The sequence below is a fragment of the Agrobacterium salinitolerans genome (assembly GCF_002008225.1).
Lineage (GTDB): Bacteria > Pseudomonadota > Alphaproteobacteria > Rhizobiales > Rhizobiaceae > Agrobacterium > Agrobacterium salinitolerans.
Map to the genome: position 1 here is coordinate 1 of NZ_MRDH01000038.1, position 55945 is coordinate 55945.

The 55945-nt window shown below is 59.3% G+C and carries 52 protein-coding genes, 3 tRNA genes, 1 pseudogene and 1 riboswitch (1 of these 57 cut by a window edge); of the genes and pseudogenes, 33 read left to right on the forward strand and 23 right to left on the reverse strand.

Features of this window, described 5'->3' with window-relative positions:
- On the forward strand, positions 1–447 hold a 447-nt coding region (locus BS627_RS24750), incomplete at its 5' end, for a hypothetical protein (RefSeq protein ID WP_205635508.1).
- Between the two features lie 20 nt (positions 448–467).
- Positions 468–692 (forward strand): hypothetical protein, encoded by a 225-nt coding sequence (locus tag BS627_RS22325; RefSeq protein ID WP_121689899.1) that lies wholly within the window; start codon positions 468–470, stop codon positions 690–692.
- 56 nt (positions 693–748) lie between these two features.
- On the opposite strand, the gene BS627_RS22330 is transcribed toward BS627_RS22325, so the two are convergent.
- The 4 genes and pseudogenes from BS627_RS22330 to BS627_RS22340 form a co-directional block, all read right to left on the reverse strand.
- Positions 749–2209, reverse strand: a complete 1461-nt coding sequence (locus BS627_RS22330; protein WP_165691356.1) for a site-specific integrase — start codon at positions 2207–2209, stop codon at positions 749–751.
- A gap of 54 nt (positions 2210–2263) precedes the next feature.
- Positions 2264–2413 (reverse strand): annotated as a pseudogene (locus BS627_RS25115) (DUF6538 domain-containing protein); the annotation flags it as partial.
- Positions 2414–2479: 66 nt separating this feature from the next.
- Positions 2480–2555, reverse strand: a tRNA-Thr gene (locus BS627_RS22335).
- 136 nt (positions 2556–2691) lie between these two features.
- Entirely contained in the window at positions 2692–3654 is a 963-nt protein-coding gene (locus tag BS627_RS22340; protein ID WP_077985360.1) for an NAD(P)H-dependent flavin oxidoreductase, read from the reverse strand.
- A gap of 254 nt (positions 3655–3908) precedes the next feature.
- On the opposite strand from BS627_RS22340, the gene BS627_RS22345 reads away from it, so the two are divergent.
- On the forward strand, positions 3909–5054 hold the full coding sequence (locus BS627_RS22345; RefSeq protein WP_162520450.1) for a hypothetical protein: 1146 nt from the start codon (positions 3909–3911) through the stop codon (positions 5052–5054).
- Between the two features lie 48 nt (positions 5055–5102).
- Here BS627_RS22345 and ppk2 read toward each other — a convergent pair whose 3' ends face one another.
- On the reverse strand, positions 5103–5984 hold the full coding sequence (gene ppk2, locus BS627_RS22350; RefSeq protein WP_077985362.1) for a polyphosphate kinase 2: 882 nt from the start codon (positions 5982–5984) through the stop codon (positions 5103–5105).
- A gap of 233 nt (positions 5985–6217) precedes the next feature.
- Between ppk2 and phoR the strand changes: the two genes are divergently transcribed.
- The 7 genes from phoR to phoB all read left to right on the forward strand — a co-directional run bounded on the left by phoR (position 6218) and on the right by phoB (position 14152).
- Entirely contained in the window at positions 6218–7489 is a 1272-nt protein-coding gene (gene phoR, locus BS627_RS22355) for a phosphate regulon sensor histidine kinase PhoR (protein WP_077985363.1), read from the forward strand.
- A 195-nt stretch (positions 7490–7684) separates the two neighbouring features.
- On the forward strand, positions 7685–8719 hold the full coding sequence (locus tag BS627_RS22360; RefSeq protein ID WP_077985364.1) for a substrate-binding domain-containing protein: 1035 nt from the start codon (positions 7685–7687) through the stop codon (positions 8717–8719).
- A 263-nt stretch (positions 8720–8982) separates the two neighbouring features.
- Complete coding sequence (gene pstC / locus BS627_RS22365) at positions 8983–10467, forward strand: phosphate ABC transporter permease subunit PstC (RefSeq protein WP_077985365.1); 1485 nt, start codon at positions 8983–8985, stop codon at positions 10465–10467.
- Positions 10464–11786: a phosphate ABC transporter permease PstA gene (gene pstA, locus BS627_RS22370; protein ID WP_077985366.1), complete on the forward strand. Its 1323-nt coding sequence runs from the start codon at positions 10464–10466 to the stop codon at positions 11784–11786. Before pstC ends, pstA begins: the two co-directional genes overlap by 4 nt.
- Positions 11787–11800: 14 nt before the next feature.
- Positions 11801–12616 carry a phosphate ABC transporter ATP-binding protein PstB gene (pstB, locus tag BS627_RS22375; protein WP_077985367.1) on the forward strand — a complete coding sequence of 272 codons (816 nt, stop codon included), beginning with the start codon at positions 11801–11803 and terminating at the stop codon, positions 12614–12616.
- Positions 12617–12712: 96 nt separating this feature from the next.
- Complete coding sequence (gene phoU / locus BS627_RS22380; RefSeq protein ID WP_077985368.1) at positions 12713–13438, forward strand: phosphate signaling complex protein PhoU; 726 nt, start codon at positions 12713–12715, stop codon at positions 13436–13438.
- A gap of 30 nt (positions 13439–13468) precedes the next feature.
- Positions 13469–14152, forward strand: coding sequence for a phosphate regulon transcriptional regulator PhoB (gene phoB, locus BS627_RS22385; RefSeq protein ID WP_003493692.1), 684 nt, complete (start codon positions 13469–13471; stop codon positions 14150–14152).
- 379 nt (positions 14153–14531) lie between these two features.
- Here the strand turns inward: phoB and BS627_RS22390 are convergent, their stop codons facing one another.
- Positions 14532–15065 (reverse strand): GcrA family cell cycle regulator, encoded by a 534-nt coding sequence (locus BS627_RS22390; protein ID WP_077985369.1) that lies wholly within the window; start codon positions 15063–15065, stop codon positions 14532–14534.
- A 431-nt stretch (positions 15066–15496) separates the two neighbouring features.
- Here BS627_RS22390 and BS627_RS22400 point away from each other — a divergent pair, with 431 nt between their 5' ends.
- The 3 genes from BS627_RS22400 (at position 15497) to BS627_RS22410 (ending at position 18903) form a co-directional block, all read left to right on the forward strand.
- Positions 15497–16696: an aspartate aminotransferase family protein gene (locus BS627_RS22400; protein WP_077985371.1), complete on the forward strand. Its 1200-nt coding sequence runs from the start codon at positions 15497–15499 to the stop codon at positions 16694–16696.
- A 57-nt stretch (positions 16697–16753) separates the two neighbouring features.
- Positions 16754–17671 carry an ornithine carbamoyltransferase gene (argF, locus tag BS627_RS22405; protein ID WP_003519982.1) on the forward strand — a complete coding sequence of 306 codons (918 nt, stop codon included), beginning with the start codon at positions 16754–16756 and terminating at the stop codon, positions 17669–17671.
- Between the two features lie 242 nt (positions 17672–17913).
- Positions 17914–18903 (forward strand): Hsp33 family molecular chaperone, encoded by a 990-nt coding sequence (locus BS627_RS22410; RefSeq protein WP_077985372.1) that lies wholly within the window; start codon positions 17914–17916, stop codon positions 18901–18903.
- 54 nt (positions 18904–18957) lie between these two features.
- Here the strand turns inward: BS627_RS22410 and apaG are convergent, their stop codons facing one another.
- Both apaG and BS627_RS22420 read right to left on the reverse strand, forming a co-directional pair.
- A complete protein-coding gene (apaG, locus tag BS627_RS22415; RefSeq protein ID WP_003503545.1) occupies positions 18958–19350 on the reverse strand; it encodes a Co2+/Mg2+ efflux protein ApaG in 393 nt (130 codons plus the stop codon).
- Between the two features lie 232 nt (positions 19351–19582).
- A complete protein-coding gene (locus BS627_RS22420; protein ID WP_077985373.1) occupies positions 19583–20767 on the reverse strand; it encodes an O-succinylhomoserine sulfhydrylase in 1185 nt (394 codons plus the stop codon).
- A gap of 43 nt (positions 20768–20810) precedes the next feature.
- Positions 20811–20889: riboswitch (SAM riboswitch) on the reverse strand.
- A 73-nt stretch (positions 20890–20962) separates the two neighbouring features.
- Here BS627_RS22420 and BS627_RS22425 point away from each other — a divergent pair.
- The 4 genes from BS627_RS22425 (at position 20963) to BS627_RS22440 (ending at position 23391) form a co-directional block, all read left to right on the forward strand.
- Positions 20963–22060, forward strand: a complete 1098-nt coding sequence (locus tag BS627_RS22425) for a 2'-deoxycytidine 5'-triphosphate deaminase (protein ID WP_077985424.1) — start codon at positions 20963–20965, stop codon at positions 22058–22060.
- 56 nt (positions 22061–22116) lie between these two features.
- Positions 22117–22190, forward strand: a tRNA-Gly gene (locus BS627_RS22430).
- Positions 22191–22319: 129 nt separating this feature from the next.
- On the forward strand, positions 22320–23045 hold the full coding sequence (gene aqpZ, locus BS627_RS22435; protein WP_077985374.1) for an aquaporin Z: 726 nt from the start codon (positions 22320–22322) through the stop codon (positions 23043–23045).
- A gap of 52 nt (positions 23046–23097) precedes the next feature.
- A complete protein-coding gene (locus tag BS627_RS22440) occupies positions 23098–23391 on the forward strand; it encodes a hypothetical protein (protein WP_162520452.1) in 294 nt (97 codons plus the stop codon).
- 206 nt (positions 23392–23597) lie between these two features.
- On the opposite strand, the gene BS627_RS22445 is transcribed toward BS627_RS22440, so the two are convergent.
- Positions 23598–25529, reverse strand: coding sequence for a glycosyltransferase family 2 protein (locus BS627_RS22445; RefSeq protein ID WP_165691357.1), 1932 nt, complete (start codon positions 25527–25529; stop codon positions 23598–23600).
- Positions 25530–25699: 170 nt separating this feature from the next.
- Between BS627_RS22445 and BS627_RS22450 the strand changes: the two genes are divergently transcribed.
- Positions 25700–26461, forward strand: a complete 762-nt coding sequence (locus BS627_RS22450; RefSeq protein ID WP_077985426.1) for a transporter substrate-binding domain-containing protein — start codon at positions 25700–25702, stop codon at positions 26459–26461.
- A gap of 37 nt (positions 26462–26498) precedes the next feature.
- On the opposite strand, the gene uppX is transcribed toward BS627_RS22450, so the two are convergent.
- Positions 26499–27791, reverse strand: coding sequence for a Wzx-type polysaccharide biosynthesis protein UppX (gene uppX, locus BS627_RS22455; RefSeq protein ID WP_165691358.1), 1293 nt, complete (start codon positions 27789–27791; stop codon positions 26499–26501).
- 288 nt (positions 27792–28079) lie between these two features.
- Here uppX and uppY point away from each other — a divergent pair, with 288 nt between their 5' ends.
- Together uppY and BS627_RS22465 are read left to right on the forward strand one after the other, a co-directional pair.
- Positions 28080–29375: a Wzy-type polysaccharide biosynthesis protein UppY gene (uppY, locus tag BS627_RS22460; RefSeq protein ID WP_077985428.1), complete on the forward strand. Its 1296-nt coding sequence runs from the start codon at positions 28080–28082 to the stop codon at positions 29373–29375.
- A gap of 26 nt (positions 29376–29401) precedes the next feature.
- The gene (locus tag BS627_RS22465; RefSeq protein WP_077985376.1) at positions 29402–30154 is read left to right on the forward strand and encodes a polysaccharide deacetylase family protein; all 753 of its coding nucleotides are present in this window, start codon (positions 29402–29404) and stop codon (positions 30152–30154) included.
- Positions 30155–30179: 25 nt separating this feature from the next.
- On the opposite strand, the gene BS627_RS22470 is transcribed toward BS627_RS22465, so the two are convergent.
- A complete protein-coding gene (locus BS627_RS22470) occupies positions 30180–30830 on the reverse strand; it encodes a S24 family peptidase (RefSeq protein WP_059759480.1) in 651 nt (216 codons plus the stop codon).
- Positions 30831–30941: 111 nt separating this feature from the next.
- A complete protein-coding gene (locus tag BS627_RS22475; RefSeq protein ID WP_077985377.1) occupies positions 30942–31592 on the reverse strand; it encodes a response regulator in 651 nt (216 codons plus the stop codon).
- A gap of 242 nt (positions 31593–31834) precedes the next feature.
- Between BS627_RS22475 and BS627_RS22480 the strand changes: the two genes are divergently transcribed.
- Together BS627_RS22480 and BS627_RS22485 are read left to right on the forward strand one after the other, a co-directional pair.
- Complete coding sequence (locus BS627_RS22480) at positions 31835–32188, forward strand: DUF952 domain-containing protein (RefSeq protein WP_077985378.1); 354 nt, start codon at positions 31835–31837, stop codon at positions 32186–32188.
- Positions 32188–33279, forward strand: coding sequence for a quinone-dependent dihydroorotate dehydrogenase (locus BS627_RS22485; RefSeq protein ID WP_077985379.1), 1092 nt, complete (start codon positions 32188–32190; stop codon positions 33277–33279). Before BS627_RS22480 ends, BS627_RS22485 begins: the two co-directional genes overlap by 1 nt.
- A gap of 124 nt (positions 33280–33403) precedes the next feature.
- On the opposite strand, the gene BS627_RS22490 is transcribed toward BS627_RS22485, so the two are convergent.
- On the reverse strand, positions 33404–33901 hold the full coding sequence (locus BS627_RS22490; protein WP_077985380.1) for a CAP domain-containing protein: 498 nt from the start codon (positions 33899–33901) through the stop codon (positions 33404–33406).
- A 1-nt stretch (position 33902) separates the two neighbouring features.
- Complete coding sequence (locus BS627_RS22495) at positions 33903–34169, reverse strand: DUF6460 domain-containing protein (protein ID WP_003493739.1); 267 nt, start codon at positions 34167–34169, stop codon at positions 33903–33905.
- Positions 34170–34335: 166 nt separating this feature from the next.
- On the opposite strand from BS627_RS22495, the gene BS627_RS22500 reads away from it, so the two are divergent.
- The 3 genes from BS627_RS22500 (at position 34336) to BS627_RS22510 (ending at position 36736) form a co-directional block, all read left to right on the forward strand.
- Positions 34336–35277, forward strand: coding sequence for a class I SAM-dependent methyltransferase (locus BS627_RS22500; RefSeq protein WP_165691360.1), 942 nt, complete (start codon positions 34336–34338; stop codon positions 35275–35277).
- 134 nt (positions 35278–35411) lie between these two features.
- Positions 35412–36023 carry a YitT family protein gene (locus BS627_RS22505; protein WP_035236585.1) on the forward strand — a complete coding sequence of 204 codons (612 nt, stop codon included), beginning with the start codon at positions 35412–35414 and terminating at the stop codon, positions 36021–36023.
- Between the two features lie 71 nt (positions 36024–36094).
- Positions 36095–36736, forward strand: a complete 642-nt coding sequence (locus BS627_RS22510; RefSeq protein WP_077985381.1) for a YitT family protein — start codon at positions 36095–36097, stop codon at positions 36734–36736.
- A 26-nt stretch (positions 36737–36762) separates the two neighbouring features.
- Here the strand turns inward: BS627_RS22510 and BS627_RS22515 are convergent, their stop codons facing one another.
- On the reverse strand, positions 36763–37224 hold the full coding sequence (locus BS627_RS22515) for a carboxymuconolactone decarboxylase family protein (protein WP_077985382.1): 462 nt from the start codon (positions 37222–37224) through the stop codon (positions 36763–36765).
- Positions 37225–37332: 108 nt separating this feature from the next.
- Positions 37333–37836, reverse strand: coding sequence for an RrF2 family transcriptional regulator (locus tag BS627_RS22520; RefSeq protein WP_077985383.1), 504 nt, complete (start codon positions 37834–37836; stop codon positions 37333–37335).
- 44 nt (positions 37837–37880) lie between these two features.
- On the opposite strand from BS627_RS22520, the gene BS627_RS22525 reads away from it, so the two are divergent.
- Positions 37881–40472, forward strand: a complete 2592-nt coding sequence (locus BS627_RS22525) for a ligase-associated DNA damage response DEXH box helicase (RefSeq protein WP_244634895.1) — start codon at positions 37881–37883, stop codon at positions 40470–40472.
- Positions 40473–40500: 28 nt separating this feature from the next.
- Positions 40501–41229, forward strand: a complete 729-nt coding sequence (pdeM, locus tag BS627_RS22530; RefSeq protein WP_077985384.1) for a ligase-associated DNA damage response endonuclease PdeM — start codon at positions 40501–40503, stop codon at positions 41227–41229.
- Positions 41230–41275: 46 nt separating this feature from the next.
- Here the strand turns inward: pdeM and BS627_RS22535 are convergent, their stop codons facing one another.
- The 4 genes from BS627_RS22535 to podJ all read right to left on the reverse strand — a co-directional run bounded on the left by BS627_RS22535 (position 41276) and on the right by podJ (position 47634).
- Positions 41276–41713 carry a universal stress protein gene (locus BS627_RS22535; protein ID WP_077985385.1) on the reverse strand — a complete coding sequence of 146 codons (438 nt, stop codon included), beginning with the start codon at positions 41711–41713 and terminating at the stop codon, positions 41276–41278.
- Between the two features lie 157 nt (positions 41714–41870).
- A complete protein-coding gene (locus BS627_RS22540; protein WP_077985386.1) occupies positions 41871–42698 on the reverse strand; it encodes a TIGR02186 family protein in 828 nt (275 codons plus the stop codon).
- Positions 42695–43621 (reverse strand): sulfite exporter TauE/SafE family protein, encoded by a 927-nt coding sequence (locus BS627_RS22545; RefSeq protein WP_077985387.1) that lies wholly within the window; start codon positions 43619–43621, stop codon positions 42695–42697. The genes BS627_RS22540 and BS627_RS22545 overlap by 4 nt, the downstream gene beginning before the upstream one ends.
- 263 nt (positions 43622–43884) lie before the next feature.
- Entirely contained in the window at positions 43885–47634 is a 3750-nt protein-coding gene (podJ, locus tag BS627_RS22550) for a cell division protein PodJ (RefSeq protein ID WP_077985388.1), read from the reverse strand.
- On the opposite strand from podJ, the gene BS627_RS22555 reads away from it, so the two are divergent.
- The 6 genes from BS627_RS22555 to BS627_RS22585 all read left to right on the forward strand — a co-directional run bounded on the left by BS627_RS22555 (position 47601) and on the right by BS627_RS22585 (position 54317).
- Positions 47601–47930, forward strand: a complete 330-nt coding sequence (locus BS627_RS22555; RefSeq protein WP_165691362.1) for a hypothetical protein — start codon at positions 47601–47603, stop codon at positions 47928–47930. The genes podJ and BS627_RS22555 overlap by 34 nt on opposite strands.
- Before the next feature lie 80 nt (positions 47931–48010).
- The gene (locus BS627_RS22560) at positions 48011–49807 is read left to right on the forward strand and encodes an acyl-CoA dehydrogenase C-terminal domain-containing protein (protein ID WP_077985389.1); all 1797 of its coding nucleotides are present in this window, start codon (positions 48011–48013) and stop codon (positions 49805–49807) included.
- Between the two features lie 37 nt (positions 49808–49844).
- A complete protein-coding gene (locus tag BS627_RS22565) occupies positions 49845–51053 on the forward strand; it encodes an acetyl-CoA C-acetyltransferase (protein WP_077985390.1) in 1209 nt (402 codons plus the stop codon).
- Positions 51054–51198: 145 nt separating this feature from the next.
- A complete protein-coding gene (locus BS627_RS22570; RefSeq protein ID WP_077985391.1) occupies positions 51199–53415 on the forward strand; it encodes a 3-hydroxyacyl-CoA dehydrogenase NAD-binding domain-containing protein in 2217 nt (738 codons plus the stop codon).
- A 155-nt stretch (positions 53416–53570) separates the two neighbouring features.
- Positions 53571–54002: a hypothetical protein gene (locus BS627_RS22575; protein WP_077985431.1), complete on the forward strand. Its 432-nt coding sequence runs from the start codon at positions 53571–53573 to the stop codon at positions 54000–54002.
- 239 nt (positions 54003–54241) lie between these two features.
- A tRNA-Phe gene (locus tag BS627_RS22585) sits at positions 54242–54317 on the forward strand.
- A 178-nt stretch (positions 54318–54495) separates the two neighbouring features.
- Here BS627_RS22585 and BS627_RS22590 read toward each other — a convergent pair.
- From BS627_RS22590 to BS627_RS22600, 3 genes are all read right to left on the reverse strand, one after another.
- Entirely contained in the window at positions 54496–55146 is a 651-nt protein-coding gene (locus tag BS627_RS22590) for a Fic family protein (RefSeq protein WP_077985393.1), read from the reverse strand.
- Positions 55147–55338, reverse strand: a complete 192-nt coding sequence (locus tag BS627_RS22595; protein ID WP_077985394.1) for a hypothetical protein — start codon at positions 55336–55338, stop codon at positions 55147–55149.
- Positions 55339–55654: 316 nt separating this feature from the next.
- Positions 55655–55945, reverse strand: partial view of a helix-turn-helix domain-containing protein gene (locus tag BS627_RS22600; protein ID WP_077985395.1) — the 3' portion only. 42 nt of this gene lie beyond the right edge of the window; only the last 291 of its 333 coding nucleotides appear in the window; its start codon lies beyond the right edge, outside the window; its stop codon occupies positions 55655–55657.

Genomic DNA, 55945 nt, shown 5'->3' on the forward strand with positions numbered 1-55945 from the left:
CTCACATCCAAAGAACTCGTATGCCCGAAATACCTTACTCAGCATCAGACCCGCCAGATGGGATCTCCTTGCCGCTTACGCATTGCCCTCAATCTTCTCGCCTCATACAGGCGGGCGTACGATAATCCCGTCGATCCAGATTTCGACCCGCTTCGGTGGCTTGATGACAACCGGGAAAAATACCGGATCGAACTACGGCACCTATCCTCGTTTGCAGGTACAGGATCGAACGCAGAAGCTCTCGCACTTCTGGTAGACGTAACCGAACGCAAGGCCGCAGAGAAGCGTATTCAGCGAATGGGTGCGGCGGCACAGTTAACCGCTAGAGCAATCGCAGCCCTGCCAGACATCGCACTGCTACTAGTCATTGTCGCCGCACTCTGCATTCCGCTGAGGGCAGCTTTCCGGCGCACGGGGAGATCAGTGTCAGCGACGGCGAACACATAACCGCAACGGGAGAACCAATAATGACAAACAAAGCGATGGCGCTAACACAGCGGCAGGTCAAAGCATTGTGCCTCGGCGCAGCGCAGGCAGGATTTGTGGCTGAGATCCTTATCAATGGGGCGTTCATTCGGCTCGTGCCACAGGATGCGCCACCATCAATGGTCTACAAAACGCCCGAGCAGCTAAGGGAAGAAGAGCTGGACGACGAACTGGAGAGGTTCAAGAAGAAGCATGGTTACACCTGATTATCATTAGGGCATGTTAGTTTTCGGTTGGCTGTACCTCGCCCACCAATAGCTCTTCAAAGTTTCTGCGTCGGCAAGCTATAGTCTAGCTTCTGTATCGCCTCGTTCAGCACCTGTAGGGTGTGGCCCCCGAAATAATTCTGGTAGGTCACGCCTTGCTGGCTATGCCCAACGAGAGCTTTAACAAGAGGGTCGGGCACCTGTGCATTTACCAATTGCGTAACGACTGTGTGCCGGAGACTATGGAAAACAAGCTCCTTGGTTTTCAGGTTGAGCTTAGGCAGAAGCTGTTCATTGAACCAGCGTCCGAGATTGCGACCACGGCCATGCTCAACCGAGTTCGGCAGCTCCTGAAAAAGCTTTTGTTTTCCCTGCTTGCGCAAAGCCTCCACATGCTCCAGTAGTCCGAGCCGGATTAGTTCGTTATGTATCGGCACCCTGCGCTTTGATGCCTGTGTCTTAAGCTGTTTGTCGTCGCCTTCATCATTGAAGTCAAAAAACCATAGGCCATCCTGCTGCTGAATGTCGGCGAGATCGATCTGTGCAATCTCGTTCAGTCGTGCGCCGGTGTACACGCCTATAAGCGGCCCCCATTTCTGATGCTGCTTTCTGGCATACACCATGCTGTTGTCCACAACAGCCGCCAGAATGACGCGCACCTGCTCAGGCGTGAAGTCCTCACGACCCTTCTGTACGCGATGCCGGTTCTGTTTGATTGTCACCCCAGCAAACAGGTTGCGTTCAATGTAACCGTGCTGATGTGCGTACCCAAAGAAATCATTGTAAGTCTGTAGATACTTGTTGATGGAGGGAACGGACAGGCGCGGAAGGTTCGTTAGTTTTAGAACCTCGTCCAACGGCTTGCCTTTGGTCGCCTGCTTTTTGTGCCGGTGTGTCGGCAGAGCTACAAGGGTGTCTTTCACAGTCGTAACGTCTTGAGCAGTGAGTGTGGCAATGTCGCGGTTCTCACCAAAAAGCTCTGTAAGCAGGCTAAGATATTCCTCTTTGCCCATTACCGTAGTCGGTACCCAGTTCTCTCCGAGTTTACGTTCCCGAATGAACCGCTTGGCTAGCTCCTCAATGGTGATGCCAGATAGCGATGTGTGTTGCAGAGGCGAGTGAGGGGGCGTTGCGAAATGGGCCGCTACTGGTGCGGCAGTCTGGGTTGGCGCGCGCAGGTCAAAGTCGTCGTATGACGCGTCGTGCTCCAGAACCGTTTTCAGAAAACTGCGCACAGCTTTTTTAAAATCTTGTTCTAGCCAAACGTACTGACCATCCGTTTTGGAAAACGGTACGTTGTATTGAGTCATGAAGCCTGAAAGCAGGCTTTCATAGCCAGTGGCAAAGGAGAGAGGGGTATCTGTTTCAATTTCCTGCTGCGTCGCTGCAAGTCGTTGCTGGTAATCCTGACGCGTCTGTTCGGTCAGACGTCCCTTGCTATCGATCTCGTTCGTAACCTTGGTCAGAAGATCGCGAAAATGCTGTGTCAGCAGACCGCGCAGTTCCTTGTATTCCATCCCGTATGCAATTCCATGATCTGTAAGTCGTTCACCTATCTGGATCATAGACCGGGACAAACGCAATGCCTTTCGTGGATCGCGTGTCTGTAGAGAAAGCTTGATTGTTTCGGCTTTACCGTTCGGGTGTAGCTGCTTCGGCAACGGCCAACGGAAGTAGAATACGCCGTGCCGGGACTTAAGAATGTAGGAGGGGATAAACAAAGAAATGTCTCACCGAAATGTCCCACCTGTGGAAATCGGTATTCAAGTCTTTGATTTTTAAGGAAATGGTGCCGCTTACGTGACTCGAACACGTGACCCCGTCATTACGAATGACGTGCTCTACCAACTGAGCTAAAGCGGCCCGATTTTGACCCGCTTGTTGCGGATCAGCTTCATGGCGGGCTGATACAGGCAATGTTCACGGATTTCAAGCCTTGAATGTGCTGGTTTTGAAATTTCCGCAAAAAGCTTTGCCTGTCCATTGTTTGCCCGAGACTTCAGCCTTTCCCGCAGATGCGCTTTTTGGCCGTTTCATATTCATTTGCCAAGCGATCAACGAGCACCGCCACCGGTTCCACCGCCTTGACGGCGCCGATTCCTTGCCCCGCGCCCCAGATATCCTTCCAGGCCTTGGCGCCGCCGGAGACTGTTTCGAAGTCCATTTTTGAAGGATCGGCTCCGGGCAGATTGTCGGGGTCCATGCCCGAGGCGACGATCGAGCTTTTCAGGTAGTTGCCATGCACACCCGTGAAATAGTTCGAATAGACGATATCCTTGGCCTGCGCTTCCACAATCGCCTGCTTGTAGCCTTCGGATGCGCGCGCTTCCTCGGTGGCGATGAAAGGGGAGCCGATATAGGCCATATCCGCGCCCATGGCCTGCGCCGCGAGAATGGAGCCGCCATTGGCGATGGCGCCGGCCAGCAGCAGCGGGCCGTCGAACCATTCGCGGATTTCCTGAACGAGGGCGAAGGGTGAAAGCGTGCCCGCATGTCCGCCGGCACCCGTCGCCACCGCGATAAGCCCATCCGCACCCTTGCGAATGGCGGAGCGGGCATGGCGGTCGTTGATGACGTCATGGAGCACGATGCCGCCATAGGAATGCACGGCCGCATTGACCTCCGGCACCGCGCCAAGTGAGGAAATCACCACCGGCACCTTGTATTTCACGCAAAGGCTGAGGTCATGTTCCAGCCGGCGATTGGACATGTGCACGATCTGGTTGACCGCGAAGGGTGCTGCCGGGCGCTCGGGATTGGCCCGGTTATGAGCCTCAAGCTCCTCGGTAATCATTGCCAACCATTCGTCAAGCTGGCTTTCAGGCCGCGCATTGAGTGCCGGGAAAGCGCCGATGACGCCGGCCTTGCATTGCGCCAGCGTCAGTTGCGGATGTGAAATGATGAATAGCGGTGATGCTATGACCGGAAGACGCAGATTGTCTTTCAGCACGGACGGTAGCATGTCTCCTCCCATGAATTACGTTTACGCGCACGTAAGTCAATATCGCGTTCAGCAGCAGATTGAAAGCGAAAACAGCACGGCATTCGCCTCTCGAATCTGCGTTCGTAGCGCCACAATGGATCGATTTTCCTGAAATCAATCCGGTCTTTATCATAAACGAAGCTTGCGGAGGGGCGGTATAGCCGTTACCGAATCGTGAACCCATGGCGCAGCGCCGCATATTTTTGCAAAGCGCAATAGAACAAGGATCGGTCGTGAGCGGACTGGAAACGGCAATCAGAAATGCTCTGGAAAAATCGGACAGATCGAACGCCGAAGTTCGTGCGCGGATTTATCAATCTTCCCGTCAGGCGCTGGAAGCGGGCCTGCGCAAGCAGGGCATAGACGATCCGCAGCTTGTCGCCCAGCAGCGCCAGCGGCTTGAAGGGCTGATCCACCAGATCGAGAATGAAGAGCGCAACCGGCTTCTGGATATGGTGGAACAGCAATTGCGTCCGCCAGTAGCGGAAAGTCCGGCACAGGATGATCACGCGGTCGATCCCGTTTCGCAGACGCCTCACCACGGCGATTTGGGTGTTGAGCCGGAACTGCGTGGTGAAACGCGAGATGTTCGACCGGGTGCTGCCGTCGCTCCGGCGCCGTTGAATGCGGGACAGCGCAATGGAAAGCCGCCGAAGAGAGGCTCCCGCGCCAGCGATTCTTCGCTTGCCTTCCGCCCGGAAGGCGCGGTGGGCCGCCGCAAACGCCGGGGGCTTTTCGCCCGGCTTTTCATCTACGTGACGCTTCTGGCCTTCATCGGTTTCGGCGCCTGGTGGGTTTATTCCTCTGGCCTCCTGCTCTCGCCGGAGCAGCGCGATACCAGCGTGCCCAATCCGCCGGCGCAGGTGCAGGCGGAGGATTTCAACGGGACGGAGCCCGCGCCGCGCCTTTCCGCCGGCCGTGGTTTTTCCGATGACTGGGTGGAAATCTTTAACGCGGAGCGTGGCGGTTCCGGTGTTTCGGCCGGCCCGCGCGCCAATGTGGAAAACATCGCCACACCCGCCGGCAAGGCGATAAAGCTGACCTCGAGGAGTGTCTCGCAGGATGGCGCCGTCAGCGTCGAGGTTCCGGTGGAGGTGATGCGGGATATGGCGGGCAAGTCCTCGACCATTTCGATCACGCTGCAATCCTCCAGCGACCGGCAGACCCAGGTTTCCGTCGCCTGTGATTTCGCGACATTGGGCGATTGCTCCCGCCACCGCTTCACCGCCACGGCCGAGCGCGCGGACATGCTGCTAAATACGACATTCGAACGATCTCTCGCCCCCAATGCGCCGGGCAAGATCTTCATCAACAGCGATATCGATGGCAGCGGCCGCCCGGTTAATCTTTATTCCGTGCGCATTCTGCCGGGCCAGTAAGAGAAAAACAGGCGTCTCGAAAGGAGGCGCCCGTCAGCGTTTTGGGTCCTATTTGATAAAATCCGGCCCCGATCCCACAATCTTGTCGTCGATTTCGCCGATCGCCTTTTTGTCCTTCCCCTCATAATCGAGCGCCAGAAGGATGTGGCGGATGAGGTTCACCCGTGCGCGGCGCTTGTCATTGGCGCGCACCACCGTCCAGGGGGCGTCGTCGGTGTGGGTATTTGCCAGCATCTCGTCGCGTTTTTGCGTGTAGTCGTCCCATTTCGTCAGCGCCGCTATATCCATATCCGAAAGCTTCCAGCATTTCAGCGGGCTGTGGCGGCGGTCATGAAAACGCTCGATCTGCGTTTCGCGGCCGATATCGAGCCAGAATTTGAACAGATGAACATCGTCGTGGACCAGCATCTTTTCCAGGCGCGGCGTTTCCTTGAGGAAGCGTTTGTGTTCCTCCGGCGTGCAGAACCCCATGACCGGCTCGACCCCGGCGCGGTTATACCAGGAGCGGTCAAAGAGAACGAATTCGCCGGCGGTCGGAAAATGCGAGATATAGCGCTGGAAATACCATTGGCCGCGTTCGGTTTCCGTCGGCTTGGTCAGCGCCACCACGCGCGCATAGCGGGGATTGAGATAGGCCCTCGCCGCGAAGATCGCGCCGCCCTTTCCCGCCGCATCACGGCCCTCGAAAACCGCCATCACCCTTTTGCCGGTGGTCTGCAGCCAGAACTGCACCTTGACAAGCTCCACCTGCAGTGCCTCGAGAGTGGTGTCGTAGTCCTCCCGCTTCATCTTCTTGTCGTAGGGAAAGTTGCCGGCGGAAAGTTTCTTTTCCTCAACCCACTCAGGAAGAACCGGATCGTCGATGTCGAAGCTGCGCAGTTTGCCGTCTACGGTGATATCGACCGTCCGCTTCTTCGTTTCTTCGCCCATGGTTTCCTCCGGCCGTTGTTGTGTAAAGGCAACTCAACGCCAATGAGTTCACATCCGTTGCCAGAATTCAAGTGAAACAGAACCGCTTGACCGGCCCGCGGCGGCGAGGGCAATTGCGGCGTCGATTTTGCGCATATACGTTGTGGAAAATGCGCGGCGATGAATCTCTGTCATGAAGCTGGCCTATGAGATTTCGATGCGCTGTCAGATGAAAGTGGAAAGAGCAGGCTTAAATGGCAGTCATGGAAGGCGATGGTGGATTAAGGCGTTTGGGAAAGAAGCTCGGCCGGAACTGGTTGCCCCTTCTCATCGTCAGTATGCTCGCCATCGTGGCCGTTGCCGAGCTTAACACGCCCTATATGCCCGCCGCCCTGTGGCTTTGCGCCGTCATTGCCATCCTCACCGGCCGGGAGGGCCCGGTGCCAGATTCCGCAAAGGACGGAAGTCCGGCTGCCGAGACGGATGAACAAGAAGTGCCCGGCGAAAACGTCATTTCCGGCGTAAGGGCGGGGCTCGCGGTTCTGGACACGCCCGTTTTCATGCTCGACAGGAACGCCAGCGTGCTGTTCCAGAACGGCGCGGCCGAGCGCGCCTTCGGCCAGTTGCCTGCCGGCGCGCATATTTCCGCCCGGTTGCGCTCTCCCGGCCTTTTGGATGTCATTCGCGAAACCATCACCACCGGCCAGCCCAATCAGGTCGAACATTCGGAGCGCTTCCCTTCCGAACGGGTCTTCATCGTCCGTATTGCCCGTGCGGATGTGGGAGAGGGGGCGGGTCCGCCATTCTACATCCTGTCGTTCCGCGACGTCTCAGAGCTCCGACGCATCGACCGCATGCGCAGCGACTTTGTCGCCAATGCAAGCCATGAGCTGCGAACGCCACTCGCCTCGCTCCGTGGCTTCATTGAAACCATGCAGGGGCCGGCGCGCAACGACCCCAAGGCGCAGGAACGTTTCCTCGCCATCATGCTGGATCAGGCAACCCGCATGAGCCGGCTGGTGGACGATCTCATGTCCCTTTCGCGGCTGGAACTGCGTGCAAATATCGCGCCGGACCAGAGGGTCGATCTCGTTCCCGTCATCGGCCATGTGCGCGATACGTTGCTGCCGCTTGCCGACGAGCTTGAGGTGACCATCACGCTGCACCTGCCGGACCGGCCGGCGGAAGTGCAGGGAGATCGCGACGAACTGGTGCAGGTGTTCCAGAATCTCGTTGAAAATGCTTGCAAATACGGCCAGGAAGGCAAGGTCGTGGATGTCTGGTTGCGGGCCGAACCCGGCAAACCTGTGGAGGTGAGCGTCATCGACAAGGGGCCGGGCATTCCCGCCGAACACGTGCCCCGCCTGACAGAGCGTTTTTATCGTGTCAGCGTCGCCGACAGCCGGTCGAAAAAGGGCACGGGTCTCGGCCTTGCCATCGTCAAGCACATCCTCACCCGCCATCGCGCCCGCCTCATCATTAAATCGGAATTGGGCAGCGGCACGGACTTCACGGTCAGATTTTGACATAAAATATGCATCTGTTTTTGATGTGGTGAATATTTATAAATAAAATCAATAGTTTAAATTGTCACAAATCTTTCGTCAAAGTGACATAAAAGGAAGTGGCTACGGTGGTTAAGAAAAGGTCGCCGAGCGCAAGCTAAGAGCGAGTGTCGCTATCGGCTGCGTCCACAACAAAGCCCACGACGGGAGAGACAAATGAACATCGTTAAATTTTCCGCAGCAGCTCTGGTGGCTTCTGTCGCCTTCGCTGGCGCCGCTGCTGCTCGCGACCAGATCCAGGTTGCCGGTTCCTCCACGGTTCTGCCCTACGCCAAGATTGTTGCCGAGACCTTTGCCGAAACCTTCCCGAACTTCAAGGCTCCGGTTGTTGAGTCCGGCGGCACGGGCGGCGGTCTGAAGGCGTTCTGCTCCGGCGTCGGCGAAGGCACCATCGACATTGCAAACGCTTCGCGCGCGATCAAGAGCGACGAACTGGCCGCCTGTAAGGCTGCTGGTGTTACCGACGTTCAGGAAGTGAAGATCGGTTACGACGGTATCGTCTTTGCGATGGACTCTTCCAACAAGGACATCAAGCTGGAGCCGAAGGATCTTTACCTTGCTCTCGCCGCTGAAGTCGTCAAGGACGGCAAGCTCGTTGCCAACCCCTACAAGAAGTGGTCGGAAATCAACAAGGAACTGCCTGACGTCGCTATCGCCGCTTACATCCCGGGCTCCAAGCACGGCACGCGCGAAGTCTTCGAAGAGAAGATCATGGCTGACGGCTGCAAGGAAGCCGGCGCCACCGACGTCATCAAGACGCTCATCACCGACGCCAAGCAGGCCGCTGCAAAGTGCGTTGCAGTTCGCAAGGACGGCGCAGCTGTCGATATCGACGGCGACTACACCGAAACGCTCGCTCGTATCGACGCCAACAAGACCGGCCTCGGCGTTTTCGGCCTCGCTTTCTATGAAAACAATGCTGACCGTCTGAAGGTTGCGACCGTTTCGGGCGTCGTTCCGTCCACCGAAACCGTTGCCAGCGGCAAGTACCCGGTTTCGCGCCCGCTGTTCTTCTACGTGAAGAAGGCTCACCTGGGCGTTATCCCGGGTCTTAAGGAATATGTCGAGTTCTTCACGTCCGACGAGATGATCGGCCCGGATTCCCCGCTCGCCAACTACGGCCTGGTTGCTGCCCCCGACGCAGAGCGTGAAGAAATCCGCTCGAAGTTCTCGGCCGGCTCCACGATGTAATGAAGAAGGAGGGGCGCGGCTTTGCTGTGCCCCTCATTCAGCCTCGCTGGGGCCGTCGTCCGCGGTTGACAGTTCCCATTCATCGCCATCCACATGATTGTCGATGGATTTCAGATGGATAGGATGTATCAACCTTGACGCTTGCCAGACGATGATACAGTCAGGCGGCAGGCATCACGGCATGGTCCAGCGGTCTCGTTTTGATGACTTTTTGATTTGCCCGATATCGCACCGTGCCCTTGAGGCACGCCGAGGGAACTCTAATGAACACATCGATCCTTTTGCTGCTACTGGCGCTCATCGGCATCGCCAGCTATCTGCTCGGCAGCCGGCGCGCCGTCGCCCTGTCTGGCGGTCGCCCGTCCAACATGCATTCCCGTGCCGGTTATCACGGCTCTTACGCGGTCGTCTGGGCGGTGCTGCCCGCGGCGTTCATTCTCTGCGCCTGGCTCATTGTCAGCCCGTTGCTCGTCACTTCGGCGGTGCGCGGCGATTTTCCCGAGGATGTGCGCGCGCAGTCCGAAGCGCAGCAGAGCCTGACCTACGGCATGGTGACCTCCATCGCCCGTGGCCTGCAGCGACTGACGCCGGAGGAAACCGCGCAGGTCGAGGCGGATACGGCTGCGGTCCGGCCGCTTCTGGCTTCCAAGGGTGTTGCAATCGCCGGTGATCCCGAGCGTTTCATGATCGATGCCGCCCACACGCTCAACAGCATGACCGCCACCAGCCGCATCGCGATGATCGCCATCGTCCTGCTGGCCGCATTCGGTGGCGCCGCCTATGCGCTGCGTTCGATCGCGCCGCGTTTCCGGGCGCGCAACAAGGTCGAGAAAGTCATTCTCGCGGCCCTGCTCGTCGCTTCGTCCATCGCCATTCTCACGACCATCGGCATCGTCTTTTCGATGCTGACCGAGGCGATCCAGTTCTTTACCATGGTGCCGGCGCACCAGTTCTTTTTTGGAACGGTCTGGGATCCGCGTTTTGCTGCGGCGGGTGCCACAGACTCCGCCGGCCAGTTCGGCCTAATCCCGCTGCTCGCCGGCACGCTTTATATCGGTTTCGTCGCCATGCTGGTTGCGGTTCCGGTCGGTCTCTTCTCGGCGATCTACATGGCGGAATATGCCTCGCCGCGTTTCCGCTCCATGGCAAAGCCGCTGCTTGAAGTGCTCGCCGGCATTCCCACCATCGTCTACGGTTTCTTCGCGCTGACGACGGTCGGTCCTTTCCTCAGAGACATCTCCACGCAGATCAATGGTCTGGCGACGGGCGACTACGCCAATTTCATCCAGGCGCAGAGCGTCATCACCGCCGGCTTCGTCATGGGTATCATGCTGATCCCGTATGTGTCGTCGCTGTCGGACGATATCATCACCGCCGTGCCGCGCTCGCTGCGTGACGGTTCGCTCGGTCTTGGCGCCACGCGTTCCGAAACGATCAAGAGGGTCATTATTCCGGCCGCTCTTCCCGGCATCGTCGGCGCCGTGCTGATGACGGCTTCGCGCGCCATCGGCGAAACCATGATCGTGGTTCTGGCCGCCGGCGTGGCGGCCCGTCTTCAGCTCAACCCCTTCGAGCCGATGACCACCGTCACCGTCAAGATTGTCAGCCAGCTCACCGGCGACCTCGAATTCACCTCGCCGCAGACGCTGGTCGCCTTCGCGCTCGGCATCACGCTTTTCGCCATCACGCTTTGCCTGAATATCTACGCGCTTTACATCGTGCGCAAATACCGGGAGCAATATGAATGACCGACATCGTTTCTCCCGCAGCCGGCGCGAGCGCCGTCAACAGGGCCACGCGCCGTGATATCGGCATCAAGCGCCGTTATGCCGCCGAACGCCGCTTCCGCGCCTACGGCATCGCGGCGATCTCCTTCGGCCTCATCTTCCTCTTCCTGCTGCTCTGGTCGGTTTTCTCCAAGGGTTACACCGCTTTCCAGCAGACGATGATCACCGTTCCGGTTGAGTTTTCCGAACAGATCATCGATCCGAAGAATGAACGCGCCACAAACCCGACAAAGCTGATGACGGCCAATTATCCCGTCGTCGCCCGCGATGCGGTCGCCAAGGTTCTTGGTGTTGCACCGACGGACCGCGCCGGCCTACGCGCCGTCAGCCTGCTGATTTCCGACAGCGTGCGCACGCAGCTTCGCGACATCGTCGTTGCCGATCCCGCCGTTATCGGCACCACGCGCACCGTCACGCTTCTCGCTTCGGGGGATGTCGACAGCGCCTTCAAGGGCCAGGTCGATCTGACGGCGGATGAAGCCAATCGCCGCATCTCTAACCAGCAGCTCGGCTGGATGAACCAGCTCGCCGAAAGCGGCCAGCTCGGCAAACATTTCAATACCGGCATCTTCTTCAACGGCGCGTCGAGCCGTCCGGAAGCGGCGGGTGTGGGTGTGGCGCTGATCGGCTCCTTCTACATGATGCTGATCGTGCTGGTGCTGTCATTGCCGATCGGCGTCGCGGCCTCCATCTATCTCGAGGAATTCGCCCCGAAGAACCGTCTGACGGATCTTATCGAGGTGAATATCAACAATCTCGCGGCCGTTCCTTCGATTGTTTACGGTCTGCTCGGCCTCTCGGTCTTCATCAACTTCATGGGCTTTCCGCGCTCGGCCTCGCTGGTCGGCGGCCTCGTCCTGACGCTGATGACCCTGCCGACGATCATCATCGCGACGCGCGCTGCCCTGAAGGCCGTGCCGCCGTCTATCCGCGCCGCCGCCCTCGGCCTCGGCGCTTCCAAGATGCAGACGATCTTCCACCATGTGCTGCCGCTCGCCATGCCCGGCATCCTCACCGGCACCATCATCGGTCTCGCCCACGCGCTGGGGGAAACGGCGCCGCTGCTCCTGATCGGCATGGTGGCATTCGTCGCGAATTACCCGACAACGCCGATGGATCCGTCCACGGCCCTGCCGGTGCAGATTTACATGTGGGCGAACGAAGCCGAGCGTGCCTTTGTCGAAAGGACATCCGGCGCTATCATCATCCTGCTTTTGTTCCTCATTGTCATGAATGTTGGCGCAATCCTGTTGCGTCGCCGCTTCGAACGGCGCTGGTAGAGGGAGATTGAGCAATGAACATGTTGTCGGAAGCAGCAGTTGAAAAGGCGCTGGACAAGAAAATGAATGAAGTCTCATACAAGATGATCGGCAAGGACGTTTCGGTTTATTACGGCGAAAAGCGTGCGCTCTACGACGTGAACCTGAATGTTCGCGAAAATACGGTGACGGCGCTGATCGGCCCGTCTGGCTGCGGTAAATCCACCTTCCTGCGCACCCTGAACCGCATGAACGACACGATCGACGGTTGCCGGGTGACCGGAAAAATCACGCTCGACACCGACGATATCTACGATCAGGCAATCGATGTCGTGGAATTGCGCGCCCGCGTCGGCATGGTGTTCCAGAAGCCGAACCCTTTCCCGAAGTCGATCTACGAAAACATTTCCTACGGTCCGCGCATCCATGGTCTCGCCCGCAACAAGGCGGATATGGACCAGATCGTCGAGCAGAGCCTGCAGAAGGCCGGCCTCTGGAACGAAGTGAAGGATCGCCTGCAGGAATCCGGCACGGGTCTTTCCGGCGGTCAGCAACAGCGCCTGTGCATCGCCCGCGCGGTTGCCGTCAGCCCGGAAGTGATCCTGATGGACGAACCCTGCTCGGCGCTCGACCCTATCGCGACCGCAAAGGTCGAGGAACTGATCCACGAGCTGCGCACCAATTACACCATCGTCATCGTCACGCACTCCATGCAGCAGGCGGCGCGTGTTTCCCAGCGCACGGCCATGTTCCACCTTGGTCACCTTGTCGAGGAAAACGAAACCGACAAGATGTTCACCAATCCGGACGACCAGCGCACGCAGGATTACATCATGGGCCGCTTCGGCTGATCCCGGCCGGCGCTTTATCGAAACCGAACAAGACTGGTGCCTCTGCCGTGCCCGCTTCCGGGCACGCGCATGCAGGCCAAGCCGGAGGACTAGACCATGACACAGACAACGACCCATTCGCATATTCTGTCGGCATATGACGACGAACTGAAATTCCTGACGCGCCGTATCGCCGAAATGGGCGGTCTGGCGGAACAGATGTGCGCCGATGCCGTGCGTGCGCTGGTCAACTCCGACGCCGCACTCGCCCAGAAGGTCATTTCCGACGACGCGATCCTCGATCATTCCGAGCGTGAGATCGGCGACAAGGCCATCGTCACCATCGCCAGGCGCCAGCCGATGGCGGCAGACCTTCGCGAGATCATCGGCACGCTACGTATTGCAGCGGACCTCGAACGCGTTGGCGACCTCGGTAAGAATACTGCCAAGCGTGTCATCGCGGTTGCCGGCACCGGCGTGCCGCGCAAGCTCGCCCGTGGCATCGAACACCTCTCGGAACTGGCGCTGGTACAGCTCAAGGAAGTCCTCGACGTCTATTCGACACGTTCGGCGGAGAAGGCAAATGCCATCCGCGAGCGCGACGAAGAAATCGACGCCATGTACACGTCGCTCTTCCGTGAGCTTTTGACCTACATGATGGAAGATCCGCGCAACATCACTACCTGCACGCATCTTCTGTTCTGCGCCAAGAACATCGAGCGTATCGGCGACCACGCCACCAATATCGCCGAGACGATCTATTACATGACCACCGGCAGCCAGCCGGAAGGCGAGCGTCCTAAGGATGACAGTTCCAACACGCTCGGTTCGGTGACCGAGTAACAGACAGGCAGCGGCTTGCGGAGTTAGTATATGGTGCCCAAGATTGCAGTTGTGGAAGATGAGGAAGCGCTGAGCGTGCTGCTTCGTTACAATCTCGAGGCTGAGGGATATGACGTCGACACGATACCCCGTGGAGACGAGGCTGAAATTCGGCTGCAGGAACGTATTCCAGACCTTCTTATCCTGGATTGGATGCTTCCCGGCGTTTCCGGTATCGAACTGTGCCGTCGGCTCAGAATGCGGCCGGAAACCGAACGCCTGCCCATCATCATGCTGACGGCGCGCGGTGAGGAAAGCGAAAGGGTTCGCGGCCTCGCCACCGGCGCCGACGATTATGTCGTCAAGCCGTTCTCGACACCGGAACTCATGGCCCGGGTCAAGGCCATGCTGCGCCGGGCTCGCCCCGAGGTTCTGTCTTCGGTGCTGAAATGCGGCGATATCGAACTGGATCGCGAGACCCATCGCGTTCACCGCAAGAGCCGCGAAGTGCGCCTCGGCCCAACGGAGTTCCGCCTGCTGGAATTCCTGATGACTTCTCCCGGCCGGGTGTTTTCCCGCTCACAATTGCTGGATGGCGTCTGGGGTCACGATATCTATGTGGACGAACGCACCGTCGACGTGCATGTCGGACGTCTGCGCAAGGCGCTCAATTTTTCGCATATGCAAGATGTCATCCGCACCGTGCGCGGCGCCGGATATTCAATGGAAGCCTGAGGAAACCGAAACCGATGGTTTCACTCGGGAAAAATTCCCAAAATTCAGAAGGCCCGCAGCCGGGATGGTGGCGGGCCTTCTGAATTCGAACCTTCCCTAACGCGTGTCCTTGTTGTTTTTGAAGGCAACAGACGGTCTGCTTAGAGTCGGATTGCGCGGTGAAACCAGACAGGAGGGATGGCGCGGCACGTCGCCGACGAACTCAAAGTATTTGCCGCAAGGGCGCGTCGCGATTTTACATCCGCAGAAGGCGGAAGAAGAGGAATTGGGAGCGCCTCTCAAACAGCGTGCGCCCATTCCGGGACCGCCTTGAGTTTTGCCATAAAAAAACGGGCCCGAAGGCCCGTAGTTTTTGAGTGTCGAATGCGTGCCGCAACACTCAAGCTTTGCGACGTTCGCTTACCGGCTGGTAGGCGAGTTTCGCATGGAACTTGCAATAGGGTGAAGATTCCAGCGCTTCACAACCGCAGAAATGGAAATCGTCTTTCAAGGGGTCGCCGACCGGCCATTTGCAGGTGCGCTCCGTCAGTTCCGTCAACGTCAGGCGACGGGAAATCGGGGTGACGACGTTTCTGGAAGGAACGTAATCGAGGACTTCCGCGGTCTCGATGCCGATCTCTTCCTGAAGAGCCGTTGCTGCGTTGGAACGGGTCAGAACCCGAGCAGGCGCTGTGCCGACACGGCCCGCGAAATTCGTCGCGCGCGGGGCAGGAGCGGCGGCGCGCTTGGGCGCGGAACGCGCCGAAGTGACCGGGCCGCCGGCCTTGACGCGACCCGGCAGGTTGAGGCGGTGGACCTTGCCGATGACGGCATTACGGCTGACACCGCCCAGCTGCGCTGCTATCTGGCTGGCGCTAAGTCCCTCGGACCACAATTTCTTGAGTTTTTCGACCCGTTCGTCTGTCCAGTTCATGCCGCTTCTCCGCTCGTCGCGTATAATGTCGGCAGAATCCATCTCCGCCTCGCGGGCGTGCCGCGAGCGTGGTTTCTGCCTGATTTTCGGTGACTAGTTCCGCCGCAATGCAGTCTAGTAATTAGCGATTAACCTAGTGCCACGCAGACTCCGTGGCAAGAGTCGTGGGAATCATCTCGAATCGATTTTCCGGTTTTCCCCAACTTGCTGGCGAGTTGAGTCTGAAAGGCAACACCTTGGGCCTCATCCGCCGCCACCTACTAGGGCTTGAGAAGCCCGAGAAACGCGGACTTTTGTTGACATCGGCAGGCGAAGTGACAATAGTGCCCCTGCCGCCGCGAGGCGGCATTTTTGATTTTCAGGCGAGGGATAACCCCGAAAGCCTATTGACAACTGTCTGACAGCGCAACCGCGCAAGGAGTGATACAGCCATGGCCGAAGCCGCCGCGCCATTGTTCGATACGTTTGCAAGAGCCCCCCTGCGCTTCGAGCGAGGCGAGGGCGTCTGGCTGTTCACGGAAAGCGGCGAACGATATCTGGATTTTGCGGCCGGCGTTGCGGTCAATTCACTGGGTCACGCCCACCCGCACCTCGTGGAGGCGATCAAGACCCAGGCCGAGAAGGTCTGGCACGTCTCTAACCTTTATGAAGTGCCGGGCCAGGAAAAGCTTGCAAAGCGCCTGACGGAAGCGACATTCGCAGACAAGGTCTTCTTCACCAATTCCGGCGCGGAAGTGCTGGAATGCGCGATCAAGACGGCGCGCCGTTATCATTATTCCAAGGGGCATCCGGAAAAGTTCCGCATCGTCACCTTCGAAGGCGCCTTCCACGGCCGCACGCTCGCGACGATCGCCGCCGGCGGCCAGCAGAAATATCTCGAAGGTTTCGGTCCCAAGGTCGAGGGTTTCGACCAGGTGCCCTTCGGTGACGTTGATGCGCTGAAAGCCGCTATCACGGACGAGACGGCCGCGCTGCTGATCGAACCAATTCAGGGTGAGGGGGGTATTCGCGCACCAGCCAAGGAATTCCTGCAGCTGCTGCGGTCGCTCTGCGATGAGCATGGCATGCTGCTGATTTTCGACGAGGTCCAGACTGGTGTCGGCCGCACGGGCAAGCTCTTTGCCTATGAGCAGACAGGTGTTGCGCCGGATATTATGGCGGTTGCCAAGGGTATCGGCGGCGGCTTCCCGCTCGGCGCCTGCCTTGCGACGGCGGATGCCGCTTCCGGCATGACGGCAGGCGTGCATGGCACCACCTATGGCGGCAACCCGCTGGCCATGGCTGTTGGTAACGCCGTACTTGATGTCGTCCTCTCCGAGGGCTTCCTGGAAAAGGTTCGTGATGTCGCGCTGGTTTTCCGTCAGGGCCTTGCTTCGCTGAAAGATCGTTATCCCGATGTCATCGAGGAGATTCGCGGCGAAGGCCTGCTTCTCGGCATCAAGGCGAAGGTTCCCTCGGGTGAGCTGTTGCAGGCCATGCGCGCCGAGCATCTGCTGGGTGTGCCGGCGGGCGACAACGTCATCCGTCTTTTGCCGCCGCTCGTCACCACGGCGGAAGAGGCCCGCGAGGGCTTGGCGCGCGTGGAAGCGGCCGCCGCTTCACTGACAGTGAAACAGGCAAAGATCGCCTGAGGAAACAATAAATAGCGGGCCTCTTCCCCGAGGCTCGCGAGCATGGGACAGTTTGAAATGGCTTCACCTAAACATTTTCTCGACCTGTCGGCTGTCAGCTCGCAGGATCTGCGGGCAATTCTTGACGATGCCCGCGCACGCAAGGCCGCCACCAAGGCCGGAACGGCGGAAAAGCCGCTTGCTGGCAAGATGCTGGCAATGATCTTCGAAAAGCCCTCCACCCGCACGCGCGTCTCCTTCGATGTCGGTATGCGCCAGCTCGGCGGCGAGACGCTTTTCCTCTCTGGTACGGAAATGCAGCTCGGTCGCGCCGAAACGATCGGTGACACGGCCAAGGTGCTGTCGCGCTACGTCGACGCCATCATGATCCGCACGACGGATCATTCGCGCCTGCTGGAGCTTGCCGAACATGCGACGGTGCCGGTCATCAACGCCCTGACGGATGACACGCACCCCTGTCAGATCATGGCGGATATCATGACCTTCGAAGAACATCGCGGCCCAGTCAAAGGCAAGACCATTGCCTGGACAGGTGACGGCAACAACGTCCTGCATTCCTTTGTGGAAGGCTCGGCCCGTTTCGGTTACCGCATGACGATGGCCGTACCGATGGGCTCCGAACCGCATGACAAGTTCCTGAACTGGGCGCGCAATAATGGCGGCGAGATCATGCTGTGCCACGACGCCGACAAGGCCGTTGCGGGTGCGGACTGTGTCGTCACCGATACCTGGGTGTCCATGAACCAGGAACACAAGGCGCGCGGCCACAACATTTTCCAGCCCTATCAAGTCAATGAAGCTCTGATGGCCAAGGCGGAAAAAGATGCGCTGTTCATGCATTGCCTGCCGGCCCATCGCGGAGAGGAAGTAACGGATGCCGTGATCGACGGTCCGCAATCCGTCGTCTTCGACGAGGCGGAAAACCGCCTCCACGCGCAGAAGTCCATCATCGCATGGTGCATGGGCGTCATTTGATGAGCAGTCGCCCGGCCTGACACGCGTCACGCCGGGTGCTTGAACTTGACCGTATAGATTACCATCTGTGGGACTTCGAAGAGGCTCGTCGGTTTTGCTGGCGGGCCATCATCACGATTTGCACGTTTTTCCCCGGAAGCGGTTTCTCTTCCCGGGTCTCTGTGCGACAAGCGAAAAAAGCACATTTCGAAAGCCGGACTTTTGGACGGTAGCGGCGCCACGGCTGCGCCAAGGAGTATGACATGGCAGATGTAACGGTTGAACTGGACGATCTCGATTTTGCTGGCGACGATAAGGTAGTGCCCTTTCAGGTCGAAGGTCTGGATGTGCGCGGTCGCGCAGTGCAGGTGGGTCCGCTGTTGAACGCCATTCTCGAGCGGCATGACTATCCCCCGACGGTCGCCCGCCTGCTGGCGGAAGCGACCGTTCTGACGGCGCTGATCGGCACCTCGCTCAAATTTTCCGGCAAGCTCACGCTTCAGACCAAGGGCGATGGTCCGGTCGATCTTCTGGTCGCGGATTTCACCGCGCCGGAAAGCATGCGCGCTTATGCCCGTTTCGATGAGGAACGGCTGGCGGCGGCGGTTGCGGAAGGTGCAACCTCGCCGGAGCAATTGCTCGGCAACGGCATTCTGGCCTTCACGATCGATCAGGGTGCGGGCATGCAGCCCTATCAGGGCATTGTGCCGCTCGATGGCTCCTCGCTGGAAGACATTGCCGGCGTCTATTTCCGCCAGTCGGAACAGCTTCCCACCCGCGTGCGGCTGGGCGTTGCCGAGTTCTTCGACCGTGATGGCGAAGGCAAGCCGCGTCATGGCTGGCGTGCGGGCGGCGTTATCGCGCAGTTCCTGCCGCAGGCGCCCGAACGGCTGCGTATGCGTGACCTGCATGGCGGTGACGGCGATGAAAGCGGTCACGAGGTGCAGGAGGACGATGCCTGGACGGAAGCCGTCACGCTGTTGAACACGGTGGATACCGACGAACTGACCGATCCACAGGTGCCGGTGGAACGCCTGCTTTTCAGGCTTTTCCATGAGAGTGGCGTGCGCATCTATGATCCGCAGGCGGTTTTCGACCGTTGCAGCTGCTCGCGGGACAAGATCAAGGGTGTGCTGTCAGGCTTCACTGCCGAGGAGATCAAGGCGAGCGAGGAAGACGGCGCTATCGCCGTGACCTGCGAGTTCTGCTCCACCACCTATCGCTACGATGTCAGCGAATTTGAAAATGCCTGAATAGAAAGCCGCGCCCTATAAAGAGTGCGGCTTTTTCATTTGCCGGGCGCGTGGTCAGTTCAGAACCCGCATCAGACCCGGTGAATCCAGCGAAAAGGCGGGTATGGTGACGTTGAACACCTCGCCATTTTCCGTTTCCATTTCATAATGGCCGAACATCAGGCCGGAAGGTGTATCCAGCGGGCAGCCGGAGGAATATTCGTAGCTGTCGCCCGGTTTCAGATGCGGCTTCTCACCCACGACGCCCGGTCCATAGACCTCATCCACCTGACCGTTCTGATCGGTGATGTGCCAGTAGCGATTGACGAGGGTGACCGGAATATCGGAATTGTTCGCGATCACGACTTTGTAGCCCCAGACGTAACGATCGTCATCCGGGTCGGATTGTTCCTCGAGATAATACGGATCGACCGTTACCTCGATATCCCTTGTCAGAGCACGATACATACGCGCCACACCTCGATATTATGCCTGCCGCCGTATCCTACACTATAGGCTCTGGCTATCGTCAAGAAAATGAATGACTTGACGGGCAGGAGGCGTCTCCTGATGCGCTTTTTTCCACCGTTAGGGATAACGGTAAAGGTAAATATTGGTTGCCTGATGCGGTCTTTCGGGCTGGACCGGCGAACCATGGCCCGACACGCGGTCAGGCCATGGCGATTTGCCGATTGAATTCTCAGGCCGAAACGGCCGCAAGACCCTTTGCCAGATCCTCCAGCAGATCGTCGGTATCCTCGATGCCGCAGGAAAGGCGCAGGGTGCCGCCGGAAATGCCGAGCTCGGCGCGCGCCTCGTCAGTGAGGTTCTTGTGCGTCGTCGTGCCGGGGTGGGTGATGAGGCTCTTGGCGTCGCCGAGATTGTTTGAAATCTTCACGATCTCAAGCGCGTTCTGCAGCTTGAAGGCCGCTTCCTTGCCGCCCTTCAGTTCGAAAGCCACAAGCGTCGAACCGCCTGACATCTGCCGGGCGATAATGTCCGCCTGCGGGTGATCGGCGCGGCCGGGATAGATGACCTTGGCGACCTTGTCGTTCTCCGCGAGAAAATCGGCGATTTTGCCGGCATTGGCCGTCTGCTGTTTGACGCGCAGCGGCAGCGTCTCGATACCTTTCAGAAGCGTCCAAGCATTGAAAGGCGACATGGCCGGGCCGGTATGGCGGAAATAATCCTGCAGTTCTTCCTCGATCCACTTTTTGTCGGAAAGGATCACGCCGCCAAGGCAGCGACCCTGACCGTCAATATGCTTGGTTGCCGAATACACGACGATATGCGCGCCGAGTTCGAGCGGCTTCTGGAAAAGCGGCGTCGCAAAGACGTTGTCGACCACCACTTTCGCGCCGATCTGGTTGGCGAGTTTCGCCACACCGGCAATATCAACCACTTCGAGCGTCGGGTTGGTTGGGCTTTCGAGGAAGAACAGCTTGGTGTTCGGCTGGATCGCCTTTTCCCAGTTGCCGAGATCGCGTCCGTCGATCAGTGTGCATTCGATGCCGTATTTCGGCGCAAGCGTCTCGACCACCCAGCGGCAGGAGCCGAAGAGGGCGCGTGCGGCAACGATGTGATCGCCGGCGCGTAGCTGGCACATGATGGCGGCGGTGACGGCGGCCATGCCCGAGGCAAGCGCGCGGGCGTCTTCAGCGCCTTCCAGCAGGCACATGCGCTTTTCGAACATGTCATTGGTGGGGCTCGCATAGCGGGCGTAGATGAAACCGTCTGTTTCGCCCTTGAAGCGCGCTTCGGCGGCCTCGGAGTTTTCGTAGACGAAACCCTGGGTCAGATAGATTGCTTCCGACGTTTCACCATACGGTGAGCGTAGCGTACCGCCGTGAACCAGCTGGGTTGCCGGGCGCCATTTATTGCTCATGTGATCCCCTTCAAAACAAAAAAACCGGCCGCACAAGCAGACCGGTTCCTAGCACCCGGTCTTTTTAGCCACTTGTTTAACGTGGCTGCAAGCCGACCGGCCAAATCACCACGGGATAAGCTTGCCATACTGCCGTTATCGGCTTGCGTCAATGCTTTCCTTTTGGTTTTGTCGCCGTAAAAAGGAATGACAACCATGACCAGAACCACGGGCATTTTGGCGGATGGCGCAATCCGGGCGCTGTTTGCGGGCGGCAAGCTGAAGAGCGAGGCCGATCTCGATGCTGATCAGGTCCAGCCCGCCAGCCTCGATCTCAGGCTCGGCTCGAAGGCCTATCGCGTGCGCGCCAGCTTCATGCCCGGTCCGGGAACCCAGGTGATCGACAAGCTCAATCGTCTGAGCCTGCACGAGATCGATCTCACCCAGGGCGCGGTGCTGGAAACCGGCTGCGTTTATATCGTCCCCTTGATGGAAAGCCTCGCGCTGCCGGCGGACATGTCGGCGTCGGCCAATCCGAAAAGCTCGACCGGCCGCCTCGATATCTTCACCCGCGTCATGACTGACGGCGCGCAGGAATTCGACAAGATACCGGCGGGTTATGCCGGCCCGCTCTATCTGGAAATCAGCCCGCGCACCTTCCCGATCGTCGTGCGACGCGGCTCGCGCCTGTCGCAGATCCGCTTCCGCATCGGCCATTCGCTGCTCAACGAAAGTGAACTGCTGAAGCTGCACGAGACGGAAATGCTGGTCGCCAGCGACACGCCCAACGTGACCGGCGGCGGCATCGCGCTTTCGATCGACCTCAAGGGTTTCGGCGAAAACGGACTGATCGGTTATCGCGGCAAACATCACACGGCGGTGGTGGATGTCGACAAGAAGGCCCAGCATGACGTTCTCGATTTCTGGGAGCCGCTCTACGCGCGCGGCCGCGCCGAACTGATCCTCGACCCGGATGAATTCTATATCCTCGTCTCGCGCGAAGCTGTCCACGTTCCGCCGCTCTATGCGGCTGAAATGACGCCCTTCGACCCGCTGGTAGGCGAATTCCGTGTGCACTACGCCGGCTTCTTCGATCCGGGCTTCGGCCATGCGCAGGCGGGCGGCACCGGCAGCCGCGCCGTGCTCGAAGTGCGCAGCCACGAAGTGCCCTTCATCCTCGAACACGGGCAGATCGTCGGTCGGCTTGTTTACGAGCATATGCTGGAAAAACCGGAAGGCCTCTACGGAACCGGCCTCGGCTCCAACTATCAGGCCCAAGGACTGAAGCTCTCCAAGCATTTCCGCGCCGAATAACGAACCCGGCGGGTGCTTGACACCCGCTGCGAACTATCCGATGTCTTATGCGCGGCGCGGGTGTAGCTCAATGGTAGAGCAGCAGCTTCCCAAGCTGAATACGAGGGTTCGATTCCCTTCACCCGCTCCAATTCCGCCCCAACAAATAATAGGCCTCTTGCCGCCGTTACATTCGCGGACAAAGCGAATATGCGATTTAGCTTGACTACAATTAAATTGCACGTAATAGTTGATGTGGTCGTAACATAGGGGAAGTGTTATGAGTCGCAAACTTCTTTCGGAATTTCTGGGAACCTTTTGGCTCGTGTTCGGGGGATGCGGCAGTGCGGTTTTTGCCGCAGCCTTTCCAGAGCTCGGTATCGGCTTCCTTGGCGTCGCTTTCGCTTTCGGTCTGACGGTTCTGACCATGGCCTATGCGGTAGGCGGCATTTCGGGCGGTCACTTCAATCCGGCCGTTTCAGTCGGCCTCACCGTTGCGGGTAAATTCCCGGCGGCGAGCCTCTTGCCTTACATCGTGGTGCAGGTTCTGGGGGCGATCGTCGCAGCTGCGGCGCTTTATGTCATCTTCACCGGCAAGGCGGGGGCTGACATTGGCGGTTTTGCCGCCAATGGTTATGGCGAACACTCGCCGGGCGGATATTCTCTCGTATCGGCGCTGCTGATCGAAGTCATCCTGACGGCGTTTTTCGTGATCGTTATTTTGGGTTCGACACATGGCAGGGTTCCGGTCGGCTTCGCGCCGATCGCCATCGGTCTTGCCCTTACCCTTATTCATCTGATTTCCATTCCGGTCACCAACACATCTGTCAATCCGGCCCGCTCCACGGGACAGGCATTGTTCGTTGGCGGATGGGCGCTGCAGCAGCTCTGGCTGTTCTGGCTTGCTCCGATCCTCGGCGGCGCCATCGGAGCCGCGATCTGGAAAATCTTCGGCGAGGAAGAGAAGGCCGGCCATGCCGGTTCGGTTCAACCTGCCCAGACATGAATAAGAGGCTTTGTTTCCTCGAATGGTCGGGGAAACGACTGAGGAGGATGACATGGATCTTGCTTCGATATTGGCCCAGATCGTCGGCGGTGCGGTAGGTGGCACGGCGGGCGGAAAGATAGTGAAGGACTCCGATCTTGGTTCGCTCGGCAATCTGATTGCAGGCGCCATCGGCGGACTCGGCGGCGGAACTGTGCTCGGTTCGCTGCTCGGCGCGGCGGGAGACGCGGCAGCCGGTGGCGTGGATATCGGCGCTCTCGCCGGCCAGCTGGTTGGCGGCGGTGTCGGCGGTCTGATCGTGCAGATCATCGTCGGCCTGATTAAGAACAAGCTCGTTGCCAAGTAGAGCGGTTCGGTCGCCTTCAAGATGAAATGAAGGACCTTGCCGAAGGAGGAGCTTTGTTCGGCAAGGAACCGGCTCGCGTTATCGATGACGGCGGTAACGTAAGGCCTGAGGCGGCTTTGCTGGCAGCGGCAATGTGATAGGAGCCGTGAGCCGCCGTTACTCGAAACAAGTATCTCGATTGTTTTGGTTCTCTCGAAGATACCGGATCATGAGGTATTTTTGACGGCTGGCGCGTGTGGCGTCTTGTTCCATGCAAAGGGTTTGGTTTTGAGTTCCACCACGGCCCGCCAGGCCGCGATGGACAGCATCAGCCAATATGCGGGCATTGCCAGCCACCGCCTTCCGACATGCCGTCTTTCATAGGCGATCATTCTGCTGCGGCCCATCAGGACGAAGATCGTGTAGCTTCCGACGATATTCAGCACATCGATAAAAAACAGAAGACCCTGCCAGGAGAGCAACAGGTCGGCGCCATTTTCCCGAAGAGCGATGGTCATGAATGCCAGCGAAACGAAGAGCAGGGGGTGCGCCAACGACGACAGAAGCATGCCTCCGATCAGCAGTTGAAAGACCACATAGGCAAACCATCCCATGCCGCGCGCGGTCGCAAGGGGCGCACGGGTCATCACCAGCCAGCTTTGCAGCCAGCCCTTGTACCAGCGTGTTCGCTGGTTCAGCCACACGGATAGTGAGGTCGGCGCATCCTCCAGCGTCTGTCGCCGGATAACGCCGCAACGATAACCCAGCCGATGCAGCCGGAGGCCGAGATCGGCGTCTTCCGTTACATTATAGGGGTCCCAGGCGCCAGCCTTCCGCAGCACGGCGGTCCGGAAATGATTGGAGGTGCCGCCAAGCGGCAGCGGCAAGCCATGTGCGGCAAGGGCAGGTAAGATGCAGCGGAAGAGGGCGGAATATTCCAATGCGAAACACGCGCTGAGCCAGGAGAAAGAAGCATTACTGATGATAAGCGGGGCCTGCAGGCAGGCTAGCTCGTCGGGTTGGTTGCGGAAGGCGCTATAGGCTTCGCGCAATTGCTGCGGATGGGGCCGGTCCTCGGCGTCATAGATGACAACGAATGCGCCGCGTGCGCCGGAAAGCGCGTAAGTCAGGGCCTTTGGTTTGGTGCGCGGTAGGGAGGGCGGCACCCTTACAACCTCTATATGCGGCCCGGGATTCATCCGCTGGATCGCCTCAATTGTCGCACCGTCGTCTGCCTCGCAGACAAGCTTGATGTCCAGTCGGGATTTGGGCCAGTCCAGACGCTCCAATGCGCCGATGAGCTGCCCGACGACGTCCTCCTCCCGGTAAAGCGCCACCAGAACAGTATAGACAGGCAATTGGCTTTCCTGCCGAAGAGGTAAGGTGGCGTCCTTTTCCATGGATAGATGGAAGAGCGCGAACAGCCTGAAAAGCAGGGTCAAGAGGTAAAGCATCGTCAGGGTGGCATGCAGATACGTAAATGCCGCTTCCGTATAAAACACCAGCGACAGAATAAGCAGGGTAAGGAGAACGCCGCTGCAAAAACCCTGCTCGCCGTGAAGCGTGATCCTGGCGGAATGGTGTGGCGCCGTGTTGAAAAGCAGCTGTTGGGTTTCCGCCAAGCGACGGGTCTCGCCCGCTTTCCAGATTGCGCCGCGCATGGCCTGCGGGGTTGTCACGGCAAAATCGTCGAGAAGACGCGGGCGCTGATCCAGCATGTTTTTCAGCGACGCCATCCGCGCCAGTTCCGGCACAATCAGCAGCGTTGGCGTGCCGTTCAGCGGTGTCAGCCGCAGGAACCTTGGTTCGGAGAGCTGAGTGTCCAGCCCGTTCAAGTCCGTCACGCGATCTGGGCCGATTTCCGGGAGAAACGGCAACCGCAGGAATCTGGCGAAAGCGCCGAAATAGGCATCCGCCGTGACGAGACCGCTTGCCAGCAATTCGTCCTCAAAAGTTGAGCCATTTTCCCGAGCCCGCTGTTCGAATGCCTCGATATAGGGTCCGCCCAATCCCAGCGAAGAGAGAAAGCGGTCCTGTCCAGTCTGGTCCTGTTCGGAAGCGGTTGGGAGTGGATTTTCACTGGCGTGGGAAAATGCAATTTTTCGTGTCGCCGGCGTCATGCGAAACGAATCTCGTGTATATTGCCTAAAATAATCCATGCATCGCCGCCGCCGTCATGGTAACGCCCAACTTCCTGCCACGGATAGTATAGATGAGAATGACGAATGTAACGCGGAATATAAGTGTCGGATTTACTTTAGCTTTCGCTTTACAATTTACTGGTTTTTTTAGCGATGTGCGTGCAGAAGGCCTGTCGGACGGGAACCGGATGCCGGTGCTTTTCGATGCGCAGGAGCGGTTTCCGGGCGGCGATCTTTCTTCCGTTCCCCGCATCAGATTTCTGATGTCGGTCGATTTTCCGCCCTTCAATTTTACCGATCAGGAAGGCCGGCTTGCGGGTTTCCATGTCGATCTGGTGCGTGAAATCTGCGCTCAGTTGAAGGTCGAAAGCAAATGCCAGGTGCAGGCGCTGCCATTTGACGAGCTGGAGGCGGCTTTGGAATTGGGCGAGGGCGAAGCTGTGATTTCCGGCCTCGCCACCACCGCCGACCTGCGCAAGAGTTTTACCTTCTCGCGGCCCTATCTCCTGATGCCCGCCCGTCTTGCGGTGAACAAGGCGGCGAAATTCACCGGCTCCGGTGCCGATGCGCTGTCGGGAAAGAAGGTGGGTGTGGTTGCCGGCTCGCGGCACGAACAGATGCTGAAGGCTTTCTTTCCAAAGGCCGCGGCTGAGGGCTTCGACGGCTACGAACCGATGTATGACGCGGTGAAGAAAGGCAAGGTAGACGCCATTTTCGCCGACGGTCTGCGTCTGCCTTTCTGGGTTTCCGGAAGCGCGTCCGAAGGCTGCTGCGCGCTCTACGGCGGTCCCTATATGTCCGACAGGTTTCTCGGTGAAGGCCTGTCCATCATGACCGTCGATCCCGACAACGTGCTTGTTCCGGCTTTCGATCAGGCGCTGGCGGCCCTTTCCCGTAACGGCAGGCTGGAAGAAATCTACCGGCGTTATTTCCCTTATGGACTCTATTAGGGAGAGCCGGCCACCAGCTCGGCTCCTATGCCAGCTCTTATTTGGCTGGCGCGAAAACCTCTTCATTGCGGCGCAGGCGCAGAAGCGCGATCCACACGGCGGCGGCGATGGCGGTTTCCACCATGAAATAGCTGCCGATCGTTCCCGAAATGCTGAAGGACCATGTGAAGAAGGCGACGACGACGGAGCCGATGAGGTTGCCGCTGTTCCAGATCTTCGCGCGAATATCCTGCCGTCCGGATGCGCCGAGCGCCTCGAGCGCGGTGGCGGCAACAGCCATGGGCAGAACCGCCCAGCAAAGCACGCGGGTGATGATGGGCAGCGAAACATATTCATCGCCGAACAAAAGCGGCAGGAATGGCGCGATGATGAAAATGACGAACGCGCTGCCGGTCGCGATGAAAAGCGCGGCCTTCAGCACGTTATAGGCGCGCTCTATGGTCTTGCTGATGCCCTGCAGGGCGGCGGAAGCCGAGCCAGGATAGATCAGCCGGTTGAGGGCCTCGACGGAGAGATAGGAACTGTCGAGAATGCGCCGGGCGATGGAATAGCTGCCCAGCACCTCGGCGCTGGCAATGGCGCCGAGAACGAGAATATCGGCATTGCCGCGCACGGCCTTGAACAGGAACTGGGTGGAAAACAGGATGCCGATGCGGATTTCCTCGCGCACGATGCGGAACACCGGGCTGCCGAGTCTCGCTATTGCCTTGACCGAGATCATGGCCGCAATGGTGTGGGCCGCAAGGTTCCACAGCGCCCAGGCTTCTACGGTCTCTACCTTGAAGATGAGGCAGGCGACCACCGCGGCAATGGTTCGGGCGACGGCAAACATCACTTCCAGCTTGTTGGCGGAGGCGAAGTCGGAATGGGCGATGAAGCTCTGCGTGGAAAGCGAGATGACTTTCAGGAGGACGAGGTTCGTGAACAGAATCAGGAAGGTGGTGATCAGCGTGTGCAGCAATGTTTCCGAGGTCGGGAAAAATACCGGGATCGTCACCATGCCGACGATCGTCAGCACGACGCCTGTCGCGGCGCTCAAGAGATAGCTGTGGCCGAGCATGACGGGAAACATGCTGCGATCCTGCGCGACGCGGCGGATCAGCGATTCCTGCGAGCCGATGCCGCAGATCTGGACGCCGAGATTGGTGACGGCCGTGATGGAGGCGTAAAGCGCGAATTGTTCGACGCCGAGATGGCGGGCAAGCAGCGCGAAGGTCAGAAGCTGGGCGGCGCTGGACATGAGGAGCGCCCCGCCGGACGCCATGTAGGTCAATCCCAGTCTGACTAGATGGCCGAGCCGCGGCGTATTGAACGACACCTCATTCTCCATGTTTTCCGGCATTGCCGGACGAATTCAAAAATGGCTGTGCTGCTTTTTTAGAATTCAGCGAACTGAAAAAGCCGCAACTGGCCAATAATGTGAAAGTCCGCGATCCGTATGAATGGCAGTTTATCCTGTCTTATCCCTCTTGAGGTAAGAGAGGGTTAAAGCAATTGCATAATAATGACGATAATGACTGTTTATGGTTATTTGGACATGGCCCTGTATCAGAAGGGTTTCGTTCTTCGTCACAAGGCAGGCCAATGATCCGACGATCCATTTCCGATGCAGGCGACCATGCCGCGTTTGGCTGATCCGCAGCCCGTCTCTGCGCAAGGCGGCGCCATATCCTTTACCGGCAGCCGGCGCGACGCGTTTTTTTTCGTCGCCACCATGCTCTATATCTGGATTTCCGTCGCGCCTTTCGAAAATCTAGCAGTACCGCCCGTGCCGCACGCCGCCGCAAACCAGCTGACCGGCCTCGTGATTGCATTGATCCTCGGCGTTTTTGCGCTGCGCCACCGGCTGACGGGGCTTCTGCTGCGGCCGCGGCTGCCCATTCTGCTGTTGTTCTTCTGGCTGGCCATATGCTCGGTGGTTGGAACCCAGCCCGGCACGTCGCTGCAACGCCTGATCTTCACGGCGCTCCTATGCTTCATCACCAGCGTCCTTGTCGTCATGCCGCGCGACCGGCGGCAGTTCGACCGGATGATGGCCATCTTCGCCATCATTCTCTTGGCGCTGTGTTATCTGGGTGTGATCTTCCTCAGCTCGCGCTCGATCCATCAGCCCTATGATCTCGATGAAAAAGCGTTGGCGGGTGACTGGCGCGGTATCTTCAATCACAAGAATGCCGCCGCTCCGGCCATGATCATTCTCTTCATGATCGGGCTTTACCTGCGCAACGCCTGGTCGACGCTGGGCGGCCTGGCCATCACGCTGCTTTCAGGGTTCTTCCTCTGGAAGACCAACGGAAAAACCGCGGCCATGCTGCTGCCCGTCACCGTGGCGCTGATCTGGATCATGGAAAGACATGCCCACCGCACTCTTCTGATGATTGGCGGTCTTCTGGCCTTCATCAACATATCCGCGGTCGGCTCCACCTATTTCCCGAGCATACAAAATTTTGTCGAAAGTCTGGGCATCGATTCCACCTTCACCGGGCGGACAGACATCTGGCGGCTATCCTTCGACACTTTCGCGCAATCGCCGATCTTCGGTCAGGGGTTTCAGGCCTTCTGGATGAGTGACCGGCTCCTGTCGCAGGCCGATATCGCCGGCACCTGGGCGGTCTCAGCCTTCCATGCCCATAATGGTTATGTCGAAAGCTTGCTGAACGGCGGCTTGCCTGCCTTCATTCTCACCGTCATCTGGCTGGTCATTATACCGGCGAATGATTTCCGCACGGCGGTGGACAAGGGCGCGGATGCGGGCCTGACCCGACTTTTTGCGAGAATTTGGGTGTATGCGCTACTTTCTTCGTGTCTAGAGAGTAATTTCTTTACCGGAACCGGGCCTATCTGGTCTTCTCTTCTGATTGCAATCTATTGTTTGAGGCATCAGGCTTACGACATACTCGAAGAGGGACAGTAATTTGCAGACAGGCCGGGGGGCTTTGTATGACGCAAAAAATCGGGACTTTTGCAGACCGGATCAATAACCGGCTGGTGCGCTATTTCCCCGGACCGGCGGTGCGGATCGAAACGTCCGAGCCGATCGTGTCCTTCACATTCGACGATGTGCCGGCGAGCGCTTGGACAAAGGGCGCCCGTATTCTGGAAGACGAGGGTGCTCGCGGGACGTTTTACATCGCGGGCACTTTCATCGACAGGTACGACGAACAGCAGGAGATGATTTCCACAAAAGGCTGTTTGGAACTGGCGGCGGCCGGTCACGAGCTTGCCTGTCACACCTTTTCCCATCGCAAACTGTCGAGTTTTTCACGGCGCGGGCTTGAAGAGGATTTCGACCGCAACGAAAGGGTGCTCGGATCGTTCGATGGAAGCCGTCACGGGCGGAATTTCTCAATTCCTTTCGGCATGGCCTCGCCGCTCATGCAGCCCCTGTTGCGTCGACGGTTCAAGACCGCCCGCGGCATTATGCCGGGGATCAATCGCGGCAGCGTCGATCCGCATAATCTCGCCGCCGTTGAATTGCGGCCGGACCCGCATTATCTGGATGCCGCCGACAGATGGCTCGAAGATGTTCTGGAAAAGGGTGGCTGGCTCGTCATCTTCACCCATGATGTTTCACTGAAACCGACTTTTTACGGTTGCCCGGAAGACAGGCTTCAGGCTCTCATCCGCAGGGCATCTTCCGGTGGTGCGAAGATCATGACTGTCGAAGCAGCGGTCAGAACGCTCGGCCTGTAGACCGATATCGCCGGCAATTGCCGGCCTATTGGCTGGCCCAGATGATGCGGGCGATCCATTCCACGTCCGCCATGTCGAAGCTGCGGTTGGGATGTTCCGGGTTGAGCGAAAGAAGCTCGATGTTTTTGGGGCTTTGCCGCGCCAGCACCTTGGCCATCACTTCGCCGTCGCGGCTTTTCAGCACCACGCGGTCACCGCGCCGCACCTGTGCGCCGGGTTCCACGATGAGGATGTCGCCGTCGCGGTAGAGCGGCATCATGCTCTCGCCCTGCACCTCCAGCGCATAGACGCCCTGCTTGCGCTCGGGAGACGAGGGGAACTCCACCACATCCCAGCCCTGACCCGCCGGAAAACCGCCATCGTCGAAAAAACCGCCGGAGCCTGCCTGCGCAAAACCGAGCAGGGGAATGGCATTGTCGGCACCGGAAGGCTGCATGGCCTGCGCCCTGCCGAAAGCATAACCGAAAAACTGGTCGACACTTGCCCCGGTCGCTTCCAGCACCTTGGAGACGGATTCCGTCGAAGGCCAGCGTTTGCGGCCATCCGGCCCGAAGCGTTTCGATTTATTGAACGAGGTGGGATCGAGGCCGGCGCGCTTCGCCAATGCCGAAGGCGTTAGCTGGTGGCGTTCGGCAAGCGTATCGATGGCGCTCCAGATCGTCTCGTGTGACAGCATGATAGAAAGCCCGCAAGTGGAGCCGATAGCGGAAAGCTCCTGTCCTTTACTGACCGGAATCTAGACCATATCCGGTCAGGAGTAAAGCAAGGAAAGGAATAAAATCCTTTTCTACGCCACCATGGCCGATGTATTTATCTTGGCGAGCTGGATCACCGCCTGGGTGCGGCTGTCGACCTTGAGCTTCAGCAGGATGGCGGAGACATGCGCCTTGATGGTGGCTTCGGAAACATTGAGCTCGTAGGCGATCTGCTTGTTCAGCAAACCTTCGGCCAGCATGCCCAGAACCCGGCTTTGCTGTGGCGTCAGCGTTCTGAGCCGGCCGATCAGATCGGCCACGTCAGGATCCTGTTCCTTCTCGCCCTGATGGCCCGACGGTATCCAGACATCGCCTTCCAGAACCGCGCGGATGCCGTCCCTGATATCGTCGATACCCGAGGATTTGGAAATGAAGCCGGAAGCACCGAGTTCGATGGAGCGGCGCACGGTGGTCGCATCGTCCGTTGCCGAAACGATGACGATCGGCAGGCTGGAGAATTCCGCCCGGAGCGCCATCAGGCCTGAAAATCCGCTGACCCCCGGCATGGCGAGGTCGAGAAGCATGAGGTCGGCGTCGTTGCGCGCTGCGGCTGCACTGCGGGCGGCCTCGAAATCCCCGGCTTCAATAATGCTCTGTTGCCCGTCGAGGCCGGATACGGCCTGTTTCAGGGCACCGCGAAAAAGCGGGTGGTCATCTGCTATGATAATGACAAGTTCCGACATTCTGGCCCCCTCCCAAGGGCGTTATGCGGTTCTTTTTCTGATACTGGCTCACTCCCGTTTGCCGATGGTCGAAACACATCCGGCTCCTCCGCCAAAGGTTGCGCCAATCGGTCCCGCATTACAAGGAAAAGCTTGTGGACAGGCGGTCTTTCAGGCTCTCCGCAATAAAATGCCGTGGAAACTGTGGACAATCTTCGAGCTTTGCGGCAAATCCCGCTGAGTGGAAAGCCTTGGAGAGCCCTATGCAGGAAACGCCCGCGATCATCTATAAAATCGTGCCGGAGACATTATGGAGCGCGGCCAAGGCGAAGGGCGTCTTCGAAGGTGCGGCCATCGACCTGACTGACGGCTTCATTCATTTTTCAACGGCGAAACAGGCGGCAGAGACCGCCGCGCGGCATTTTTCCGGCCAGATCGATCTGCTTCTGATCGCCGTCGACGGCGCGGCCCTCGGCGACAAGCTGGTCTATGAACCCTCCAGAGGCGGCGATCTTTTCCCGCATCTTTATGCGCCTCTTCCCTTGACCGCCGTGCTTTGGGAAACGCCGCTTTCGCTCGGTCACGACGGCCAGCACCAGTTTCCGGAGATTTTGTGATGAGCGGATTATTTTCCTCGGTCGGCCGCAGGGGCCTGTTTCTGGTCGATCCGGAAAAGGCCCATGGCCTGTCCGTTGCGGCGCTGAAAAGCGGCTTCCTGCCCACCTGCATGGTGCCGCATGACCCGCGTCTGCAGCAGACGGTAGCTGGCCTCGTCTTCCCCAATCCGCTCGGCATGGCGGCGGGTTACGACAAGAATGCGGAAGTGCCGGGGCCGCTTCTGAGACTCGGTTTCGGCTTTACCGAAATCGGCACCGTCACGCCCAAGGCGCAATCCGGCAATCCCAAGCCGCGCATCTTCCGTCTGGTCGAGGACGAAGGTGTCATCAATCGCCTCGGCTTCAACAATGAAGGCCACGCCGCTGCGCTGGAGCGCCTGAAGCAGGCAAAGCTGCGCGGCATCGTCGGTGTCAATATCGGCGCCAACAAGGATAGCGAAGACCGCATCGCCGATTATGTGCAGGGCATCGAAGCGTTTTATTCGGTGGCATCCTATTTCACCGTCAATATTTCCTCGCCCAACACGCCCGGCCTGCGCGATCTTCAGGCCCGCGAAAGCCTTGCCGCGCTTCTCGCCGCCGTGCTGGAACGCCGAAAAGTGGAAGCCGAACGCTTCGGCAAACGCATCCCGGTCTTCCTCAAGATCGCGCCGGATCTCACCGAAGAGGGGCTGGACGATGTCGCCGAAGAGGCGCTCGCTCATGATCTCGATGGCCTGATCGTTTCGAACACCACGCTTTCCCGAGAAGGCCTGAGGCCGGGCCCGCACAAGGGCGAGGCAGGCGGTCTCTCGGGCAAGCCGCTCTTCGAGCTTTCCACCACGGTTCTCGCCAAGATGCGCCGCCGCGTCGGCGGCAACCTGCCGATCATCGGCGTCGGCGGTGTGTCATCGGCGGAGACCGCTTTGGAAAAGGTGAGGGCAGGGGCCGATCTCGTGCAGCTCTATTCCTGCATGGTCTATGAAGGCCCCGGCCTGCCCTCGGCCATCGTCAAGGGCTTGTCGAAGCTGGTCGCCCGCGAGGGCGTGCAGTCCATTCGCGACTTGCGTGATAGCGCGGTGGACCGCTGGGCGGATCGCAAGCTCGGTTGAGAGCGGATCTGGACGGTTGAGGTAGCGCTTCCTCAGGGGGCTCTCCTTCCTCATCCCTGTGACATCCTCGGGCTTGTTCCGGGGAACAGGAATGAGGGAAGATGGTGGTTCCCGCCGCTTTGCCTCAGGCGCAGAGCACCATCGCCCAATAGGGCCGGTTGCGGCTGGCCGTATCATAGGCGACCGCGACGCCGAGGCCGTTATAAGGCCCAAGCATGTTTTCAAGGTGATGTTGTGAGCCGATCCAGGCCTTGACCACCCGCTCGACGCTGTCCTGCCCGGCGGCCACGTTCTCCGCTGCCGGAAGCGGCACATTGCCTTCCTTCATGCGAACCAGGAAACTGTCGGTCAGGCCGATAAGATGCGCCATTTTCTGCGCCTTGACCATGCGGCCGGCCTGATAGGCGGCGGCACCGCTTGCCGCGCCATTGATGGCAAGCGGCGAAAGCCCCTTGGATCGGCGCAGATCGTTGACCATGGGAAGCGCCGCGGCCGTCTCGTCACGGGTGCCGGAGGGGATGCCCTTGTTGGTGGGCATGGACACGCAGGCGGAAAGAACGGAGCCGGCGGAAAGCAGCACGAAACCGCGCCGGGTAAGCGTGTGAAGCGAAGTATCGGTCATGTCAGCGGCGATAGCTCAGGAGGCGCAGGATGATGAAAACCGGAATGACGATCGTTGCCCCGAGGATCAGATAGTCGCCGATTGCGCCCAGCGCATGGAAACCGCTGCGCCACAGGTCGACAACGAAATCGCGCGCGCCGTAAATGATGTTCCATGGCGTCAATCCGAAGATAGCCATCAGAAAGCCGACGAGCAATGAAACCACCAGCAGTTTCACCACGGTACGGGCCACCGTGTCACCCAGCATTTTGTTGACCTCACCGGCCATCAGCACGTCTCCTATTTTATCCTGACATATAAAGCACGACGCTTCGATGCAAGTTTCGGCGACTATATCGCGTCATATTCGTCAATTCCACGCAGGCCCATGAAATAGGACTTGAGTTTTTTTGTGGCTTGATAAATGACAGCCGACATCTTCTCAGGAATCTTGAATGGCCCCAAACCAGTTTTCTTCCGGTGACGTCATTGCCGACCGCCGGGCTGACTATGCTCGCATGCTGGCGGAGAGCGGTGACTATCCCGCCGCCGCCGAACTCATGGAGCAGGCGCTTGAACTTGCGCCACAGTGGACGGCGGGCTGGTTTCGCTTCGGGGAATATCACGAAAAAGCGGGCGAAACTGAAAAAGCCGTGGCGGCTTACGGGAAAGTCGCTGAACTGGACGCCGAAGGACTGTTTGCAGCCGAGTTGAAACTCGCGGTTCTCGGCGCCGCCGAAACGCCGGAGCAACCGCCCAGCCGCTATGTGGAAGGGCTGTTCGACGATTACGCCGACCGTTTCGAAACTTCGCTCGTGGAAAAGCTGGATTACAGCGTGCCGCAAAAGCTGGCGAAACTGATCGGCAAGGCGGCGAAAGGCGGCGTCTTCGATACCATTGTCGATATTGGCTGCGGCACCGGTCTCCTTGGCGTTGAAATCCGCACTTTCGCAAACCGGCTGGAAGGTTTCGATATTTCCCAGAACATGCTTGGCAAGGCGGAGGAAAAGGGGCTTTACGATCATCTCGACCAGGCCGATCTTTCGCTGGAGCCGGAGACCTCGGGGCTCTTCACATCCATGCTCGCGCAGCACCGTGCCGACCTCGTCGCCGCCGCCGATGTGATGATGTATCTGGGCAGTCTCGAGGCTGTCATGCCGCTCGTTTCCGCCCTGCTTGCGCCTTCAGGCTTTTTCGCCTTTTCGGTTGAGGATGCGGGGGAGGAAGACGGTTTCGTGCTTCGGGAATCCCTTCGTTACGCCCATTCTAAAAGCTACGTGACCGAGCTTCTTGAGCGGACTGGCTTTTCCCTCATCGAAATCCGCAAAACCACCATTCGCAAGGATGCCGGAAAACCCCTTTCCGGCATTCTTTTTCTTGCCCGTGCCAAAGCCTGAACATTCCGTTTCTTGCCATTTTCGCGATAGGTCAGGCTTCCTTACGTATCCATCTTGCTCAGATGTTTTTTGCAGTGCAAAATATGCCTGAAGCTGAGGAAAAAAGCGTGAGCAGAACGAGAAGCGTTTACGGCATGTGGAGTTCCGATCCGGCCAAACATGCGCCGGTGGAGGACGTGCAGGGCATCGTCACCGGTGCCATCGTCTCGGCGCTCGGCTTTTATCTTCTGAACAAGGTCGGCCTTCTGACCGGCGGCACCGCCGGCGTCGCCTTTCTCCTGCATTATGCTTTCGGCATCAGCTTCGGCCTCCTGTTCTTCCTCGTCAATCTGCCGTTTTATTACCTGTCGTTCCGCCGCCTCGGTCTTGCCTTTTCCTTCAAGACCTTCATCGCCATCGGCCTTGTTTCTGTGCTGACGGAAGTGGAAGCCCGCTGGATGGTGATCGATAGCATCAATCCGCTCTGGGCGGCGCTGCTCGGCGGCCTGCTGCTAGGTTATGGATTGCTGGCGCTCTATCGCCACCGCGCCAGCCTTGGCGGTATCGGCATTCTCGCCATCTATATTCAGGATCGCTTCGGCATTCGCGCCGGTCTCATCCAGCTCGCCTTCGATGCCTTCGTGATGCTTTGCGCCTTCCTCGTCATCGATCCGGCGACCGTCGTTTATTCGATTGTCGGCGCGTTTGTCCTCAACATGTTTCTGGCCATCAATCACCGCTCGGATAGATACATCGTCGTGCGTTGAGCAAAGGTGGTTGAAATCCGGAGCACTTCAGCGCAATAGCTCGGTAGAGACCAAAATTCGGGGAAAAGTGCATGGATGATACGAGCGCACGCAGGCGACTGAACCTTTGGGCCTCCGCGCCGGATCGTCATTCATTGCTGGAGGACGCGCAGGGCGTTCTCGCGGGCAGCATGCTGGTTTCGCTCGGCGTCACGCTGTTTTCCGCTGCCGGCCTTTTGACGGGCGGTACGGTCGGTCTGGCGTTTCTCGTGCATTACGGCGCAGATCTCAGCTTCGGTACGGTCTTCTTCCTCGTCAATCTGCCGTTTTATTATCTCGCCTTCCGTCGCCTCGGCCTTGCATTCACGGTCAAGACCTTCTGCGCCATCGCCATGACGGCGCTGCTTTCCGAATATATGCCGGGCTTCTTTGCCTTTGAGAGCATCAACCCGATTGCCGCGGCACTGTTCGGCGGGTTGACGGTGGCGGCCGGCATGCTGGCGCTGTTCCGGCATCGCACCAGCCTCGGCGGCTTCGGCATCCTGGCGCTCTATCTTCAGGATCGCTTCGGCTGGCGCGCCGGCCTCGTGCAGCTCGCCTTTGACGGCATGGTTCTCGCCTGCTCCTTCTTCGTTGCGACGCCTTTCGTTATCCTTTGTTCCATTCTAGGCGCGCTGGTCATGAACCTCACGCTCGCCGTCAACCACAGAAACGACCGCTACATCGCGATGTAGCGGTCGTTCGATGCGGTCGTGGTGGCTCAGGCCGCCTTCGCAGCCGCGTCGATCGGATGCTGCGAGCGGAAGCCGACCGCGATGCGGTTCCAGGTGTTGATTGCGCCGATCGCAACCGTGATTTTCACGATGTCCTCATCGGAAAAATGCGCTTTCAACGTCTCGAAGGCATCATCCGGAGCGCCGGTTTCGGCAATCTTCGTCACCGCATCCACCCAGCCAAGCAGAGCCCGTTCCTGTTCGGTATAAACGGGGGATTCGCGCCAGACGCTCATCAGGTTGATCCATTGTTCGGAAAGCCCGTCATGGCGGCTTTCCTTCACATGCATGTCCACGCAGAAGGCGCAGCCGTTGATGATCGAGGCACGCAGCTTGATGAGGTGGATGAAGCGGCGCTCAAGACCGCTGGTCTGAACATAATTTTCAAAAGCCATCATGGCCTTGAAAGCTTCGGGGGATGCTTTGGCATAGTTGACGCGAGTTTTCATGTGTTTCTCCGTTGGTTGGGTTGGTTTAAGGCGTGTGTCATCGGTCCGGGAAGCGGCAATGCCATCCGGGAACGTGATTGGTGGTTATTCCGGGTCTCGTTTTCGGGTTCAGCGCATCGTCGTCTTGCGCTCATTCATGTCCAGAAAGGCGCAGCCACGCGCGGCAATCCCGCCATCATCATTGGCAGCAAGATCACCCAGAATATCGGCGATGGTGGTTTTGGCGAGTTCGGCCCGGTAGACTTTCTCTGCTTTCAACATCGCGGCATTGATTCCGCAGGGCTTGGTGAAATAACGGCCGGGCAGCGGGTTCGGCCCGCGCTGGCGGATTTCCGCGCAACGAAACGCCGGCTGCGGTCCTTCGACCGCCAGAACGATGTCAAGCAGGGTGATCTTGTCGGTCGGTCGCGCCAGACGATATCCGCCCTTAGGCCCCGGCACCGTGGCGACAATGCCCGCGCTGGACAATGATTGCAGGTGCTTCAGAAGATAGCTCGTGGAAACGCCGTGAAATTCCGCCAGCGCCGCTGCCGATAACACGCCGCCTTCGGAAAGTCCCGCCAGCATGCCCACGCTGTGAATGGCCTGTTCAACGCCGTCGCCGAGTTTCATTGGTTCCTCACGTCTTGTTGCTGTATCGTGGACATTACTTATCCATGATTCTGATTTCCTGTCAAGCGTCGCTGGAGCGCTCTTCTTTTTCTCAGGTTTTTCACTACCTTGAAGGGGTGAAACATACCGAGTCTCCCACGTCCGGCACGCATGTCGGCACCTTGCCCCTTCCATTCCAGAAATGGTTTGCCGAAAAAGGGTGGTCTGCGCGCGCCCATCAGCTGGAGCTGATGGCACGGGCGAGGGGCGGGGAAAACATGCTCCTGATCGCACCAACAGGCGCAGGCAAAACGCTGGGTGGCTTCCTGGCCTCGCTCACCGCTCTCACAGAGCGCGGCAAGGTTCCGCCCGGCTCCGGCTTTGTCGGCGTGCACACCCTCTACATCTCGCCGCTGAAGGCGCTTGCAGTCGATATCGAGCGAAATCTCACCAAACCCGTTTCCGAAATGGGTCTGCCGATTGTCATCGAAACCCGCACCGGCGATACGCCCCAGGCGAAACGCCAGCGCCAGAAGGTGAGGCCGCCGGATATCCTGCTGACGACACCGGAGCAGGTCTCACTGCTGCTTGCCAATAAGGAGGCGGAGCGCTTTTTCCGCGACCTGAAATATGTGGTGCTTGATGAGTTGCACTCGCTCGTCACATCCAAACGCGGCCATCTGCTGTCGCTGGCGCTCGCGCGGGTGCGCAGGCACGCGCCGGATGTGCGTTTTATCGGCCTGTCGGCCACGGTCGCCGATCCGATGGATTTGCGCCGTTACCTTGCGCCGCAGGGACAGGGTGAGCCGCCGGCCGGCCTCATCACGGTCGAAGGGGGCGCTAAGCCGGATATCTCCATTCTGCAAACGGAAGAGCGCATTCCGTGGTCCGGCCATTCCGCGCGTTATGCCGGCAAGGACTTGTACGAGGCGTTGAAGCGGCATCAGACCACGCTGGTCTTTGTGAATACGCGCTCACAGGCGGAAAGGGTCTTCCAGGAACTCTGGACCGTCAATGACGACAACCTGCCGATTGCACTGCATCACGGTTCGCTGGATGCCGGCCAGCGCCGCAGGGTGGAGGCGGCGATGGCGGAAAACAAGCTGCGCGCTGTTGTCGCGACCTCTACGCTCGATCTCGGCATAGACTGGGGCGATGTGGACTTGGTGGTGCATGTCGGCGCGCCAAAAGGCGCAAGCCGTCTTGCCCAGCGTATCGGGCGCGCCAATCACCGTATGGACGAGCCTTCAAAGGCGATCCTCGTTCCCGCCAACCGCTTCGAGGTGATGGAGTGCCGGGCCGCGCTGGATGCCAATTACATCGGCGCGCAGGATACCCCGCCCATTGCCGAAGGCGCGCTCGATGTTCTCGCCCAGCATGTGCTCGGCATGGCCTGCGCCGAACCCTTCGATGCGGATGAGCTCTATCGAGAAGTGACCAGCGCTTCGCCCTATGCCGATTTGCCGCGCCCCACCTTCGACCGGGTGGTGGATTTTACCGCCACCGGTGGTTATGCGCTGCGCACCTATGAGCGTTATGCTCGCATCCGTCAGATGAAGGATGGGCGCTGGCGCGTTTCCAATCCAGCCGTTGCCCAGCAATATCGCCTTAACCTTGGCACCATCGTCGAGGCAGCAGAACTCAATGTCCGCATGGTCAAGCGCAACGCCAAGGGCACGGTCGGGCGCGGCGGCATGTCACTCGGCAAGGTCGAGGAATATTTTCTCGAACAGCTGGTGCAGGGGGACACATTCCTGTTTGCCGGAAAGGTGCTGCGTTTTGAAGGTATCCGCGAGAACGAATGTCTGGTTTCGCAGGCTTTCTCCCTCGATCCGAAGATTCCCTCCTATGCAGGCGGCAAGTTTCCGCTCTCGACCTACCTGGCGGATCAGGTGCGCTCCATGCTTGCCGATCCGGCCCGCTGGCAGGCATTGCCGGATCAGGTCCGTGACTGGCTTGAAATCCAGAAGGAAAAGTCGATCATCCCAAAGCGCGACGAGCTGCTGGTGGAAACCTTTCCCTTCCGCAAGCGCTTTTTCATGGTCATGTATCCCTTCGAGGGGCGTTTGGCGCACCAGACGCTCGGCATGCTTGTGACGAGGCGGCTGGAGCGGGCTGGCGCCAAGCCGATGGGTTTCGTCGCCACCGATTATTCACTCGCCATCTGGGCCATGGAAGATATCGGCATGCGGCTGAAATCCCGCCGCCTGTCGCTTGCAGACCTGCTCGACGAAGACATGCTGGGCGACGATCTGGAAGCATGGCTGGACGAATCCTTCATGCTGAAGCGCACCTTCCGCAACTGCGCCATCATCTCGGGTCTCATCGAACGCCGCCACCCCGGCAAGGAAAAGACCGGCAGGCAGGTGACCGTGTCGGCCGATCTTATTTATGACGTTCTTCGCAGCCATGAGCCGGATCATATCCTGCTGGAAGCCACGCGGCGCGATGCCGCGGCAGGACTTTTGGACATTGGCCGTCTTGGAGATATGCTGAAGCGAATCAAGGGACACACCACGCATCGCGCGCTGGAGCATGTCTCACCTCTTGCCGTTCCGGTCATGCTGGAAATCGGCCGGGAGACGGTGGCGGGCGAAGCGATGGACGATGTGCTGGCGGAAGCCGCCGATGAGCTGATCGCCGAGGCGATGTCCTGAAAGACCCATTGAAGGAACGACGACAACATTGCTGAGCCGGCTGACATTGAGCGACAGATTTTCCAATGGCTTCGAATGCCTTGGCAGCGAGACCGTCATCAATGGCGTTGCCGCCTGGTGCGATCCGCTGGGCGGGCTGTATCTGCCTGACCTCTCGCTGCTGGTCGTCTCCGATCTGCATCTGGAAAAGGGCGCGGCCTTTGCCCGGCGCGGCTCCATGCTGCCGCCCTACGACACCATCGCCACGCTTAAAATCCTGTCCTCGCTGATCAGCCGCTACGATCCGAGGATCGTCGTCAGCCTCGGTGACAATTTCCATGATCGCGTCGGCTCGCAGCATCTGCCGCTGCCGCTGCGCGAACTCATTCGCGAGATGGCGCGTGGCCGCGAATGGATATGGATAAACGGCAACCATGATCCCGATGGTACGGTCGATCTGCCGGGCTCTTCGGTGGACGAGATGTTTTACGGCGCTCTCGTCTTCCGCCACGAGCCGAAACCGGGAGATGCCGCCGGCGAAATCGCGGGGCACCTGCATCCCTCCGCCACGGTCCGCCGCCGCGAAAAGACGGTGCGACGGCCTTGTTTCGCCACAGACGGTTCGCGTCTGTTGATGCCGGCTTTCGGGGTGATGAGCGGCGGGCTGGATTTGCGCCATAAGGCGATGCGCGGCCTCTTCGATCACGCCGCGCTCGTCGCGCATCTGATGGGGCGGGACCGCATCTATTCTGTGCGATTTTCAAATCTTATCGGCTGAGCGTATTTTCCGAACGTAAGACCGCTACGTAGTTACCGGAAATGCTCTATTGCCGGTAGACCAGCACCGGTATCTTCGAATTCTTGAGCACCTTGGCCGTGACGCTGCCGAGCAGCAACTCCACGAAGCGCCTGTGTCGGTGCGAGGCCATGGCGATGAGATCGCAGCCGCTCTTGTCGGCGATTTCGATAATCGCTTCGTCCGGCCGCCCCGCGCGCGCAAGCAGGGCCTCGCAATCGAGCCCCATGGCGGCGGCGTGCGCCTGCGTATCTCTCAGCAGATGTTCCGCTTCCTCGCAGCGGTGAAATTCCTCTTCGGCAATGGCGGCAATGTCCTCGACATCGCTGGCAATCACATGAAAGGGTTCCGATACCGTCACCACGGTCACCTTTGCGCCTGCCTCCCTGGCGAGAGCGAACCCTTGGTCGATTGCGATCTGCGCCAGCGGCGAGCCATCGGTGGGAATGAGAATGTGCTTGAACATGACATTTCTCCTTTTCATCCCCGTCACAACCGCACATACCGCCATAACCTGGGTGCGGGGTTGTAACGCCTTGAATTTTACCGCAAACCGTTGGCGGAAGCGAATGCTATCTTCGCCGACTGGGACGGCAGACACTCTCTTTTTCGGGAAAAAAGGATCAGTCCTTGCGGAAGATGATGCTGGCGCCCCAGCCGGTCACGACTGCCAGTAGAACGCAGAGCGCGCCATAGGCAAGCGGCGTCTGATGCGCGGCATCGGTGATCGCCTGTTCCATGCCCGTCTTGACGACGCGCAGTTTCAGTTCGCGCTGGGCGATGAATTTGCCGCTCTTGAAGAGATAGGCGCGGGCGGTATGCACGCCATTCGGCACGTTGGCCGGCAGGCGCAAAGTCGCCCAGAACAGGCCGGTGCGTTCCAGCCGCACCCCGGTTGTGTCGTTGCGATAGATGCCGCTGGAAAGCTTCAGACGCCGATAAGCCTCCTGAAAGTCGAAAACATTGTCCGGCACGCCGGAGAAGACCGCGCTTTTCAGTGACAGATGGTCGACGCCGAGCCCCATGGCGCGGAGCGTTCCGGGCGAGGCGATGTCGGCGGTATTGCGCGTGCTGGCCATGGAATAGGACTCCGGCAGCGGCGTGAAGGTGATGGCGCTGGTATTGATCCATATGCCCGCCACGCGCTGTTTCTTGCGCACGGTCATATAGTCGCTCGGCCCTTCCAGCGTTACGACAATGTCATATTGTCCGATGGCCAGCAGCAGCTGGTCGGTATTGTTGAGTGCGCCGAAGAGGGTGAAATCCGCGCCGCGAAAATCCGAAGCGATCGGAATTTCGGTGGTCGACGCGCCGATTTCGATGTTTTCCTGCAGCGGCGGCTGCTGCGGACCGGGCGGCAGGGCAAGCGGCGGCGTCTGGGCCGAAGCCGGTTGTCCGAGGGAAAGACATGAGGCCAGCGCAAGGGCGGCAAGCAGCAAATGGCGGATCAATAACCTAACCCCCCAACGGCGACTGAAAACAGGTCTTCCGGGCGCACCACCAGCGACACGGCAAGGCGAAGCGCAACAGCGAGGACGAGAAGCGCCAGCAGGGCGCGCAGCTGTTCGCCGCGCAGTTTTTGGCCGACGCGCACGCCATATTGCGCGCCAATGACGCCCGCCACCATCAGGATAAAGGCCAGCACCACATCGACGGAATAGTTGGTCGCTGCCTGAACGACGGTCGTATAGGCGGTCACGAAAATGATCTGGAACAGCGAGGTGCCGACGACCACATTGGTCGGAATACGCAGAAGATAGATCAGTGCCGGCACCATGATGAAGCCGCCGCCGACACCCATGACGGAGGTGAGGATTCCGATGGCGAAACCCAGTGTGACGACGGGAATGATGCTAAGATAGATCTTCGATTTCTTGAACCGCATTTTCAGCGGCAGGCGGTGCACCCAATTATGATGGCCCGGCCGGCGCAACGTCACGGCTTCGTTGCGTGCAGCGCGGCGGAGCGCCGAAATGCTTTCCTTCAGCATCAGGCCGCCGACGGCGCCGAGCAGGATGACATAGAGGAGCGAAACGATGAGATCGAGCTGGCCGATGCTGCGCAGGAAGGAGAATATCCAGACGCCGACCGTCGCGCCCACAAGACCGCCGACGAGCAGGACGGTGCCGAGCTTGACATCGAGCGTGCCGCGCCGGAAATGCGTGATCGCGCCGGAAACGGAGGAAGCCACCACCTGGTTCGCGCCCGTCGCCACGGCCACTACAGGCGGAATATTGTAGAAAATCAGAAGCGGGGTAATCAAAAAGCCGCCGCCCACGCCAAACATGCCGGACAGAAAACCGACGGCCGCGCCCATGCCGAGAATGATGAAAATATTCACCGACAGTTCTGCGATCGGCAGATAGACAGTCACGGCTCGGACCTCGGGCAAATGGTTCCGGGCGGCATGGCTTGTCCGGGTGAGGGGGCCGCGCCGCGATTTACACTTTCTGTCTGAAAAGACCGGGCATGCCCGATCTTCATCCGTCATGCCCACGAGGGCCTGACCTGTCAACATTCAACGGCAAATACGTTGATAATTTGGAAAGATAGCGGCCGTGTGTCGGCAGCGGGCCACATTCCTGCGCCGGGCTGAGCGAAAGCGGCCAAAGGGCCGCTTCGCCGGTTCTTGAATGTTTATTTGTTGCGGGCGAGAAGCGCGGTGACCAGTTCGTTGGTAATGCGCCCGTCCGGGGTCTGGCCCACGGATTTCTGGAAGTCCTTGATGGCCGTCACGGTGTTCTTGCCGAGCTTGCCGTCAGGTTGGCCGGCATCGAAACCGTTCTTGTTCAGGATCGCCTGAATGTTGCGGATCGCCTTTTCCATGTCCACGGAGGCGGTCTTCACGCCCTCCTTGCCAGCCCATTCCTCCGGCGGGTTGACGCTGTTGGCGTCTTCCGAAAGCGGCTTGACCTTCCAGGCGTCCACCTTGGCCTTTGCGCTCTGAAGCTGCTGCGGGTTCAAGGCCCCCGCAACTTCGTCGCGCTTCTGGGCGGCGTCGGCGTCACCATCCTTGGCTGCGATGGCGAACCACTTGTAGGATTCCTCGATGTCCTGCTTCACGCCGCTGCCGCGCGCATAAAGAATAGCGAGATTGAACTGGCTGTCACGAACGCCGAGGTCGGAGGCTTTGATGAACCATTGCGCGGCGGCGGCGAAATCCGGCTGACCGGCCGCATCGGAAGCGAGCAGGACGGCGAGATTATGCATGGCGCCCGCATTGCCCTGTTCCGCGGCCAGCGTGTAATAGCGCTTGGCTTCGGGAAGGTTACGTTCGACGCCGTTCGCCTTCTCGTAAAGATTGGCGAGGCGATATTGCGCGGGTGCGAGGCCGCGATCTGCGGCGAGTTTGTACCACTTTGCCGCCTCGGTGCGGTCGGCGGCAACGCCGCGGCCATCGGTGTAACGGGCTGCGATCTCGAACAGCGCCTGCGTGTCCCCCTTGGCGGCCGCTTCGGCAAGCGAAGCGGGTTCGATGCCGGCGGGAACGGTGATGGCGTCCTGGACGGGAACAGTCGTGGCGGCAACCTGTGCCGGAGCCGAGGGTTCGTTCTGCGCGACGGTGCCGGAATTTGCCGCATCCACGGCGGGAACGTCGGCAACCGGCGGCTCGTCAGGCAGCGGCGCGCCGCCGATGGTGCGTGGATCGATGATATTTTCCGCCGGTGCGGTGTTTTCGATGCTGTCGGCGGATGCGGCCTGTTCCGGATCGATGGCGAGATCGGACGGAATGGTCACGGCCTTCTCACCCGTTTCGGGAAGCGCGGAAACCGGGCCCTGGTCCGTCTTCTGCTCGATGATCGGCGCCGGAGCTTCCGCGCCGCCGATCAGCGTCTTGACGAGCGGCATGGCCATCATTGCTAGAAGAATGGCGCCGATGCCGAGCAGCAACGGGCGACGATAGCGCGAAAGCGTGGAGGTGTCGGTCTTGCGGCTCTTCTTGCCTGTGTCCAGCTTCTCCGGCGATGTTTCCATGGCGGCGGCCTGCGCTGCACGACGGGCGGCGGCAATGAAATCCGTCCGTCCTTCAGCGTCTGCGGCCTTGCCGCTGGCGGCCACCTGGCTGGCGCGAACGCGCTCGAGGATTTTCTTGATATCGGGCGCGCCCGAACCAGGCTCCAGAAGTTCGTTCTCCTGACCGGCAGGCAGAACGTCGATCGGATCGAGCGACGGGGCGGGCTCAACCTGCGTGCGGGAGGAGGAGGAGGCCGATATCGGTTCTTTTTCGGCTTTGACGGTCTTTGCAGTACCCGTTTTGAAACGCTTCGTCAGGCCGGCGAGCAGGCTCTTTTTTTCCACCTTCGCGGGTTTCGCTGCAGCAGGAGGCACGATGGCGTCCGCATCCTTCTCGTCGGCGTCGAGAATGGCCTGTTCTTCGGCAATATAACCCTCTTCCGGGAAAACGGCGGCCGGCATGGACACATGTTCGCGCGCGGGGACCGCCCCAGGTTGCGCAACGCTGTGCTGCGCGGCCTGTTCGCGGTAGACGGGAGCATTGTCGAGGTTGTCCAGCCGGCCGGCAATCTGCACCAGCGTCTCATGCAGCGCTTCGAATGTGCGGTGCGTACGTTCTTCGGTATTGCGGCTCAAGGCTTCGAGACTGCGCAGATCGGTCGCAAGATCGGTTAGCATGCTCATGTCGGCAAGGCTTGCGCCGGCCGAGAGATTGTTGCGGGTATAGGCGTCCAGAACGGCCTCGGCCGCCTGCCGGGCTGCCTCGATGATATATTCGTCGTTGGACGCCATGTAGTCTTCGATGGCCGCCATGCGGGCGTCGAGTTCAGGCGGCATGGCCGCGGCCTGCATCTGCACCGGCTGGCTGATCAGCGTCGAGAGATGGGCGATCTGGTTTTCGAGGCTTGCGAGCGCATGGCTGTCGGCGGGCGCGGCATGGGCGGTCTCGTCGAGGCGGGCGGCAATGTTGCCGAGCCGCTCTTCCAGACGCGAGAAAGCGCTTTCGCTGAGGTCCGATGCCGGCTGCGGCTGGCTGTAACGATAATCGAGGTCCTCGATCCGCCGGGAGAGCAGGTCGAGCCGCTCGGCCAAGCCGTCATTGACGGCGCCGTGATCCAGCGCGTCGATCTTGCGGGAAATATCGCTGAGGAAAGAGGTCAGTTCCGCCTGTTGCGAGGGGCGCTGCGACCGTTCCAGAAGCAGCGACAGCTGGTCCAGCCGCTCATGCAACTGCGCGGCGTCGCGGGCGGTGCTGAGTTCGTCGATCTTGCCGGCCAGCGCTTCAAGGCGGGCGGTGAGGTCCGGCGCCGGTTCAGGTTTTGCGGCGGCAAGGCGGTTGATGTCGCCAAGCTGTTCGGCAAGGCCGTTCAGCCGGTTCTCCAGACGCTGCGCCAGCGCATTGTCCGTTGCCTGCGCATTGGCGCGCGTGCCGGATGCGGCAATGGCGCGGCTGATTTCATCCAGCCGCTGGTCGAGACCGGAAAACTGTTCGGTAAAGGCCGCTTCGTTCGGCTGAATGTGCTTGCCGAGCTGCTCCACGGCACTGGCAATCGCAATCAGCTTGTCTTCGAGCACGCGCACGGCCGGATTGTTGCTCATGCCGCGAAGCTGCGTCTTGATGTCATCGAGACGATAAGCGAGCGAAACGATCTCATCCTGCAACGCGCCGGCGTCGAAACCGCGCAGCGTGTCTTCCACATTGTTCCAGCGGCTTTCGATCCGGTGTACGCTGTCTTCGCGTGCCAGCTGGTCGATGGTGGCGCGCAGGTCCTCGAATTCGTTGCGCAGGCCATAAGCGTCAGGGGACGCCAGATTGCCGAGCTGGTCGATGCTGCCGGCCAACCGCGCGATGTCGTCGCGCAGGTCGCCGATGAATTGCTGGTCTTCCGCCACCGCGCGGATATTGCGGATTTCGGCACGCAGTCCCTGCGCTTCGCGGGCAACGCCCTCGGCAATATCGTGCTTCAGCTCGTGTCGCAGATTGACCAGCGCCTGGGCGATCTCCTGCAGGGCTGCGTCATCGCGCTGCGGTTCCTGATGGGGCGGCATGGCACGGGCGCGCGGCGCGGGAGCGGCCGTCTGCTGGGTTTCCCTCGAGCCATATGCCGGCGCGAGCGGCCGGGTAATCGTCCGTTCCGGGCGGACGGCGGGTTCCTGCGGGCGCTGGAAGCTTGCCTCGAGAAGACGCTGGCGCTGGCGGATTTCGTTAACGGGATCAAGCTGCGGTGGCGTAACGGCAGCGCGGGGCTCACGCGACGCGGCATAGGCCTCGATCTTGGGCTCTGCCTGAGCGCTCGCGGATCGCGGATCGCGCGGGAATTTCTGGCTCATCAGCCCCTCAATGCGGGCTTCAAGGCCTTCAATGGTGCGATTGAGAGCATCAAGAGACGACCTGTCGCTTGGCTGTTGGTTTTTCGATCGCAATCCGTTCATCTTTTCGCTCGCTTCGCTTCCGCCCGCTGTGCCCGGTTATATGTCGCGACGTGGCCTGCCTGAACACGCCGTCGCCGCAACATGCAGCAATTCCAGAGCCGGTATTTGCCCCCGTTGAGGAAAATGCGCCGAGTACGAAGCAGTTACCTCTGTCGGGAGAATTCACGAAACGTGGTAAAGAAGTGGTTAACTATGGTCGGAATTTTTTAACTTTTACGGCGCATGGCCGCCTGACGCCGGGCCGGATATACGTTGCGCGAAAAAGGAGAAGGAATATTCCGCCGAAATTTATTTGACGTTTACGCGCACGTCAAATATTGTCATCCCATATCGGCCGGATTATCGCCGGCGCCCACGATGCGGAGGAACATCGGTAATGCCTGTTTACAAGGCCCCAGTCAAAGACACGCTTTTTATCCTGAACGACGTTCTTGGCCTCGAGCGGTATAACAACCTGCCCGGCTTCGAGGACGCAACCCCCGACATGATCGAGGCCATTACCGGTGAAGCCGCAAAGCTTGCCGAAGAGCGGCTTTTCCCGCTCAACCTTTCCGGTGATCAACAGGGCTGCAAGCGCGCCGATGACGGTTCGGTTTCGGTGCCGGATGGTTTCAAGGATGCCTATGACGCCTATTGCGAGGGCGGCTGGATCGGCCTTGCCGTGCCGCCGGAATTCGGCGGACAGGGACTGCCCTACACGCTGCATGCCGCCATCGGCGAATATATGTCGTCCGCCAACCTGTCGCTGATGATGTATCCCGGCCTGACGCAGGGCGCGATCGCTGCGATCCTCGTGCACGGCACGCAGGAACAGAAGGAAACCTATCTGCCGAATATGGTGGGTGGCACATGGTCCGGCACCATGAACCTCACCGAACCCCATTGCGGCACCGATCTCGGCCTGCTGCGCACCAAGGCAGTGCCGCAAGGCGATGGTAGCTACAAGATTTCCGGTCAGAAGATCTTCATCTCCGCCGGCGAACATTCCATGACTGACAATATCGTTCATCTGGTGATCGCCCGCATCGAAGGTGCGCCAGAAGGCACCAAGGGCATTTCGCTGTTTATCGTGCCGAAGTTCCTTGTCAAGGAAGACGGCACGCTCGGCGAGCGCAACGGCGTCACCTGCGGCGCCATCGAACACAAGATGGGCATTCACGGCAACGCCACCTGCGTCATGAACTATGATGGTGCGACGGGGTATCTCTTGGGTGCGGAGAACAAGGGCCTCTCCGCCATGTTCGTGATGATGAACGAAGCCCGTCTTGGCGTCGGCCTGCAGGGTCTTTCCGTCGGTGAGATCGCCTATCAGAACGCTGTCGAATACGCCCGAGAGCGCATTCAGGGCCGCTCGCTTTCCGGCGCGAAATTCCCGGACAAGAAGGCCGATCCGATCATCGTGCATCCAGATATCCGCCGCACGCTGATGACCATCAAAGCCTATAACGAGGCGGGCCGCGCCTTCCTGCTGTGGACGGCGCTGCAATCCGACATCGCCCATCGCTCAACCGATGAGAAGGAGCGCCAGACAGCGGATGACCTGCTCGGCCTCGTCACGCCAATCCTCAAAGGCGTTTTGACCGACAAGGGCTTCGACCACGCCGTGATGGCGCAGCAGGTCTTCGGCGGCCATGGCTACATCGAAGAACATGGCATGAGCCAATATGTCCGCGATGCGCGTATCACCATGATCTACGAAGGTGCCAACGGCATTCAGGCGCTCGATCTGGTCGGTCGCAAGCTCGGCATGAATGGCGGCCGCGCCGTCATGGCACTGTTCAAGGAAATCGGCGATTTCTGTGAGGAAAACCGCGCTGATGAAAAGCTCAGCCTTTACACCAAGGGCCTGAAGAAGGGCTTGAACGACCTGCAGGCCGCAACCATGTGGTTCATGCAGAACGCCATGGCCAAGCCCGACAATGCCGGGGCCGGTTCGACCGATTATATGCATCTCTTCGGCATCGTGGTGCTGGGTTACATGCAGGCGCGCATGGCGAAAGCCGCCAGTGAAGCGCTAGCGGCAGGCAGCACTTCGGACGAGGATTTCCTCAAGACCAAGCTTGTCACGGCGAAGTTTTACATGGAGCGCATCATGCCGGAAACGGCGCTGCGCAAGGCCCGCATCGAAACCGGCGCGGACACCATGATGGAACTGGCTGCGGAAGCATTCTGAGAAGGTTGGCGGTAAACACGCCGCAGGGAGAGAGTTTATGACCGACGTATTTATCTACGACCATGTCCGCACCCCACGCGGACGCGGCAAGAAGGATGGCAGCCTGCATGAGGTGCCCTCCGTTCGCCTGGCCGCCAAGACGCTGGAAGCCATCCGCGATCGCAACGGGCTCGACACCTCTGCTGTCGATGACATCATCATGGGCTGCGTCGATCCTGTCATGGATGCCGGCGCGGTGATCCCGAAAGCCGCCGCCTTCGAAGCCGGTTACTCCAACAAGGCGCCGGGTATGCAGATCTCGCGCTTCTGCGCCTCGGGTCTCGATGCCATCAACTTCGCAGCCGGCAAGGTCAAGGCCGGCTCGGACGATATCGTCATCGCCGGCGGCGTCGAAAGCATGTCGCGCGTCGGCATGGGCATGTCTGGTGGTGCCTGGTACATGGACCCCTCGGTCAACTTCCCGGCCTTCTTCATGCCGCAGGGCGTTTCGGCCGATCTCATCGCCACCAAATACGGCTTCTCCCGTGACGATGTCGATGCTTATGCCGTCGAGAGCCAGAAGCGCGCGGCGCATGCCTGGGAAAAGGGCTATTTCAACAAGTCGGTCATTCCGGTGAAGGACCAGAACGGTCTGACGATCCTTGATCGCGACGAGCACATGCGCCCCGGCACGGATATGCAGGCGCTTGCCTCCCTCAATCCTTCCTTCCAGATGCCGGGTGAAATGGGTGGCTTTGAAGCCGTCGGCATCATGGCCCACCCGGAAGTGGAGCGGATCAACTACGTGCACCACGCCGGCAACTCTTCCGGCATTGTCGATGGTGCCGCCGCCGTGCTGGTCGGCTCCAAGGCGGGCGGCGAGGCGATGGGCGTGAAACCCCGCGCCCGCATCAGGGCTTTCGCCAATATCGGTTCCGATCCGGCGCTGATGCTGACCGGCCCGGTGGATGTGACCGAGAAGCTCCTGAAAAAGACCGGAATGTCGCTTGCCGATATCGATCTCTTCGAACTCAACGAAGCCTTCGCCGCCGTCGTCCTGCGTTACATGCAGGCTTTCGACATCAGCCATGATCGGATGAACGTCAATGGCGGCGCCATCGCCATGGGCCATCCGCTGGGTGCAACGGGCGCGATGATCCTCGGTACTGTCCTGGATGAGCTGGAGCGGCGCGATCTGAATACTGCGCTCGTCACACTCTGCATCGGCGCGGGCATGGGCACGGCGACGGTTATCGAGCGGGTTTGAGGCAGCGGCAACACCCCCGCTTCCGTCATCCTCGGGCTTGACCCGAGGATCCATGCCAGAGGCGCTGGATGGTCGGGTCAAGCCCGACCATGACGGAAAGGAAGAGTTGGCCGCGTCGGGAAATTTGAGGGAAGAGGAATCCCAAATGAGCACTTACACCAATTTCACCATCGAGACGGACGCAGACGGCATTGCCCTCGTCACCTGGGACATGCCGGAAAAATCCATGAATGTCTTCACGTCAGACGTTCTCGAAGAACTGAACGCTATCGTGGATGCCACAGTAGCCGATGCCGCCGTGAAAGGCGTGGTCTTCACGTCAGGCAAGAGCACCTTTTCCGGGGGTGCCGATCTCTCGATGATCAAATCAATGTTCTCCTTTTACCACGAGGAAAAGGCGAAGAATCCGGACGAAGCGGCCCAAAAGCTGTTTGATCTCGTCGGCAGAATGAATGGCCTGTTCCGCAAGGTCGAGACTAACGGCAAGCCCTGGGTCTCGGCCATCAACGGCACCTGCATGGGCGGCGCATTCGAATTGTCGCTCGCCTGCCATGGCCGCGTGGCCTCCAGTGCCAAGAGCCTCAAGATCGCCCTGCCGGAAGTTAAGGTCGGCATCTTCCCCGGCGCCGGCGGCACCCAGCGCGTCTCGCGCCTGACGGACGCGCAATCCGCCTTGCAGATGATGACGACCGGCCAGTCGCTGACCGGCGCGCGCGCCAAGGCCATGGGGCTGGTTCATCAGGTGGTGGAGCCGGATCAGCTGGTCGCAACCGCAAAGCAGATGATCAAGGACGGCCTGAAGCCGGTCGCACCTTGGGATGAAAAGGGCTTCAAGGCCCCCGGCGGCGGCATCTGGACGCCGGCCGCAGCTCAGCTCTGGCCGGCCGCACCGGCCATCCTGCGCCGCGAAAGCGCCGGTAACTATCCGGCCGCCCTCGCCATCCTGAAATGCGTGTATGAAGGCCTGCAATTGCCCTTCGATACCGCGCTGAAGGTGGAGCAGCGTTATTTCACCGAAATCCTGCGCTCGAAGGAAGCCTTCGGCATGATCCGCTCGCTGTTCATTTCCATGCAGGAACTGGGCAAGGGTGCGCGTCGCCCGGCAGGCCAGCCGAAGACGGAGTTCAAGAAGGTCGGCGTCGTCGGCGCGGGCTTCATGGGTGCTGCCATGGCCTATGTCACCGCCGCAGCCGGTATCCCCGTCACGCTGGTGGACCGGGACCAGGAAGCCGCCGACAAGGGCAAGGGCCATTGCGAGGAAAGCGTCAAGGCCGCCATAACCAAGGGCAGGCTGACGCAGGATGAAGGCAAGGCCCTGCTCGACCTCGTTACCCCGACAGCGGATTACGCCGCGCTCTCCGACGCCGATCTCGTCATCGAAGCCGTGTTCGAGGACCGCGACGTGAAGAAGGCCGTCATCGAGGCCGTGGAAGCCGTGTTGCCTGAAGGAGCGATCTTCGCCTCCAACACCTCTACCTTGCCAATCACTGGTCTTGCGAAGAACTCCAAGCGCCCGGTGGATTTCATCGGCATCCACTTCTTCTCGCCGGTCGAGAAGATGATGCTGACGGAAGTGATCCTCGGCAAGGAAACCGGCGACAAGGCGCTCGCCGTCGCGCTGGACTATGTGGCGAAAATCAAAAAGACCCCGATCGTCGTCAACGATACACGCGGCTTCTTCGTTAATCGCTGCGTGCTGCGCTATATGGCGGAAAGTTACGACATGCTGATCGAAGGCGTTCCGCCCGCCATGATCGAAAATGCCGCTAAATTCGCCGGCATGCCGGTCGGCCCGCTGGCGCTGAACGACGAGGTGGCGATCGATCTTTCCTACAAGATCCTGAAAGCCACCGTCGCCGATCTCGGCGAAAAGGCGGTTGATCCGCGCCATATGGAACTCGTGAAGAAGCTGGTGGAAGGCGAGGGCCGGTTCGGCCGCAAGAACGCCAAAGGCTTTTACGACTACCCGCAAAAGCCCGCCAAGAAGTCCCTCTGGCCCGGCCTGAAGGATCTCTATCCGCAGCAGAAGCCCGAGGACGTGGATATGGAGGTACTGAAACAGCGCTTCCTCGTCACCGTGGCGCTGGAAGCCGCCCGCACGGTGGAAGAAGGCATCGTCACCGATCCGCGTGAGGCAGATGTCGGCTCCATCCTCGGTTTCGGCTTTGCACCTTATACCGGCGGCGCGCTGTCCTACATCGATGGCATGGGCGTCAAGACCTTCGTGGCACTCGCCGAAAAGCTCAGCGAGACCTATGGCCCAAGCTTCAAGCCGACGCCGCTGCTGAAGGAGATGGCCGCCAAGGGCGAGACCTTCTACGGTCGCTTCGATCCTTATGCCAGCGCCGCCAAGGCGGCCTGAGGCTTCACGCGAGACATTGTACAGGCCCTTCGGGGCCTGTTTTATTATGTCTGCCTCCCCGCTTTCCGTGCATCCTTTGCTCAGTTGAGGCGTTGAAGGGGCTGACCGGGCAAAACTGCCCGCCGCAGCAATTTAGCATGCGTCAGGAGACAACGATGAAAGCACCACTGCGATCCCACGGTTTCGACAAGCCATCCGACCTGGACGACGAATTGGCCGAACTGGAGGAAGAGGCCGAAGCTGTAGCTGCCGAAGCAAAGGCGGAAAAACCCGCAGCCAGGAGAACGCGGACCGCAAATACCATCGACCCGTCGCTGCGCGCCGAATTGGACGAGCTTCGCAAACAGGTCGACAAGATCCGCCGCGATGTCAAACGGTTGGAGGCTGCCCAGCATTCCCGCCACGCGCCCGCACGGCCCCACCAAGAGCGCGACGGCGAGAATTCCCGCCTGATGACGGTGGTGCGCTCCGTCGCCGTCACCTCGCTTGCCAGCCGCATCTTCGCTTCCTCGCCCGTCATGGCGGCGCTGGTGGCTGTGGTGCCTTTCGCGCTTGGCCTTGCCGCACGACGCAATGAGGGGGCGTAAGCCGCTACCTGCCGCGCCGGCACCCGCTGGCCCGGCGGATGCCCAGGAGCGGGTTTTCCGCCGCAATCCGGCCTTCGCCGGGCAGACTTTCGAGCCATCCACAGGCACCGTGAAAAAACTGTCAAAAAACTTCGCGATGGCGCTTGCCATGTCCGAACAAGATGTTATAACCCCGCTCACTTTCGGGGCACCAAATAGCCCCGCCCGCCAAAAGCGGAGGTTCTTCAAGGACCTGAAGTGCCCGGATAGCTCAGTTGGTAGAGCAGCGGATTGAAAATCCGCGTGTCGGTGGTTCAAATCCGCCTCCGGGCACCATTCTAAGCCCTTAGAAACGTGATTGTTTTAATAATCGTTCTTTTCTTGGTTTGGTTGATGCTGGTGCAATCATCACGTCGAGTATTTCGAATGCTACATCTAAACTGCTGGTCGCGTTTCAACAGCTAGAAGCATCGGCGGCGCATCTCTCGGATTGTTGGTGCGGGGCGGTTTTTGATTAACTCTGGTCTAGATTATCTTCATCACCAAGAGGAGCGTCTTCATCATCAACAACTACATCTGCTACCTGAATGTCCAGAAGCTCTGATAGTAAGGTGTGGAGGGGCGCCAAATTGAGATTTGGCAGAGAAGCATCTACCTCTTGAAGAGCGGTGACATACCGTGCGCGGTTTTCTGTCAGTAACTCGGGGAGTATCTTTTCGCCAGGGAGTAGGGCTCCCAGCTTTAAACACAACACAAAATAACAAGAAGCGCGGGCTGTTCTACCGTTGCCGTTGATGAATGGATGGATGTGATTAAGTCGCCAAAGTACGAAACTTGCCAAGACGACCGGGTCAAGTGATTCCCAGTTTCTGTTAACTGTGTTGACGAAGTCGTCCATGAGCGCGCTGACACGGTAGTGTTGCGGCGGTTCGTAAGTACCTACGGTTACTGGGCAGGGGCGGTATTCACCGGCATTCGTATGTAGGCACGTGATGGCTTGAAAATTTAAGGCTTTAATTACGTGTTGAGAAAGAAAGGGACGTCCTATTTCCAAGGATGTCTCCACAATAGATTTCAGGAAGTCGTATTGGCGGTTGCCGTTGGCAATCGCCAATTTTTGATAACTAGGATTTGCTTCTGTTCCAGTTAATTCAAATAATATCAATTATGCGCTCTTCCGACCTTCGATGTCCGCCAGCGCCTTCGTAACTTGTGCGCGCGTGACGGTGCTCGAGTCGGAAAGCGAACCCATAATAAAGGACACGCGCTGCTTGTAAAGCTCCTCGGCAGTAAGCTTTCGATCAGCAGCTGCACGCAGACTCTTTAACAGGGATTCATTTGTTTTCAGGTCTGTCATAGCTTCGCTCCTAAGATTGCTTCATTCACAGTAAGCCCATGATTCCAAACAATCTTCTTCTTTTTGTTTTGGACAAACTAGTTGGAAGAAGACGTGTAGTCAACTAGCCCAAAGGAGGGTTTGTTCCAACTTCTTACGTGCACGTAACTTTTGCATCAGCATTTTACAAGCCTTGTCAATTAGTTAACATGCGCAGGTAAATGGGTTATTAAATTTTACCTACAAAACTAGGCTGGAGTGTGGCTTGCGGGCAAAGCAGCCGTCGACTTCTGCCGCGGGGAGCGAACCGCCTCCTTTGTCGGTCAGTAGCTGTAGGTCACCGACCGATAAAAGCTTCCAGCATACGAGTCACTCGTACAAGGTCATCCTCATTCACATTCGCGAGTGCCGCATTCACGCGGTGAAGTAGACGACCGCGTTCGCCTTCAGGTGCAATAACAGTACCGGAGCCGAAGAACGCGATGGCGGGAACGCCCAAGGCTTTTGCGATACTTTCGATGGTTTCAAACGACGGCGAAGCGTCGCCACGTTCGAGTCGTCCCATCATCTCAATCGAAAGGTCGGCCTTTTCGGCAAGGACTTCTTGCGTCAGGCCCAACGCTTTCCG

Bases quoted from the DNA above. Each gene is read 5' to 3' on its own strand.
- BS627_RS22450 (WP_077985426.1), top strand. From the start codon at position 25,700: ATGCCGGTGCTTTTCGATGCGCAGGAGCGGTTTCCGGGCGGCGATCTT.
- uppY (WP_077985428.1), top strand. From the start codon at position 28,080: ATGCCGCGTTTGGCTGATCCGCAGCCCGTCTCTGCGCAAGGCGGCGCC.
- BS627_RS22360 (WP_077985364.1), top strand. From the start codon at position 7,685: ATGAACATCGTTAAATTTTCCGCAGCAGCTCTGGTGGCTTCTGTCGCC.
- BS627_RS22480 (WP_077985378.1), top strand. From the start codon at position 31,835: ATGCAGGAAACGCCCGCGATCATCTATAAAATCGTGCCGGAGACATTA.
- argF (WP_003519982.1), top strand. From the start codon at position 16,754: ATGGCTTCACCTAAACATTTTCTCGACCTGTCGGCTGTCAGCTCGCAG.
- uppX (WP_165691358.1), bottom strand. From the start codon at position 27,791: ATGGAGAATGAGGTGTCGTTCAATACGCCGCGGCTCGGCCATCTAGTC.
- apaG (WP_003503545.1), bottom strand. From the start codon at position 19,350: ATGTATCGTGCTCTGACAAGGGATATCGAGGTAACGGTCGATCCGTAT.
- BS627_RS22525 (WP_244634895.1), top strand. From the start codon at position 37,881: ATGATTCTGATTTCCTGTCAAGCGTCGCTGGAGCGCTCTTCTTTTTCT.
- BS627_RS22470 (WP_059759480.1), bottom strand. From the start codon at position 30,830: ATGCTGTCACACGAGACGATCTGGAGCGCCATCGATACGCTTGCCGAA.
- BS627_RS22565 (WP_077985390.1), top strand. From the start codon at position 49,845: ATGACCGACGTATTTATCTACGACCATGTCCGCACCCCACGCGGACGC.
- BS627_RS22390 (WP_077985369.1), bottom strand. From the start codon at position 15,065: ATGAACTGGACAGACGAACGGGTCGAAAAACTCAAGAAATTGTGGTCC.
- phoU (WP_077985368.1), top strand. From the start codon at position 12,713: ATGACACAGACAACGACCCATTCGCATATTCTGTCGGCATATGACGAC.
- pstB (WP_077985367.1), top strand. From the start codon at position 11,801: ATGAACATGTTGTCGGAAGCAGCAGTTGAAAAGGCGCTGGACAAGAAA.
- podJ (WP_077985388.1), bottom strand. From the start codon at position 47,634: ATGAACGGATTGCGATCGAAAAACCAACAGCCAAGCGACAGGTCGTCT.
- BS627_RS22560 (WP_077985389.1), top strand. From the start codon at position 48,011: ATGCCTGTTTACAAGGCCCCAGTCAAAGACACGCTTTTTATCCTGAAC.
- phoB (WP_003493692.1), top strand. From the start codon at position 13,469: ATGGTGCCCAAGATTGCAGTTGTGGAAGATGAGGAAGCGCTGAGCGTG.
- aqpZ (WP_077985374.1), top strand. From the start codon at position 22,320: ATGAGTCGCAAACTTCTTTCGGAATTTCTGGGAACCTTTTGGCTCGTG.
- BS627_RS22400 (WP_077985371.1), top strand. From the start codon at position 15,497: ATGGCCGAAGCCGCCGCGCCATTGTTCGATACGTTTGCAAGAGCCCCC.
- BS627_RS22515 (WP_077985382.1), bottom strand. From the start codon at position 37,224: ATGAAAACTCGCGTCAACTATGCCAAAGCATCCCCCGAAGCTTTCAAG.
- BS627_RS22510 (WP_077985381.1), top strand. From the start codon at position 36,095: ATGGATGATACGAGCGCACGCAGGCGACTGAACCTTTGGGCCTCCGCG.
- BS627_RS22485 (WP_077985379.1), top strand. From the start codon at position 32,188: ATGAGCGGATTATTTTCCTCGGTCGGCCGCAGGGGCCTGTTTCTGGTC.
- BS627_RS22420 (WP_077985373.1), bottom strand. From the start codon at position 20,767: ATGAGCAATAAATGGCGCCCGGCAACCCAGCTGGTTCACGGCGGTACG.
- BS627_RS22425 (WP_077985424.1), top strand. From the start codon at position 20,963: ATGACCAGAACCACGGGCATTTTGGCGGATGGCGCAATCCGGGCGCTG.
- BS627_RS22475 (WP_077985377.1), bottom strand. From the start codon at position 31,592: ATGTCGGAACTTGTCATTATCATAGCAGATGACCACCCGCTTTTTCGC.
- ppk2 (WP_077985362.1), bottom strand. From the start codon at position 5,984: ATGGGCGAAGAAACGAAGAAGCGGACGGTCGATATCACCGTAGACGGC.
- phoR (WP_077985363.1), top strand. From the start codon at position 6,218: ATGGCAGTCATGGAAGGCGATGGTGGATTAAGGCGTTTGGGAAAGAAG.
- pstA (WP_077985366.1), top strand. From the start codon at position 10,464: ATGACCGACATCGTTTCTCCCGCAGCCGGCGCGAGCGCCGTCAACAGG.
- BS627_RS22330 (WP_165691356.1), bottom strand. From the start codon at position 2,209: ATGGAATACAAGGAACTGCGCGGTCTGCTGACACAGCATTTTCGCGAT.
- BS627_RS22520 (WP_077985383.1), bottom strand. From the start codon at position 37,836: ATGAAACTCGGCGACGGCGTTGAACAGGCCATTCACAGCGTGGGCATG.
- BS627_RS22325 (WP_121689899.1), top strand. From the start codon at position 468: ATGACAAACAAAGCGATGGCGCTAACACAGCGGCAGGTCAAAGCATTG.
- BS627_RS22445 (WP_165691357.1), bottom strand. From the start codon at position 25,529: ATGGATTATTTTAGGCAATATACACGAGATTCGTTTCGCATGACGCCG.
- pstC (WP_077985365.1), top strand. From the start codon at position 8,983: ATGAACACATCGATCCTTTTGCTGCTACTGGCGCTCATCGGCATCGCC.
- BS627_RS22490 (WP_077985380.1), bottom strand. From the start codon at position 33,901: ATGACCGATACTTCGCTTCACACGCTTACCCGGCGCGGTTTCGTGCTG.
- BS627_RS22495 (WP_003493739.1), bottom strand. From the start codon at position 34,169: ATGGCCGGTGAGGTCAACAAAATGCTGGGTGACACGGTGGCCCGTACC.
- BS627_RS22535 (WP_077985385.1), bottom strand. From the start codon at position 41,713: ATGTTCAAGCACATTCTCATTCCCACCGATGGCTCGCCGCTGGCGCAG.
- BS627_RS22340 (WP_077985360.1), bottom strand. From the start codon at position 3,654: ATGCTACCGTCCGTGCTGAAAGACAATCTGCGTCTTCCGGTCATAGCA.
- BS627_RS22500 (WP_165691360.1), top strand. From the start codon at position 34,336: ATGGCCCCAAACCAGTTTTCTTCCGGTGACGTCATTGCCGACCGCCGG.
- BS627_RS22440 (WP_162520452.1), top strand. From the start codon at position 23,098: ATGGATCTTGCTTCGATATTGGCCCAGATCGTCGGCGGTGCGGTAGGT.
- BS627_RS22410 (WP_077985372.1), top strand. From the start codon at position 17,914: ATGGCAGATGTAACGGTTGAACTGGACGATCTCGATTTTGCTGGCGAC.
- BS627_RS22570 (WP_077985391.1), top strand. From the start codon at position 51,199: ATGAGCACTTACACCAATTTCACCATCGAGACGGACGCAGACGGCATT.
- BS627_RS22505 (WP_035236585.1), top strand. From the start codon at position 35,412: ATGTGGAGTTCCGATCCGGCCAAACATGCGCCGGTGGAGGACGTGCAG.
- BS627_RS22595 (WP_077985394.1), bottom strand. From the start codon at position 55,338: ATGACAGACCTGAAAACAAATGAATCCCTGTTAAAGAGTCTGCGTGCA.
- BS627_RS22575 (WP_077985431.1), top strand. From the start codon at position 53,571: ATGAAAGCACCACTGCGATCCCACGGTTTCGACAAGCCATCCGACCTG.
- BS627_RS22465 (WP_077985376.1), top strand. From the start codon at position 29,402: ATGACGCAAAAAATCGGGACTTTTGCAGACCGGATCAATAACCGGCTG.